This is a genomic window from Arthrobacter sp. 131MFCol6.1 (assembly GCF_000374925.1).
Classification (GTDB): Bacteria; Actinomycetota; Actinomycetes; order Actinomycetales; family Micrococcaceae; genus Arthrobacter.
Map to the genome: position 1 here is coordinate 57,542 of NZ_KB895547.1, position 55,743 is coordinate 113,284.

General features: G+C 67.8%; 54 protein-coding genes and 1 tRNA gene (1 of these 55 running past the window's edge). 24 read left to right on the forward strand and 31 right to left on the reverse strand.

All coding sequences use genetic code 11. The annotated features are described in order from the left end of the window. From C566_RS0113380 to C566_RS0113395, 4 genes are all read right to left on the reverse strand, one after another. Positions 1 to 524: the start of a glycoside hydrolase family 65 protein gene (locus C566_RS0113380; RefSeq protein ID WP_018774856.1), read on the reverse strand. 1,807 nt of this gene lie to the left of the window's left edge; only the first 524 of its 2,331 coding nucleotides appear in the window; the start codon lies at positions 522 to 524; the stop codon falls past the left edge of the window. Between the two features lie 63 nt (positions 525 to 587). Beyond that, on the reverse strand, positions 588 to 1,331 hold the full coding sequence (locus C566_RS0113385) for an HAD family hydrolase (protein WP_018774857.1): 744 nt from the start codon (positions 1,329 to 1,331) through the stop codon (positions 588 to 590). Between the two features lie 119 nt (positions 1,332 to 1,450). Beyond that, complete coding sequence (locus C566_RS0113390; RefSeq protein ID WP_018774858.1) at positions 1,451 to 2,497, reverse strand: LacI family DNA-binding transcriptional regulator; 1,047 nt, start codon at positions 2,495 to 2,497, stop codon at positions 1,451 to 1,453. Positions 2,498 to 2,681: 184 nt separating this feature from the next. After that, positions 2,682 to 3,299 (reverse strand): alpha/beta hydrolase, encoded by a 618-nt coding sequence (locus tag C566_RS0113395; RefSeq protein WP_018774859.1) that lies wholly within the window; start codon positions 3,297 to 3,299, stop codon positions 2,682 to 2,684. Between the two features lie 259 nt (positions 3,300 to 3,558). Between C566_RS0113395 and C566_RS0113400 the strand changes: the two genes are divergently transcribed. From C566_RS0113400 to C566_RS0113425, 6 genes are all read left to right on the forward strand, one after another. Beyond that, complete coding sequence (locus tag C566_RS0113400) at positions 3,559 to 3,822, forward strand: DUF6458 family protein (protein WP_018774860.1); 264 nt, start codon at positions 3,559 to 3,561, stop codon at positions 3,820 to 3,822. 508 nt (positions 3,823 to 4,330) lie between these two features. Then, positions 4,331 to 5,149 carry a DeoR/GlpR family DNA-binding transcription regulator gene (locus tag C566_RS0113405; RefSeq protein WP_018774861.1) on the forward strand — a complete coding sequence of 273 codons (819 nt, stop codon included), beginning with the start codon at positions 4,331 to 4,333 and terminating at the stop codon, positions 5,147 to 5,149. Next, entirely contained in the window at positions 5,146 to 6,132 is a 987-nt protein-coding gene (locus C566_RS0113410; RefSeq protein WP_018774862.1) for a 1-phosphofructokinase family hexose kinase, read from the forward strand. The genes C566_RS0113405 and C566_RS0113410 overlap by 4 nt, the downstream gene beginning before the upstream one ends. 2 nt (positions 6,133 to 6,134) lie before the next feature. Next, positions 6,135 to 8,213, forward strand: a complete 2,079-nt coding sequence (locus tag C566_RS0113415; RefSeq protein ID WP_018774863.1) for a PTS fructose transporter subunit IIABC — start codon at positions 6,135 to 6,137, stop codon at positions 8,211 to 8,213. A gap of 68 nt (positions 8,214 to 8,281) precedes the next feature. Continuing rightward, the gene (locus C566_RS0113420) at positions 8,282 to 8,563 is read left to right on the forward strand and encodes an HPr family phosphocarrier protein (protein ID WP_018774864.1); all 282 of its coding nucleotides are present in this window, start codon (positions 8,282 to 8,284) and stop codon (positions 8,561 to 8,563) included. 323 nt (positions 8,564 to 8,886) lie between these two features. Beyond that, a complete protein-coding gene (locus C566_RS0113425; protein WP_018774865.1) occupies positions 8,887 to 9,174 on the forward strand; it encodes a DUF7218 family protein in 288 nt (95 codons plus the stop codon). 35 nt (positions 9,175 to 9,209) lie between these two features. On the opposite strand, the gene ku is transcribed toward C566_RS0113425, so the two are convergent. After that, positions 9,210 to 10,211 carry a non-homologous end joining protein Ku gene (gene ku / locus C566_RS0113430; protein ID WP_018774866.1) on the reverse strand — a complete coding sequence of 334 codons (1,002 nt, stop codon included), beginning with the start codon at positions 10,209 to 10,211 and terminating at the stop codon, positions 9,210 to 9,212. Between the two features lie 67 nt (positions 10,212 to 10,278). On the opposite strand from ku, the gene C566_RS0113435 reads away from it, so the two are divergent. Further along, positions 10,279 to 12,876, forward strand: coding sequence for an ATP-dependent DNA ligase (locus C566_RS0113435; protein WP_018774867.1), 2,598 nt, complete (start codon positions 10,279 to 10,281; stop codon positions 12,874 to 12,876). Positions 12,877 to 12,901: 25 nt separating this feature from the next. On the opposite strand, the gene C566_RS22415 is transcribed toward C566_RS0113435, so the two are convergent. After that, positions 12,902 to 13,159, reverse strand: coding sequence for a hypothetical protein (locus tag C566_RS22415; protein WP_026539459.1), 258 nt, complete (start codon positions 13,157 to 13,159; stop codon positions 12,902 to 12,904). A 370-nt stretch (positions 13,160 to 13,529) separates the two neighbouring features. Between C566_RS22415 and C566_RS0113445 the strand changes: the two genes are divergently transcribed. Both C566_RS0113445 and C566_RS0113450 read left to right on the forward strand, forming a co-directional pair. After that, positions 13,530 to 15,131, forward strand: coding sequence for an MFS transporter (locus C566_RS0113445; RefSeq protein ID WP_018774869.1), 1,602 nt, complete (start codon positions 13,530 to 13,532; stop codon positions 15,129 to 15,131). A gap of 228 nt (positions 15,132 to 15,359) precedes the next feature. Then, on the forward strand, positions 15,360 to 16,400 hold the full coding sequence (locus tag C566_RS0113450) for an FUSC family protein (RefSeq protein WP_018774870.1): 1,041 nt from the start codon (positions 15,360 to 15,362) through the stop codon (positions 16,398 to 16,400). A gap of 86 nt (positions 16,401 to 16,486) precedes the next feature. On the opposite strand, the gene C566_RS0113455 is transcribed toward C566_RS0113450, so the two are convergent. From C566_RS0113455 to pxpA, 6 genes are all read right to left on the reverse strand, one after another. Continuing rightward, positions 16,487 to 17,818 (reverse strand): purine-cytosine permease family protein, encoded by a 1,332-nt coding sequence (locus C566_RS0113455; RefSeq protein ID WP_018774871.1) that lies wholly within the window; start codon positions 17,816 to 17,818, stop codon positions 16,487 to 16,489. A 95-nt stretch (positions 17,819 to 17,913) separates the two neighbouring features. Beyond that, on the reverse strand, positions 17,914 to 18,873 hold the full coding sequence (locus C566_RS0113460; protein WP_026266678.1) for a biotin-dependent carboxyltransferase family protein: 960 nt from the start codon (positions 18,871 to 18,873) through the stop codon (positions 17,914 to 17,916). After that, positions 18,863 to 19,774: a 5-oxoprolinase subunit B family protein gene (locus C566_RS0113465; RefSeq protein WP_018774873.1), complete on the reverse strand. Its 912-nt coding sequence runs from the start codon at positions 19,772 to 19,774 to the stop codon at positions 18,863 to 18,865. Before C566_RS0113465 ends, C566_RS0113460 begins: the two co-directional genes overlap by 11 nt. Further along, positions 19,771 to 21,126, reverse strand: a complete 1,356-nt coding sequence (locus C566_RS0113470) for an acetyl-CoA carboxylase biotin carboxylase subunit (protein WP_018774874.1) — start codon at positions 21,124 to 21,126, stop codon at positions 19,771 to 19,773. Before C566_RS0113470 ends, C566_RS0113465 begins: the two co-directional genes overlap by 4 nt. After that, positions 21,123 to 21,368 (reverse strand): acetyl-CoA carboxylase, encoded by a 246-nt coding sequence (locus C566_RS0113475; RefSeq protein WP_018774875.1) that lies wholly within the window; start codon positions 21,366 to 21,368, stop codon positions 21,123 to 21,125. The genes C566_RS0113470 and C566_RS0113475 overlap by 4 nt, the downstream gene beginning before the upstream one ends. A 44-nt stretch (positions 21,369 to 21,412) precedes the next feature. Further along, positions 21,413 to 22,168: a 5-oxoprolinase subunit PxpA gene (pxpA, locus tag C566_RS0113480; RefSeq protein ID WP_051082321.1), complete on the reverse strand. Its 756-nt coding sequence runs from the start codon at positions 22,166 to 22,168 to the stop codon at positions 21,413 to 21,415. 120 nt (positions 22,169 to 22,288) lie between these two features. Between pxpA and C566_RS0113485 the strand changes: the two genes are divergently transcribed. Then, on the forward strand, positions 22,289 to 23,779 hold the full coding sequence (locus C566_RS0113485) for a helix-turn-helix domain-containing protein (protein ID WP_026266680.1): 1,491 nt from the start codon (positions 22,289 to 22,291) through the stop codon (positions 23,777 to 23,779). Between the two features lie 87 nt (positions 23,780 to 23,866). Here C566_RS0113485 and C566_RS0113490 read toward each other — a convergent pair whose 3' ends face one another. From C566_RS0113490 to C566_RS0113525, 8 genes are all read right to left on the reverse strand, one after another. Next, positions 23,867 to 24,649: an SDR family NAD(P)-dependent oxidoreductase gene (locus C566_RS0113490; RefSeq protein ID WP_018774877.1), complete on the reverse strand. Its 783-nt coding sequence runs from the start codon at positions 24,647 to 24,649 to the stop codon at positions 23,867 to 23,869. A 25-nt stretch (positions 24,650 to 24,674) separates the two neighbouring features. After that, entirely contained in the window at positions 24,675 to 25,451 is a 777-nt protein-coding gene (locus tag C566_RS21495; RefSeq protein WP_018774878.1) for a hypothetical protein, read from the reverse strand. Positions 25,452 to 25,576: 125 nt separating this feature from the next. Beyond that, a complete protein-coding gene (locus C566_RS0113500) occupies positions 25,577 to 25,921 on the reverse strand; it encodes a GNAT family N-acetyltransferase (RefSeq protein ID WP_018774879.1) in 345 nt (114 codons plus the stop codon). Beyond that, entirely contained in the window at positions 25,918 to 27,258 is a 1,341-nt protein-coding gene (locus tag C566_RS0113505) for an acyltransferase family protein (RefSeq protein WP_018774880.1), read from the reverse strand. Before C566_RS0113505 ends, C566_RS0113500 begins: the two co-directional genes overlap by 4 nt. A 110-nt stretch (positions 27,259 to 27,368) precedes the next feature. Further along, positions 27,369 to 28,253, reverse strand: a complete 885-nt coding sequence (locus C566_RS0113510) for a class II fructose-bisphosphate aldolase (RefSeq protein ID WP_018774881.1) — start codon at positions 28,251 to 28,253, stop codon at positions 27,369 to 27,371. Further along, on the reverse strand, positions 28,253 to 29,719 hold the full coding sequence (locus tag C566_RS0113515) for a GntP family transporter (protein ID WP_018774882.1): 1,467 nt from the start codon (positions 29,717 to 29,719) through the stop codon (positions 28,253 to 28,255). Before C566_RS0113515 ends, C566_RS0113510 begins: the two co-directional genes overlap by 1 nt. A 116-nt stretch (positions 29,720 to 29,835) precedes the next feature. After that, a complete protein-coding gene (locus C566_RS0113520; RefSeq protein ID WP_018774883.1) occupies positions 29,836 to 30,735 on the reverse strand; it encodes an NAD(P)-dependent oxidoreductase in 900 nt (299 codons plus the stop codon). 52 nt (positions 30,736 to 30,787) lie between these two features. Further along, positions 30,788 to 32,275, reverse strand: coding sequence for a four-carbon acid sugar kinase family protein (locus tag C566_RS0113525; RefSeq protein WP_018774884.1), 1,488 nt, complete (start codon positions 32,273 to 32,275; stop codon positions 30,788 to 30,790). Between the two features lie 191 nt (positions 32,276 to 32,466). On the opposite strand from C566_RS0113525, the gene C566_RS0113530 reads away from it, so the two are divergent. Beyond that, positions 32,467 to 33,177, forward strand: a complete 711-nt coding sequence (locus tag C566_RS0113530; RefSeq protein ID WP_026266681.1) for a FadR/GntR family transcriptional regulator — start codon at positions 32,467 to 32,469, stop codon at positions 33,175 to 33,177. 35 nt (positions 33,178 to 33,212) lie between these two features. Here the strand turns inward: C566_RS0113530 and C566_RS0113535 are convergent, their stop codons facing one another. After that, positions 33,213 to 33,470, reverse strand: a complete 258-nt coding sequence (locus tag C566_RS0113535) for a metal-sensitive transcriptional regulator (RefSeq protein ID WP_018774886.1) — start codon at positions 33,468 to 33,470, stop codon at positions 33,213 to 33,215. A 163-nt stretch (positions 33,471 to 33,633) separates the two neighbouring features. Between C566_RS0113535 and C566_RS0113540 the strand changes: the two genes are divergently transcribed. The 5 genes from C566_RS0113540 to C566_RS21500 all read left to right on the forward strand — a co-directional run bounded on the left by C566_RS0113540 (position 33,634) and on the right by C566_RS21500 (position 36,913). Continuing rightward, a complete protein-coding gene (locus tag C566_RS0113540; protein ID WP_018774887.1) occupies positions 33,634 to 34,569 on the forward strand; it encodes an SGNH/GDSL hydrolase family protein in 936 nt (311 codons plus the stop codon). Between the two features lie 52 nt (positions 34,570 to 34,621). After that, on the forward strand, positions 34,622 to 34,831 hold the full coding sequence (locus C566_RS0113545) for a dodecin (protein ID WP_011690139.1): 210 nt from the start codon (positions 34,622 to 34,624) through the stop codon (positions 34,829 to 34,831). Positions 34,832 to 34,927: 96 nt separating this feature from the next. Next, complete coding sequence (locus C566_RS0113550; protein WP_018774888.1) at positions 34,928 to 35,899, forward strand: aldo/keto reductase; 972 nt, start codon at positions 34,928 to 34,930, stop codon at positions 35,897 to 35,899. Positions 35,900 to 36,049: 150 nt separating this feature from the next. Continuing rightward, positions 36,050 to 36,313 carry a GlsB/YeaQ/YmgE family stress response membrane protein gene (locus C566_RS0113555; RefSeq protein ID WP_018774889.1) on the forward strand — a complete coding sequence of 88 codons (264 nt, stop codon included), beginning with the start codon at positions 36,050 to 36,052 and terminating at the stop codon, positions 36,311 to 36,313. A 168-nt stretch (positions 36,314 to 36,481) separates the two neighbouring features. Beyond that, the gene (locus C566_RS21500; protein ID WP_018774890.1) at positions 36,482 to 36,913 is read left to right on the forward strand and encodes a hypothetical protein; all 432 of its coding nucleotides are present in this window, start codon (positions 36,482 to 36,484) and stop codon (positions 36,911 to 36,913) included. A 37-nt stretch (positions 36,914 to 36,950) separates the two neighbouring features. Here the strand turns inward: C566_RS21500 and C566_RS0113565 are convergent, their stop codons facing one another. Next, on the reverse strand, positions 36,951 to 37,781 hold the full coding sequence (locus C566_RS0113565; protein ID WP_018774891.1) for a putative protein N(5)-glutamine methyltransferase: 831 nt from the start codon (positions 37,779 to 37,781) through the stop codon (positions 36,951 to 36,953). Between the two features lie 254 nt (positions 37,782 to 38,035). On the opposite strand from C566_RS0113565, the gene C566_RS0113570 reads away from it, so the two are divergent. After that, on the forward strand, positions 38,036 to 39,136 hold the full coding sequence (locus tag C566_RS0113570; protein ID WP_018774892.1) for a lactonase family protein: 1,101 nt from the start codon (positions 38,036 to 38,038) through the stop codon (positions 39,134 to 39,136). A gap of 66 nt (positions 39,137 to 39,202) precedes the next feature. Here the strand turns inward: C566_RS0113570 and C566_RS0113575 are convergent, their stop codons facing one another. The 3 genes from C566_RS0113575 to C566_RS0113585 form a co-directional block, all read right to left on the reverse strand. Continuing rightward, positions 39,203 to 39,520 (reverse strand): hypothetical protein, encoded by a 318-nt coding sequence (locus tag C566_RS0113575; RefSeq protein WP_155846877.1) that lies wholly within the window; start codon positions 39,518 to 39,520, stop codon positions 39,203 to 39,205. A 64-nt stretch (positions 39,521 to 39,584) separates the two neighbouring features. Then, complete coding sequence (locus C566_RS0113580; protein ID WP_018774894.1) at positions 39,585 to 40,079, reverse strand: MarR family winged helix-turn-helix transcriptional regulator; 495 nt, start codon at positions 40,077 to 40,079, stop codon at positions 39,585 to 39,587. Between the two features lie 202 nt (positions 40,080 to 40,281). Next, positions 40,282 to 40,354, reverse strand: a tRNA-Lys gene (locus C566_RS0113585). Between the two features lie 202 nt (positions 40,355 to 40,556). On the opposite strand from C566_RS0113585, the gene C566_RS0113590 reads away from it, so the two are divergent. The 3 genes from C566_RS0113590 to C566_RS0113600 all read left to right on the forward strand — a co-directional run bounded on the left by C566_RS0113590 (position 40,557) and on the right by C566_RS0113600 (position 43,281). Beyond that, positions 40,557 to 41,210 (forward strand): hypothetical protein, encoded by a 654-nt coding sequence (locus C566_RS0113590; protein WP_018774895.1) that lies wholly within the window; start codon positions 40,557 to 40,559, stop codon positions 41,208 to 41,210. 435 nt (positions 41,211 to 41,645) lie between these two features. After that, positions 41,646 to 42,263, forward strand: coding sequence for a DUF47 domain-containing protein (locus tag C566_RS0113595; protein WP_018774896.1), 618 nt, complete (start codon positions 41,646 to 41,648; stop codon positions 42,261 to 42,263). A gap of 4 nt (positions 42,264 to 42,267) precedes the next feature. Then, complete coding sequence (locus C566_RS0113600) at positions 42,268 to 43,281, forward strand: inorganic phosphate transporter (RefSeq protein WP_018774897.1); 1,014 nt, start codon at positions 42,268 to 42,270, stop codon at positions 43,279 to 43,281. Positions 43,282 to 43,292: 11 nt separating this feature from the next. Here the strand turns inward: C566_RS0113600 and pstB are convergent, their stop codons facing one another. The 4 genes from pstB to pstS form a co-directional block, all read right to left on the reverse strand. After that, a complete protein-coding gene (gene pstB / locus C566_RS0113605; protein ID WP_018774898.1) occupies positions 43,293 to 44,072 on the reverse strand; it encodes a phosphate ABC transporter ATP-binding protein PstB in 780 nt (259 codons plus the stop codon). 45 nt (positions 44,073 to 44,117) lie between these two features. Next, positions 44,118 to 45,227, reverse strand: coding sequence for a phosphate ABC transporter permease PstA (gene pstA, locus C566_RS0113610; protein ID WP_018774899.1), 1,110 nt, complete (start codon positions 45,225 to 45,227; stop codon positions 44,118 to 44,120). Beyond that, on the reverse strand, positions 45,228 to 46,160 hold the full coding sequence (gene pstC, locus C566_RS0113615) for a phosphate ABC transporter permease subunit PstC (protein ID WP_018774900.1): 933 nt from the start codon (positions 46,158 to 46,160) through the stop codon (positions 45,228 to 45,230). It lies immediately after the preceding gene. A 210-nt stretch (positions 46,161 to 46,370) separates the two neighbouring features. Beyond that, entirely contained in the window at positions 46,371 to 47,492 is a 1,122-nt protein-coding gene (pstS, locus tag C566_RS0113620) for a phosphate ABC transporter substrate-binding protein PstS (RefSeq protein WP_018774901.1), read from the reverse strand. A 259-nt stretch (positions 47,493 to 47,751) separates the two neighbouring features. On the opposite strand from pstS, the gene C566_RS0113625 reads away from it, so the two are divergent. From C566_RS0113625 to C566_RS0113640, 4 genes are all read left to right on the forward strand, one after another. Further along, positions 47,752 to 48,879, forward strand: a complete 1,128-nt coding sequence (locus C566_RS0113625; RefSeq protein ID WP_018774902.1) for an FUSC family protein — start codon at positions 47,752 to 47,754, stop codon at positions 48,877 to 48,879. A gap of 67 nt (positions 48,880 to 48,946) precedes the next feature. Continuing rightward, positions 48,947 to 50,320 carry a DNA repair protein RadA gene (radA, locus tag C566_RS0113630; RefSeq protein WP_026266683.1) on the forward strand — a complete coding sequence of 458 codons (1,374 nt, stop codon included), beginning with the start codon at positions 48,947 to 48,949 and terminating at the stop codon, positions 50,318 to 50,320. 158 nt (positions 50,321 to 50,478) lie between these two features. After that, positions 50,479 to 52,635 (forward strand): copper-translocating P-type ATPase, encoded by a 2,157-nt coding sequence (locus tag C566_RS0113635; RefSeq protein WP_018774904.1) that lies wholly within the window; start codon positions 50,479 to 50,481, stop codon positions 52,633 to 52,635. 16 nt (positions 52,636 to 52,651) lie between these two features. After that, a complete protein-coding gene (locus C566_RS0113640) occupies positions 52,652 to 53,287 on the forward strand; it encodes a class I SAM-dependent methyltransferase (RefSeq protein ID WP_018774905.1) in 636 nt (211 codons plus the stop codon). 95 nt (positions 53,288 to 53,382) lie between these two features. Here C566_RS0113640 and C566_RS0113645 read toward each other — a convergent pair whose 3' ends face one another. Beyond that, the gene (locus tag C566_RS0113645; RefSeq protein ID WP_018774906.1) at positions 53,383 to 54,585 is read right to left on the reverse strand and encodes a fatty acid desaturase family protein; all 1,203 of its coding nucleotides are present in this window, start codon (positions 54,583 to 54,585) and stop codon (positions 53,383 to 53,385) included. Positions 54,586 to 54,598: 13 nt separating this feature from the next. Beyond that, positions 54,599 to 55,678: a ferredoxin reductase gene (locus C566_RS0113650; RefSeq protein ID WP_026266685.1), complete on the reverse strand. Its 1,080-nt coding sequence runs from the start codon at positions 55,676 to 55,678 to the stop codon at positions 54,599 to 54,601. Positions 55,679 to 55,743: the final 65 nt, after the last annotated feature.

The following is a 55,743-nucleotide window of genomic DNA, read 5'->3' on the forward strand; positions in this document are numbered from 1 at the left end:
ACCGAGGACGTGACGTCCGCGGAGATATCCCGGTCGGCCGCCACCTCGAGGCTGATGCCCAGCGCGCCGCGGGATGCGTAGCCGACGGCGCGCCGTTCGGTGGTGGTCACGGTCGCACCGGAACGGCACTGCCAGGTGATCCGGCACTCGTAGATACCCGTGGCGAAGTCCACCGAGCGGCGGTAGTCCAGCACAGTGGACTCATCCAGGCTCAGCGGCTCGCCGTCGATGATGACGGTGAAGTTGTTGGCATCCGGGACATAGAGGATCCGCTGGCCGGTGCGGGCGAAGCCGTACGCGTTTTCGGCGTGCTTGATGTCCCACGTCTCGTGGAAGCCGTTGATGAAGCTGCCCGGAAGTTCGGCGTCCGCGGCACCCCAGTGCGCGCCGCGGATGCCCAGGTGCCCGTTGCCGAGGCTGAACAGGGTCTCCAGGGTGCCGGCATTGCCGGGGAGGTGGACGGTCTCGACCAGCTGCCAGGGATCGTTGGGGAACCGGGCGCGGTCCGAGGTGATGAGAGCCATGGTTTAGGGGATTCCTTCGGCGGGAGTGGGCAGTGGGCGGGGCGGTGGGGTGAGCGGGCCGGGCTAGAGCAGTTCGGCGAGGTCGTTGACCACGACCGTGGCGCCGGCGTCGAGCAGGGTCTGCCGGCCGGCGCCGCGGTCGACGCCGATCACCGAGCGGAAGTCTCCCGCGCTGCCGGCCTGGACGCCGGAGACGGCGTCCTCCACCACAACGCACTCCTGGCTCGGCAGGCCCAGAAGCCGCGCGGCGTATTCGTAGGTGGCCGGGCTGGGCTTGCCGGGCAGCCCCTCGGCGACGGCGACGACGCCGTCGACCACCACCGGGAAGTAATCGGACAGGCCGGCGGCCTTCAGCACGGCAGGGGCGTTGCGGGAAGATGATACGACGGCGAGCTTGAGCCCGCGGGCCAGCGCGGCCTCAACCAGCCGGACGGAGCCCTCGTAGGGCTGGACTCCGCCGGCCTCGACGATGTCGTTGAAGACCTTGTTCTTGCGGTTGCCGAGGCCGTGGACGGTGTCATGCGCGGGCTCGTCGTCCGCCGGGCCCTCGGGCAGCACAATCCCGCGGGAGGCCAGGAAGTCCCGGACGCCGTCGAACCGCGGCTTGCCGTCGATGTGGTCGAAGTAGTCGCTCTCACGGTACGGCGCGGCCCCGGGGACCGAGGCCAGGAAGCCGTCGAAGAGCTGCTTCCAGGCGTGCTCGTGCACCACAGCGGTGGGGGTCAGGACGCCGTCGAGGTCAAAAAGGATGGCGGATGCACCGGAGAGCGCACCGGCGAGGCCGGAGGTATCGGGAACTACAGTCATGAGGCGAGGTCCTTTCAGACAACGGGCAGGCAGGACGGTCTGGTCAAAGTGATGGTCTGGGGCAGTCAGCTCAGGGCTGCTCTGCTTGGGGGCCGTTCCGGCGGCGGACACCGTCCGGATCAGCGCCGGCGCGTGCTGGTGCGCTCTACCAATTTGGTGTCCATCAGATGGTTCGACGGCGGACTGGCAGGCGGCGGATTGGGAAGTCCTGAGCGATGAAGTCTGTCAATCAGCAGGTTGGCCGCCAACGCGCCCTGGTCGGCAACTGGCTGGGCAATTGTGGTCAGGCCCAGGAACCAACTCATCTGATGATCGTCTATTCCTATGATGGACACGTTTTCCGGCGCTGACAAACCGAACTCCCGCATTGCCATGAGCGCGCCGAAGGCTGCCTCGTCGCAACCGGCGAAGATCGCGGACGGCATCCTGCGGTTTTCCACGAGCTCCACCATGGCCAGCCGGCCGCCTTCGATGCTGGAGCCGGCGTCGAGCACGAGGTCCGGATCGACGGCGAGGCCGTGGCCGGCCAGGGCCTGCTCGAAGCCCCGCCGCCGCTCGCTGGCGGTCACGAGGGAGGGTTCGCCGGTTTCGCTGCCGGAAAGGATGGCAATGTTCCGGTGGCCCAGGTCCAGCAGGTGGTTCGTGGCGGTGCGGGCGGCTTCGGCGTTGTCGATGCCCACGTTGTCCCACAGCACGCCGTGCATCCCCACGCTGGCCACGGCGAGGCCCGACCCGGCGAGCGCGGCCGTTTCGGCCTCATCCAGGGCGATGTTGAACAGCAGTACCCCATCCACCCGCTGCGCCAGGCCGGCGAGGTCGCCAAAGAGGTTCCGCTTCACGCTGGGCCGGTTCCGGAGGCTGATCAGCACCGTGTCATAGCCGCTGTCGGCGAAGACTTCCTCGGCCGCTTCCACGGCCCGGGCAAAGAACCATGCCGTGGCCGTCGGGGCGATGATGGCCACCGAGCCGGTGTTGCCGCCGGCCAGCCGGGATGCCGCGGAGGAGGCTTTGTAGCCGAGCTGGGCCGCCGCGTCACTGACCCTTGCCTTGGCCTGTGCTGAGATGTTGGGAAGCTGCCGGAGGGCACGGGAGACGGTGCAGATGGAGAGCCCGGAGAGCGCGGCGACGTCCTGGATCCTGACGCGCGGGGAGTTGGCCTGCGGCACGGGCTCAGCCCTTTCTTCCCCCTGAAGTCGTAGGCCCGGTGTTCATGGCCGAGGTCGATTGTAAGCGCTTACATATTTGGCATGCAAGTGGATGATCCGGGGTTTCGGCTGCGGGATTGGCGCGGGTTGGCGCGGGTCCCCGGCGCCGGGTCAGTGCCCGGTCATCACCTCTGTCTACACCCGGTCAGCGCAGGACGTAGTGCCGCAGGAACGCGCTGACGTCCACGAGTTCTGCCTTCGAGATCGTGTGGCCCATGCCCGGATAGGTCCTGGCCGTGAGCTGGGTGTTCCGGTTCAGCCACGCCTCGGTGTGCTCGGTGGCTGCGTCGTTAATGACGACGTCGCCCTTGTCCCGGCCCCAAAAGAACGGCGGCCGGGCAGTGAAGGATTCGCTCATGGCCAGGAGTTCGTTGTCCAGGACAAAGCCCGAGAGCCCCACAGCTGCGCGGAATTGTTCCGGCCGGAGCCGCAGGAGCGTGCTGGCCATGGCCATCCCCTGCGAAAATCCGAACAGGCTGACGCTGCTGTGCCGGGCTTTGACCGTCTCGATCCAGGCGAAGACCGCGTTCGTGGAGGCGATGACGTCGGCAAAGTCATGGGTGAGGAAATAGTCCAGCAGGAACCAGCCGTAGTGGTCTCCAATGTCCTTCGGTCCACGCAGTGCGGCGCAGCTGAACTCGGACGGCAGGGAAGCGAACAGCTTGGACATACGGAATTCGTCCGTACCGTAGCCGTGCAGCATCACCAGCAGCGGGGTGCCGCCGCGTTCATGCTCGGGTTTTGACCAGATCACCGTCTCCATTGGCCCAGCCTATCCAGCACCGCCGCACGCTCGGCCCCGCGCCCGTTGGTGCTGCGCGGTTTCCGCCGCGGAATCGGACCTCCGCACCCCGGATCGGTGGCGCATCCGTCCGAAAAGGGCGCGGCTGGCCGAAACCGGCGCGAAAATTTCCCCGCGGGGCGGAGGGCGCTTCATTGAAACAGCCGTGGCGGGGTTGTAGCGTGACGCTGGACAGCATGCTTACCATCATCGGCCCGTCCCGGGCATCAAGGAGCACGTTATGAGAATCGGTTCCGCAATCTTCCTCATCGCCATCGGCGCCATCCTCGCCTGGGCCGTCGCCCCGGGGCTGATCCCCAACGTAAACCAGGCCATGATCGGCTACATCCTGATGGCGGTCGGCGTGATTGGACTCATCGCTTCACTCGTCCTCGCCGGCCCCGGACGCGGCCGCACGCGCCGGGTCAGCGAAAGCCGCACGGTAGTGGACCCCAACACCGGCGAGACCATCACCCGCAATGAGAGCCGCGACGCAGGCATCTGAGATTTCCCCGCACCCACTGCGCGGCGCGGAACCCAACGACCCGGAAGCCGGGCCGGACCTCAAGGTCGGGCCCGGCTTCCGTCATGTGGCCCACCCGCGCACAACCGTGGCACATGCCCAGCCCGCGGGCCGGCCCATGGACATAACCCCCAAATGCCCACTCCCCGGCCCGACCACTGGACATGCCCCCCGGCGCCCGGCCCGCAACCACCTGAACCGCAGCACATGCCCAGCGCCCGCGGCGGACCATGGACATAACCCCCAAATGCCCACTCCCCGGCCCGACCACTGGACATGCCCCGCGGCGCCGGCCCGACCACTGGACATGTCCCGTGGCAAAGGCACCCTTTCTGCGTTCATGTGGTTTTTCATTGACAAACCAACAAGAACAAAGATAAAGTCAAACAATTCCACTTCATGTGACGGGAGTCACCGAAGCGGCCAGGGCGCATTTCCAGCACTACAGCCAGCAAGAACCAGGACAGACGCAGTACGCAATGGAGGGTAAGTGTTCGCCGAAGAACGCCAGCAGCTGATCGTGGGGCTCATCTACGCCAGCGGCCGGGCCAGCGTCACTGACCTGGCCGAGCGCTTCAGTATCACCACCGAAACCATCCGCCGGGACCTCGCCGCCCTGGAAGCCTCCGGCAGCGTCCGCCGGGTGCACGGCGGCGCGGTCTCTCCGGACCGGTTCAGCACCACGGAAGAAAGCATCCTGGAGCGGACCGTCCAGCGGCAGCCCGAGAAGACCCGGATCGCCGAGGCCGCCCTGGCCCTCATCCCCCAGGGCCTCACCGGCAGCATCCTGATCGACGCCGGCTCCACCACGGAGGCCCTCGCCGAACTCCTGTCGGCCCGGGCCGCGGGAGCTGCCGCGCAGGGCACCGCGCCGGGCCCCGGGTCCGACGCCGAACTCGTCGTCATCACCCACTCCCTGCCCATCGCGTCCAGGCTGTCGGGCGGCCCCGGGATCGCCCTGCACCTGCTCGGCGGCAAGGTCCGCGGCCTGACCCAGGCCGCCGTGGGCCAGTCCACGGTGGAAGCCGCCCGCCGGATCCGCCCGGACATCGCCTTCATCGGTACCAACGGTATCCATGCAGCCTTCGGGCTGAGCACACCCGATCCTGAAGAAGCCGCTGTCAAGGCTGCCTTCGTCCAATCAGCGCGCCGCATTGTGGTGCTGGCTGATTCCTCCAAGCTGGACGCGGAAACGCTGGTCCAGTTCGCCTCGTTGAAAGATCTGGACACCGTGATCACAGACACGCAACCCAGCCGGGAACTCGCCGACGCCCTTGCGGAAGCCGGAGTGGAGGTGGTGGTCGCGTGATTGTCACCCTCACCGCCAACCCCAGCCTGGACCGCACCGTGGCGCTGCCCGGCCCCCTCCTCCGCGGGGAAGTTCAGCGGGCCATTTCCGTCCGCCAGGAATCCGGCGGCAAAGGAGTCAACGTCTCCCGCGCCCTCGTCGCGTCGGGGCTGAAGACAGTCGCCGTTCTCCCCGGCGCCGAGGCCGACCCTGTCCTGACCGGGCTGCGGGAGACCGACGTTCCGTTCGCGGCCCTGCCGATCGGTGAGCCGCTGCGCAGCAACGTGGCCCTCACTGAGCCCGGCGGCGTCACCACCAAGATCAATGAACCCGGACCGGCCCTCAGCGAGGACCAGCAGGAGGCCCTGATCAGCCTCCTGCTGGACCACGCCCGCGGCGCCGCCTGGGTAGTCCTGGCCGGCTCGCTCCCACCCGGGGTCCCGGCCGACTTCTACGCGACCGTCACCCGGCGGCTGCGTTCCCTGTTCGACGGCGAGGCCGCACCACGGGTCGCCGTCGATTCCTCCGGCGAGCCCCTCGCCGCAGCGGTCTCCGGCGATACCTCGGGAAAACCGGACCTCTTGAAACCCAACGCCGAGGAACTGGTGGAACTGGCTGCCGCAGCCGGTTTCGCCACGAACAAGTCCGCCGAGGAGCTCGAAGCGGACCCGGAGGCTGCAGCAGCTGCCGCCTCCGCCGTCGTGCGCTCCGGAGTGGGTGCCGTACTGGCCACCCTCGGCTCCAAGGGTGCCGTTCTAGTGACGGCCGACGGCGCGTGGCTGGCCACGCACCCGCCGGTCACCGCGGTCAGCACTGTCGGCGCCGGCGATTCCTCGCTGGCCGGATACCTGCTCGCATCCAGCCAGGGCGCCGCCCCGGTCGATTGCCTCCGTCAGGCGGTGGCCCATGGTGCCGCCGCCGCTTCCCTGCCTGGCTCCACTGTCCCGGCAGTCAACCAAACCACCCCTGATGCCGTAACCATCACGGCCCTCCGGAAGGATTGACAGTGACACAGCTCATTACCACCGAACTGGTCGAGCTCGACCAGAACCTGGGCAGCTCGCCCGAGGACGTGATCCGGCATCTGGCAGGCAGGGTTGCTGACACCGGACGCGCCACCGAGGCCGAAGGGCTTTTCGCCGACGCCTTCGCCCGCGAATCCAAGACCGCCACGGGCGTCCCGGGCGGCATCGCGATCCCGCACTGCCGCTCGACGGCGGTCACTGAACCCACCCTGGCGATGGCGCGGCTGTCCCAGCCGGTCGACTTCGGCGCCAAGGACGGGCCCGCGGACATCATCTTCTTCATCGCCGCTCCCGAGGGCGCGGACCAGGACCACCTGAAGCTGCTTTCGAAGCTGGCGCGGTCGCTGATCAAGAAGGACTTCACGGCCAGCCTGCGCGCCGCGACCACCGAGGCGGAAATTGTCGACCTCGTCGACGCCGCCCTGGCGGACAAGCCGGCCGCCCACACCGCTGCCGAAGCGACCGGCGCCGCATCCGCGACCGCCGCCTCAACCGTGGCGGCCGCAACCGGTGAAGGTGCCGGCGCAGCGAAGGCCAAGGGGCCCAAGCGCCTCGTCGCCGTGACGGCCTGCCCCACCGGCATCGCCCACACCTATATGGCCGCCGACTCGCTCGTCGCCGCGGCCAAGGAAGTCGGTGTGGACCTGCAGGTGGAAACCCAGGGATCCTCCGGCGCCAAGGCCCTCGACCCCGCCGTGATCGCCGCCGCCGATGCCGTGATCTTCGCCGTGGACGTGGACGTGCGCGGCAAGGAGCGCTTCGCCGGCATGCCGGTGATCAACGCGCCGGTCAAGCGCGGCATCGACGAACCCGACAAGATGGTCGCCGAGGCACTGGCCGCAGCGGATAACCCGCACGCCCACCGCGTGCCCCACTTCGGCGCCGAGGAGCAGGCTGAGATGGCCGCCGAGGAAAAGAGTGAGCACATTGGCACGAAGCTGAAGAAGGCCCTCCTGACCGGTGTCAGCTACATGATCCCGTTCGTGGCCGGCGGCGGCCTGCTGATCGCCCTCGGCTTCCTCTTGGGCGGCTACGACATCACCGCCTTCGCGGACAAGATCCTGGCGCAGAACAGCCTCTTCAACCTGCCCACCGAATACCCGGAACTGGCCTGGGGCCCGCTGGGCGCGTACCTGGGTTCCGTGCTCTTCAAGATCGGCGCCCTGTCCCTGGGCTTCCTCGTGCCTGCACTGGCCGGCTACATTGCCTACGCCATCGCTGACCGGCCCGGCATCGCCCCCGGTTTCGTTGCCGGTGCCACCGCCGTCTTCATGGGCGCCGGGTTCCTCGGCGGCATCGTGGGCGGCCTGATCGCCGGCTACGTGGCCCATTCGATCGGCAAGCTCAAGGTGGCCCGCTGGCTGCGCGGCCTGATGCCGGTGGTCGTCATCCCGCTCGTGGCGTCGCTCGCGGCGTCTGGCCTGTTGTTCGTGTTCCTGGGCGCCTACATCGCCCGGGTCACTGTCGGGCTCAACGACTTCCTGGCCGGCCTCACCGGCGCCAGTGCCGTCGCCCTGGGTATCATCCTGGGCCTGATGATGTGCTTCGACCTCGGCGGTCCGGTCAACAAGGTTGCCTACTCCTTCGCCGTCGCCGGCCTGGGCGCAGCCTCCATCACCAACCAGGCACCGTGGCAGATCATGGCGGCCGTCATGGCTGCCGGCATGGTCCCGCCGCTGGCCATGGCACTGGCCGCGACCGTGCTGAACAAGAGGCTCTTCAGCCTGGCGGAGCAGGAAAACGGCAAGGCCGCCTGGCTGCTGGGAGCCTCCTTCATCACCGAAGGCGCCATCCCCTTCGCGGCCGCGGACCCGTTCCGCGTCATCCCCGCCAGCATGCTCGGCGGCGCCGTAACCGGAGCCATCTCAATGGCGGCGGGCGTGGGGTCGAAGGCCCCGCATGGCGGAATCTTCGTCTTCTTCGCGATCGATTCGTTCCTGTGGTTCTGCATCGCCATTGCGGTCGGTACCGTCGTAGGTGCCTTCGCCGTGATCGCGCTCAAGCGCTGGGCAGTCAAGAAGCCGGTTGATACGGTGGAAACTGTTCCCGTAGCCGCCTGAACCAGGACACTTTTTCCAAGCAGATTCTCACAGCTGACAAACACCCAAGCTGACTTCAAGGAGCAGAAATGACCGAACGTAACGCCACCATTGCCAGCCGCGTCGGGCTGCACGCCCGTCCGGCCGCCATCTTCGCCGAGGCTGCAGGCGAGTTCGACAACCTCGAGATCACGATTGCCCGGTTGGGCGAGCCCGAGGACGAGGCAATGGACGCCGCCAGCATCCTGTCGCTGATGAGCCTTGGCGCATCGCACGGCGAAGTTGTGGTGTTGCGTGCCGAAGGTGAAGGCGCCGACGCCGCACTCGACCGCCTGGTGCAGATCCTTGAGACGGATCACGACGCCGAATAGCCTCACCTTCCGGCCCCGCGCCGGAACACCGGCAGCTTCAGTTGGCCCGGCCGCCCCCGATGAGGGGCCGGCCGGGCCTTCGCGTTTCCTGCCGCCACGTTCAATGGCAACGCGGGGTCACTTACGGCCCATTCCGTTGGGGAACTTGGGCGCTAAGTGACCCCGCGTTGCTCTGGCGGCGGACCGTCAGTGACCGCTTTTGTCAGTGAACTTAGCAAATGCTTGTCACGGCCCGGCGGCGCGGCTAGTTTGGAATCCCCGGCGGCACCGACCGCGGGCCGCCGCCCAAGTGGTTCCCGGCCGAAGGAGATGATCGCGCAGCCATGCCAACGAAGAAGGGCGAGCCCCAAGGCTCGGAGAGCCCCAGCATCAAGGACCCCGAGCTCTATGAGAAGCTGCTCGAGGACGGCGCCTCCAAGCAAAAAGCCGCCAGGATCTCCAACGCCGCCGCCAAGCGGGGCCGTTCCTCAGTCGGCCGCAAGGGCGGCAAGGCCGGGGACTACGAGGACTGGACCGTGCCGCAGCTGAAGGCACGCGCCAAGGAGATCGGCCTCACGGGATATTCGGCCAAGAAGAAGAGCGAGCTCATCTCCGCCCTGCGGAACTCCTGATTAGCGTGCACGACGGCACCGGCAGGCACCCGGGTTCAGGCACCCTTTCGGGCCGTCTTCGCGGCGGTCGCTTTGGGAGCCGCTTCAGTCTTGGCCGCCGCCGCAGTCTTGGCGGAAGCAGTCCGGGTGGACGCCGCCTTGGTGGCTGTGGATTTAGTGCCAGTGGACTTGGATGCCGACGCCCTGGCGGCAGCCTTCGGGGCGGCCTTGGCAGCAGAACCGGATGGCCCGGCAGGGGTTTCCGCCGGCCCTCCGCCGCGCTTTTTCTCGATGCTGCGCTTGAGGGCTTCCATCAGGTCGATAACTTCGCCCTCGCCGGCCTCGGCAGGGGCACCGAAGGTCTCCTCCGTGTCCAGCGATTCCCCTTTGTCCAGCTTCGCCTCAATCAGCTGGCGCAACTGCTCCTGGTACTCGTCCGTGAACTGGTCCGGCTCAAAGTCGGAGGCCATCGAGTCAACCAGGGCGGCGGACATCTCGCGTTCCTGCGCCGAGATCCGGACGGAGGTCTCGAGTGCCGGGAAGCTGGCCGCGCGGACCTCATCGGCCCACAGCAGCGACTGCAGCACCAGGACCTCGTCGCGAATCCTCAGCGCGCCAAGCCGCGTCTTGTCCCGGAGCGCGAACTGCACAATTGCCACCCGGTCCGTGTCCTCCAGGGCGCGCCGCAGCAGCACATAGGCCTTGGGCGACTTGGAGTCGGGTTCAAGGTAGTAGCTCTTTTCAAACATCATGGGATCGAGCTGGTCGACCGGAACGAACTGGACCACTTCGATTTCGTGGCTGTTTTCCGCCGGGATGGACTTGAGCTCGTCGCGGGTCAGGACCACCGTGCGGCCATCGTCCTCGTAGGCCTTGTCGATGTCCTCGTAGTCGATGATCTTGCTGCAGACCTCGCAACGGCGCTGGTAGCGGATCCGACCGCCGTCGGCGTTGTGGACCTGGTGCAGGCTGATGTCGTGGTCCTCGGTGGCGCTGTAGACCTTGACCGGCACGTTGACCAGCCCGAACGCTATTGCGCCTTTCCAGATGGCTCTCATGGATCAAGTGAACCTCACAGTTGCGCGGAGGTGAAGGGTTTTGCCCAACGGTAAGGAACGCGTCCGGGTGGACGGACGCGAACTGGTGCTCACCAACCTGGAAAAAATCATGTACCCGGAGACGGGCACCACCAAGGCCGACGTCCTGGCCTACTACGCCGCCGTCGCGCCCGTGCTGATCCCCGCCGCCCGCAACCGGCCGGCCACCCGGAAGCGCTGGGTCCACGGCGTCGGGACCGCCGACGCCCCGGGAGAGATGTTCTTCCAGAAGAACCTGGACCATTCAACACCCGGCTGGGTGCCCCGCGCCTCCATCACGCACAAGGACCGGACCATCCAATATCCCTTGATCAATGATCCCGCCACCCTCACCTGGCTGGCCCAGATCGCAGCCCTGGAGATCCACGTGCCGCAGTGGCGGGTTGACTCCCACGGCAATGCGTCGCCGCCCGACCGGCTGGTGCTGGACCTGGACCCGGGCGAGGGCGCGGGACTGGCGGAGTGCGTGGAGGTGGCCCGGCTGGCCCGCACCATCCTGCAGGACGTCGGCCTGGATCCCGTGCCGGTGACGAGCGGCAGCAAGGGCATCCACCTCTACGCGGCCCTGGACGGGTCGCAGAGTTCGGACCAGATTTCCGACTTCGCCCGCGAACTGGCCCGCTCGCTCGAAGCCGACCACCCGGATCTGGCCGTCAGCGACATGAAAAAGGCCCTGCGCACCGGCAAGGTGCTGGTGGACTGGAGCCAGAACAACGCCGCCAAGACCACGATCGTGCCGTACTCGCTGCGCGGCCGGCTCCGGCCGACAGTGGCCGCGCCGCGCACGTGGCGGGAACTCAACTCCCCCTCGCTGCACCAGCTGGACTACCAGGAGGTGATGAAGCGCGTCGCGGCCGGCAAGGATCCGTTCGCCCCGGTTTCCGGCGGCCGGCATGGCGCCGGCACCCCGGCGCCGCACTCACCGCACGCGCCGGACCACCGGGCGGACCATCCGGCTGACCATACGCTCGGGGGAAGGGCTGAAATCTCTCCCGAGCAGGCCGGCGACGGCGGCGACACCGACCCGCGGCTGGAAAAGTACCGCACCAAACGGGACAGGGCGGGCACTCCCGAGCCCTTCACCGCGGACCGGCACCAGGCCGGGGACAAGGGCGGGACACGCCGGGAGAAGTTCGTCATCCAGGAACACCACGCCAGCCGGCTGCACTACGACTTCCGGCTGGAACGCGACGGCGTGCTGGTGTCCTGGGCACTGCCCAAGGGCGTCCCGACCAGCAAAACCAAGAACCACCTCGCGGTCCAGACCGAGGACCACCCGATGGACTACGCCGACTTCGAAGGTGCGATTCCCAAGGGCCAATACGGCGCCGGGACCGTCAGCATCTGGGACCACGGACACTACGAATGCGAGAAATGGATCGCGGGGAAGGAGGTCATCGCCACCCTGACCGGCGCGGAGGGCGGGGGCCTCGGCGGACCGCGCAGGTTCGCCCTGATCCACACCGGCCAGGCCGATGACCAGTGGCTGATCCACCTGATGGACCCGGCCGGCCCGCACGACCGCCCCGGCCCGCGGCGCCCAGCCCGCACAGAGGACGACACCGCGGACGAGGCAGCGGACGACGCCGATAAGGACGGGGACGGCGGCCGCCGCGAGGACGGAGCGGAAACCGGCACCGGCGCCGAATGTGCCCCCGACGCCTCCGGATTCAGCCCGATGCTGGCCACGTCGGGGACCCTGGCGGACCTTCCGGACCTGGACTGGCAGATCGAGCTCAAGTGGGACGGAGTGCGGGCACTGGTCATCGGTGACGCCACGAAGATCCGGCTCATCAGCCGCAACGGCATCGACATGTCGGTGAGCTACCCCGAGCTCACGGACCGGTCCCGCTGGCCGGAACAGGGCTTCGTCGCCGACGGCGAGATCATCGCCGTCGGGCGCACCGGCCGGCCCGACTTCGGGCTGCTGCAGGGCCGCATGAAACTGAGCAAGGCCGCCGACGTCGCCCGGGCGCAGGAATCCATGCCCGTGCGGCTGATGCTGTTCGATCTGCTGTTCGACGCCGGCCAGGACCTGCGGCGCCAGCCGCTGAGTGAGCGCCGCCGCCGGCTGGAGCAGTTCTTCCGCCCTTCCGCCGCCCCGGTGGAGCTCTCCGGCGTGATCGACGGCGACGTCGCGCACATCCTGGAAAGCGCCGCCGAGCTCGGGCTCGAGGGGGTCATGGCCAAGCGCACGGACGGGCGCTATGTCGGCCAGCGCAGCCGGTCCTGGCTCAAGCTCAAGGTTGAACGGACCCAGGAAGTGGTGGTGGGCGGCTGGCGGCCCGGCAAGGGCGGCCGCCGGGAATCCGTGGGTTCGCTGCTGCTGGGGATTCCGGACGGCTCGAAGCTACGCTACGTGGGCCGGGTGGGCAGCGGCTTCAGCACCCGTGAACTCAAGGAACTCCGGCAGCAACTCGACGCCCTGCCACGGAAGACCTCCCCGTTCCGGGAGGTGCCGGACGCTGACGCCGCAGACGCCAACTGGGTGAGCGCAAAACTGGTCGGCGAGGTCACCTTCGGGGAATGGACCGGCAGCGGGAAGCTCCGGCACCCGGTGTGGCGCGGCTGGCGCCTGGATAAGGCGCCAGCCGACGTCGTGGCCGACCCTGCCGCCGGCCCCTAGTCATGTGGGGCCGGCCGCGATGGGGCTAGTCGTGGTGGGGCAGCTGCGGACGGCTCTGCCGGTGCATGGCTCCGGCGGCCACTTGCTGGCCTTGCCGCCCGCGGGCGCTGTCGCGGTCCTTGGGGTGCCGCTGCTTGCCGCTGCCGTCCGGCCATTGTTGTCCCTGGCCAGGCCCGGGGGGAGCGGGATGCAGGGTCTCGGGTCCGGGGGCTTCAGCCATGGACTGCGCCAGATGGCTCGCGACCTCGGGCTCGATTTCTTCTCCGAACTGATGATCCGCCATTGATCTTCCTTTCCGCTGTAATTAACCGCTGTGAAATGAAGTGTCCATCAATCGTAGGACTGCCCCGATGAGATGTCTGTAGCGCCCGCCGTCGGACTTTCCGCCGGCCCGAATCCGACCGAAAACCCCCGCATCTGAGGGCTGGCGCGGAAAATTTTGGCCGCGGCGCCGCAGCGATGGCCGGTTCCCAGTAACCGCGCGGCGAAAGCGGGCAAAAGAAATTGGTGAATTGCCCCCAATTAGCACCCGAAATGGGCGATCATACGGCACGCAACTCGGAAACTCCAGAGAATTCCCGTAAAATTGAAAGCCTGCCCAGAGCGGGGCAGCTACAAGTCGCAAGCAAATGATCTCCCTAGGAGCTTCCCAAATGCCCACAGACCGAAGCACGACCGACTCTTCAGCAGGCGTCATCGACGCCAGCAGAACCAACCAAGGCGCACCCAAGGGTGTGAAGAAACCGAAGCTACGTCGCCGTCGACTCCGCGAGTCCGACGTCAACGTTGTCGACCAGCCGATGCTCAAGAAGGCACTCGGCGGCACCATCGTGGGTAACACCATGGAGTGGTACGACGTCGGCGTGTTCGGCTACCTGATCACCACCATGGGACCGGTCTTCCTGCCGGAAGCGGACAAGTCCGTCCAGACCCTGTTCCTGCTGGGAACCTTCGCCGCCACCTTCATTGCCCGCCCCCTCGGCGGAGTCGTGTTCGGCTGGCTGGGCGACAAGATCGGCCGCCAGAAGGTCCTCGCCGCGACCCTGATGATCATGGCCGCCAGCACCTTCGCCGTCGGGCTCCTGCCCGGCTACGCACAGATCGGCATCTGGGCTGCGGTCCTGCTGGTCCTGTTCAAAGTTATCCAGGGCTTCTCTACCGGCGGTGAATACGCCGGCGCCACGACCTTTGTGAGCGAGTACGCCCCGGACAAGCGCCGCGGATTCTTCGCCAGCTTCCTGGACATGGGCAGCTACCTCGGTTTCGCCCTTGGCGCGGCCCTCGTTTCGGTGCTGCAGCTGACCCTCGGCCAGGACACCATGGAGCAGTGGGGCTGGCGCATCCCGTTCCTCATTGCCGGCCCGCTCGGCCTGATCGCCGTGTACTTCCGGAGCAAGATCGAGGAATCCCCCCAGTTCCAGGCAACCCTGGATGCCCAGGAGAACCTCGCCAAGGACGCAACCGCCGCGGACACCGCAGCCTCCAAGGGCCCGGTGGGCATCGTGAAGGCGTACTGGCGCTCCCTCATCGTGGCGATGATCCTGGTCGCGGCAGCAAACACCGCCGGCTACGCACTGACCTCCTACATGCCGACGTACCTGACGGAGTCCAAGGGCTACGACGAACTGCACGGCACGCTGCTGACCATCCCCGTGCTGGTCATCATGAGCCTCTGCATCCCGCTGACCGGCAAGCTTTCTGACCGGATCGGCCGCCGCCCGGTGCTGTGGATCGGCGCCATCAGCACCGTCGTCCTCGCCACCCCCGCCTTCCTGTTGATCGGCATCGGTGAAATCTGGTCCACGCTGGCCGGCCTTTCCCTGATTGCCTTCCCGGTGACGTTCTACGTGGCCAACCTGGCCTCGGCCCTGCCGGCCCAGTTCCCGACGGCCAGCCGCTACGGCGCCATGGGCATCGCGTACAACTTCTCGGTGGCCATCTTCGGCGGCACCACGCCGTTCATCGTTGCCGCCCTGATCAGCGCAACCGGCAACGACATGATGCCGGCCTACTACCTGATGGCCACCTCGGCGATCGGCGCAGTAGCGATCTACTTCCTGAAGGAATCCGCCCAGATGCCGCTGCCCGGCTCCATGCCGAGCGTGGACACCCAGGCCGAGGCCCGCGAGCTGGTCGCGACGCAGGACGAGAATCCGCTGATCGACCTCGAGCACATGGACATGCCCATGGTCGCACCGGCCGTCGATTCCACCGCAGGGCGCGGGGAAGCCGAGAAAGTCCCGGCCAACGCCTAAGCCTGCTGGTCCGCCCGGACCGGCAGCAGTAGCCCAGGCTACGTAGCTGACTGCCCCGCCCTTTGAGGCCTGTTCCGGATGCTTACCCGTTGGGGGACGCATCCGGGCAGGCCTTAGGCGTGTCCGAACCACTATCAGCTCCCGGGCGACCGGGAAAGCCCGCCCCCCTTGGCACCCCGCGAAAGTTAGGGAACCGGAGAAACCCGGGAAACCGGAGAGGCAGTTGAGATGTCCCTGTTGCACCACATCCGCTCGCTGCACAGCCTGGCCCCGGCCAACAAGGACCACGTGTCGGCTTGGCGGGTGGCGATCAGCGTGGCCGTTCCGTCCCTCGCGCTCCTGGCGGCCGGCCGCCCCGAGCTGGCCGGCTACGCAGTTTTCGGCGCGCTGACCGGCATGTACGGCCGCACCGAGCCTCACCAGCTCCGGCTCCGCCATCAAAGCCAGGCTGCTGTCCTCCTGGTTGCCGGCGTAGGAGTCGGCGTCTTCCTCTCTGTCCACCACATTCATTCGTGGGCCCTGGTGATCATTGAGGCCGCGTTTGCCGGCGTGGGCTCGCTGTTCACGGACAGGACGGCCCTGAAACCCGCCGGTCCCTTCTTCGGGATCCTGGCCCTGGGCGCGTGCGCCTCCGTTCCCGCCGCCGACCCTTGGCAGACGGGCATTCTCATCGCCGCGGGATCGGCCGGGTTCTCCATCATGGTCGGCTTTGGCGGCTGGTTTGTCGGCCGCGCCTGGCACCGCGGGCGGCGGCGGGACGTCACGGTGTTGCGCGGGGCAGGCCGCCGGGCGGCGTGGCTGCATGCCGCCCGCTACGTCACCGCCGTCGGCGGCGCCGGGACCCTGGGGGTCCTCAGTGGCAGCGGCCACCCGCACTGGGCCATGGCCGCGGCGGCGGTACCGCTTGCCGGGGCGGACCTGCCCAGCAGCGTGTACCGCGGCGTCCACCGGATCGTCGGGACACTGGCCGGACTCGTGGTGGTCGCGGCGGTCCTGTTCCCGTGGCCGGGGTCACCGCTGCTGGCCTTCCCCGGTCAGGAGGCCGCCGTCCTGGTCTGCCTGGTGATTGTCTTGCAGTTCAGCACCGAGCTGTTCATGACCCGGCACTACGGCCTCGCCATGGTCTCCTTCACCCCGGTGATCCTGCTGGTCGGACAGCTTGCCGCGCCGGCCGATCCCGGCGTGCTGGTGACCGAACGGGCCGTCGAGACACTGGTGGGCGCCGCCGTCGGGATCGCCGTCGTCGTGTTGATCCGCCGACGGCGGTAACGGTCCCGCCGCCGTCGCTGCACGTCATGCGGCCGCCCGCCTCTGCCGCGGGAGAAGAGGCGGGCAGCCGCCCTGGCGCGATCGGGCTACTGCGGCTCGGCCGCCAGCAGCTCGGCATGTTCCTCGGGCGAGAGGTCCCTGTGTCCGTCCATGACCGGGGGCGGGGAGAGCTTGTAGGCGGCATAGTACAAGCCGGCGGCGAGCGCCATGGTGATCATCGGAGTGAGCTGCGAGACCACGGGCAGCGCCGTCTGCTCGGTCAAAATGATGCCTGTGGCGGAGGCAACCACCCACGCGATGGCTCCGGCGGTGACCGGCTTCAGCCGGCCCGGCCGGACTTCCGGGAAGTACCGCTCCTCTTTCCAGTTCACGGCGATGTACGTCAGCGCGATCGCCACCCAGGCCGTGACGAAGACGCCCTGCCAGGCGAGCGCCTTCAGCAGGTAGCTCAACACGTCCGTGAGCATCAGCAGGAACGCCAGCACTCCGGAGACAATCACCCAGACATACCGTGGCAGGTTGAGGCCGAACACCCGGTGGGCGAAGGCCGAGAGGTTCGTCGACGCGAGGAAGTAGTTGGCCGTATTGATGCGGGTCTGCGAGATGAAAATGACCAGCAGCCCCCAAACACCCAGCGAAGAAATGAAGGCCGTGACCACGCCCGTCTCGGACGCCTCGAGGCCCCACGCACTCATGATGTAGATGCCGACCAGGCCGTTCAGCCCGAACGTGAAGGCATAGAACACCCAGCCGAACGTGACGCTGCCGAGGAATTTGCGGTCCTGGCGTTTGCCCATCCGGGCATAGTCGAAGGTGTACATCATCATGATGTAGACGCCCATGTAGATCAGGTAGGACGTCAGCCAGCCCGGCAGTGCGGAGCTTGCCGCGGCCTCGCCGATCCAATTGGTGGGCACGCCCTGAATCAGGGTCGCGGCGATGACCACTGCGACGAGCCCTGCGAAGTAGAACGGGAGCAGGAACCCATTGAGCCGGTCCAGCCAGTGCTGGACACCGCCGACTGCCAAGGGGACGGCGTAGACCACTACCGCGGCGTACCAGAGCACGAGTTCGCCGCCGAAATATTCGTGGAAGGCGACGGCGATGATGGAACCCTCAAAGACGGCGTAGTAGATGGCCGTGGCCGCAAAGATCAGTGACGCGAGCGCCGATCCCAGCAGTCCGAACAGGGTCCGGGAGAAGACACTCACCGTCAGGCCGGTGCGGGCCGCGTAGCGCGAGAGCACCAGGTTGATGATCCCGTACGTGGCGATTGTGAGGACCATGCCGATGATGGTGTTGGGCACCCCGACGGCCCCGGCCGAGGCCACTGCCACGTAAATCCAGAACATAGCCGAGAACAGGGCCCACCAGGCCATGGTCAGCGACCATTTGCCGACCCGCTGGTCGGCGGGCATTACTAAATTTGAGTACGACAAAGCGACACCTCTGGTGTTGTAGTGATGCAATTGTGCAGCCTGGGGCGGGCGCCACGGGGCTGTGGGGGCGTTGGTTATCCCCAGATGGAACGGCGGAGGGCCTTCCCTTCCGAACGGGCAGCGACGGCTTCCTCCATGCTCACCGCGACGAAACGCGTCTTGGTCCCCGGTGCGCTGCGGGCAAGTGAGTCCATATCCGCGCTGATGACGGTTGCGACCATGGCGTAGCCTCCCCCGGACACGGCGTCGCGGTGCAGGACGATCGGTTCTTTGCCGCCGGGGATCTGGATGGAACCCACCGCATATCCGGCGTCGACGATGTTGGAGGGATCGGAACCGGCACCGAAGGGCTGCTCCCGCTCCTTCCATTCGACCTCCGGCCCGCTGTAGCGCAGGCCCGTCCTGTCGGCCACCGGAGTGAGCGTCCAGGTCGACTCCAGAAGGGTCGCCAGTCCGGCCGCAGTCAGCCGGTGGTCGTAGAGGCCCAGAAGGACCCGGATCTCCGTTTCGGCCGGGAATGCCGGCCGCAGCTCCGGGGCGATCGCGCCCAGGACCTCCCCGGATGCCGTGTCGCCCACAGGGACCTGGTCCCCGGCGGCGAGCTTGCGGCCCTGATAGCCGCCCAGGGCACCAAGGGCGTACGTGGAACGGCTCCCGAGCACCAGCGGCACGTCAATGCCGCCCCGGACTGCCACGTAGTACCGGGTGCCGCCCTGGAGGAATCCGAACGAGACCTCGTCCCCGGCGGCCAGTTCAATGGCCTCCCATTGCGGGGCGGTGGCTCCGTTGACTTTCACTTCCACCGGAGCACCACCCACGGCGATCACTGCGGGCGCGGAGGTGCGGAATTTCGGGCCCAGATAGGTGCATTCGAGCACCGCTTCCTCGGCGGTGTTGCCCACCAGGGCGTTGACGATCTCCGCGGAGAGCTGGTCCATGGAGCCGCCTTGTGGGATTCCCACGTTGTAGTGGCCGAATCTTCCCCGGTCCTGGACCGTCGTTGAGAGGCCTGGTTCCAAGATCTCAAGAGTCATTGAGGTTCTCCAATAGCTTGGTGTTGTAGCTCTCGGGGTCGCCGAGGGCCTCGGCCAGATCGAAGGTGACCGGCACCTGCTTGTAGACGAAGGTTCCCGCGTCCACCTGTTCCTTGATGCTCTTGTATTCGACCTCATCGACGGGGCGGAACTTGACGATGTCGCCGGGTTTGAAGAAGACCATGAAGTCCTTGAAATCGGCCAGGGACTGCGCCGGGTCGAAGATCGGAGCCGCCGCGATCCCGAACATCTGGTAGCCGCCGGCCCCGCGGACGGAATAGATGCAGGCGAAGCAGCCGCCGTGACCGACGGTGAGCGGAGGCGTATCCGTGCGCGGGCTCAGGTATTTCGGCACCTCCAGCTGTTGCTCGCGCGGCACCATCTGGAACATGAACGGCAGCCCGGCCACAAACCCGACCATGGAGACCAGCCAAGGACTGCTGTGGTGGCGCCTGATGAACTCGTCGGCACCGGAGAGATCGTTGACCTCGGCCGCAAAGTCCAGGTCGGTCCCCTCCGGCCGCTGGTGACCGCTGCGGAACCGGGCACCGGTTTCCCGCGTGTAGGGATCGTCGTACCAGACCGGAATCTCGATCAGCCGGGTGTTCAGCACCGGGTGGGAGGCGTTGTCCACTTCGACTTCGATCTCCCGCATGGCGGATTCGAGGTCCGCCGCGCCCAGCAGGTCAGGATCGAAGCGGACCAGCAGGGACGCGTTGGCGGGGCAGATTTCGGTCACGCCGGCCAGCGCCCGGCCACCGAGCCGGGTGGCCATCGAGTTGGATTTGAAGTTCGCGGCGAGGCTCATGGCCTCGGAGATTTCCACGAACAGGAACTCGTCGCCGCCCCAGGTGTAGCGTGCCGTGCCTTTGAGCGAGTCGGCGCTCAGGGTGTCGCTCATGACAGCCCACCCAGGATCTCCGGGGTCGTCTCGATGAACTTGGTGTGGTGCTCCACCGACTTCAGTTCCGGCCGGTGCAGCACGGCGCTCAGCAGCGGGATGGTGGTCGACACGCCCTCGATCGTGATCTCGTCCAGGGCCCGGATGGACCGCCCGATGGCCTCGTCCCGGGTTTCGTCCCAGACGATGATCTTCGCCAGGAGCGAGTCGTAGAACGGCATCACCGTGGATCCGGCAACGAACCCGGAGTCAATGCGGACACCGGGACCGCCCGGCCAGTCGAGGCGTTCCAGCAGCCCGGGGCTGGGCATGAATCCCTTGGCCGGGTCTTCGGCGTTGAGCCGGAACTCGAAGGCATGGCCGCGGAAGACGACGTCTTCCTGGCGCATCCGAAGCGGTTCGCCGGCGGCGATGAGCAGTTGTTCCCGGACCAGGTCAAGGCCCGTGACCATCTCCGTGACGGGGTGCTCCACCTGGAGCCGGGTGTTCATCTCGATGAAGGAGACTTCGTGGTTGACCGCGTCATAGAGGAATTCGACGGTGCCGAGTCCCTTGTAGTGGCACTGCCTGGCAAGCTCCACCGAGGAATCCAGCATGTGCTTGCGGACGGCGTCCGGCAGGTCAGGGGCGGGAGCCTCCTCCAGGATTTTCTGCTGCCGCCGCTGCATGGAGCAGTCCCGGTCACCGAGGTGGACGACGTTGGTGCCGTCCCCGAGGACCTGGACCTCAACGTGCCGGGCGCGTTCCACAAACTTCTCCAGGTAGACGGCGGCACTGCCAAACGCGGCGGCAGCTTCGGCCTGCGCCACGTCGACGGTCGAGGCCAGGTCTTCCGCGCGGGTCACGAGCCGGATTCCGCGCCCGCCGCCGCCTGCGGCCGCCTTGACCACCAGGGGGTAGCCGATCTCGGCCGCGATCTCCAGCAACGCGTCGCCGGTGGGGGCCTCCCCGTGGGTCCCGCGGAGGGTGGGAACGCCAGCGGCCTCAGCCGCCTGCCGTGCCCGCGCCTTGTCCCCCATCAGCTCGATGGCTTCCGGAGACGGGCCCACCCAAATGAGCCCGGCTTCCATGACGGCCCGGGCGAACACCGCATTCTCGGACAGGAAGCCGTAGCCGGGGTGCACCGCGTCGCAGCCGAAGTCGATTGCCGCTTTCAGGACGGCGCCGTGGTTCAGGTAACTTTGGCTGGCGGGGGCGGGACCAATGACCGCGTATTCATCCGCAAGGCGGGCAGCCAGCCCGTCGACATCGGGTTCGCTCGCCACCACCACCGTGCGAATCCCCAGTTCACGTGCTGTGCGGATAATCCGTACTGCGATCTCGCCCCTGTTGGCTATGAGCAGTTTCTTCATGGTTTTTCCTCTATCACTGCAATCACGTCACCCGGATTGACCGTGCCTGAATCCGACACCTCGAACTTGACCAGGTTCCCGGCCACTTCTGTTTTGACTTCGCTGAACTGCTTCATGATTTCGACGACGCCGATCGTCTGGCCCGCCTCGACGTCGTCGCCTTCCTGCACGTAGGGATCCTTGTCCGGGCCGGGCTTGCGGTAGAACACTCCGGGAAGCGGCGAGGTGACTTGGTGTGACATGGTGTGCCTTTCAGTTTGCGGTGGGGTGGGCGGTGCGTGACAGGTCATGGCTGCCGTTCGCCGAGGGCCGCCCGCACGGCTTGCGCCACGGCCGGCGAGTTGGGGGCATCAGAGTGGACGCAGATGCTGGTGAAGTCGATGCCCACGGTCGAGCCGTCGGAGGTCTCCACGAGACCGTCGTCCAGGACCCGGCGCACGCGTTCGGCGGCCTTGGCGGGGTCCGTGGCCTCGGGCCGGCGCTGGATAATCAGCTGGCCTGCGGGGTTGTAGTTCAGGTCCACGTAAAGTTCGCCGACGAACGGCACCCCCATCTCCGCGCAGACGCTTTCGTGCGCGGTGCCGGCAAGCCCGAAGATGGGGACACCGTACAGTGCGGCGACTTTCGCGGCGGACCGCATCAGTTCCGGATCACGCGAGAGCATCCCGTACAGGGAGCCGTGGGGTTTGATGTGGTTGAGTTCCACTCCGGCCTTCTTGAGGAAGCCCACCAGTGCACCCGTCTGGTACAGGATGAGGGACTCGACCTCGGCCGGAGTCAGTTTCATTTCGCGGCGCCCGAAGCCGGTCAGATCGGGCAGGCCCGGGTGCGCACCGATCCGGACGCCGTGTGCCTTGGCGGCGGCTACGGTTTCCTCCATGGTGTCCGGATCGCCGGCGTGGAAACCGCAGGCCACGTTGGCCACGTCAATGATTTCCATGAGCGCCCGGTCATTGCCGAAGCTGTGCAGCCCGAAGGCCTCGCCCAGGTCCGAATTTATCTCGATGCCAGCTGTGACGCTGCCCACATTAACATTGTTCATGCGTTCAACAGTAGGGACTGCCCCATCCCTTACATAGTGGGCAAATGTCCACTAACTTGGAGAGCAAGTGTGCACGATGCACACCGAATTCGGACGGCGGCGGCGCACCGGGAGGGCACGATGAGAGTCTCGGACCTCCTGGCGGAGGATTCACTCCAGCTCCGGCTGCACACGCCTTCCACGGCCAAGAGCCTGGCGACGTCCATCAGCTACAGCGCACCGGCGGAGTTCCTGGACCCCACCCCCTTCCTGGGTGCCAACTGCCTGCTGATCACCCACGGGATCGGATTCAACTTCTTTGACCAGCGGACGTGGGACGCCTATGTCGAACGGCTGGCCGGCGTCCCCGTCTGCGCCATCGCATTCGTTACGGGAGTAGCCCACCGGCTGATTCCAAAGCCGTTGGTGGAGGCGGCCAAGGCCCACCAGATTCCCCTGTTGGAGGTTCCCAGCGTCGTCCCGGCCCTCCAGCTGCAGCGCTTCGTCACGAGCGTCCTGGAAGCCGAGCGGTTTGCCCTGACCCGGCAGTCATGGGAGCTGGCCGACAGGTGCGCCAAGGCGGCGCGATCCGGCGGGTCGCTCAGGGCCGTGCTGGCGCAGGTGGGCGCGGCGGCGGACGGACAATGCGCCGTCTTTGACACCACCGGCGCCTTGGTCAGCTGCTGGCCGGCCGGTTCACGCTGGACGGCCGAAGACCTCCGGCAGGATGGACGCGGGGCCCCGGGGTCCAGCTTCGCGCTCCCCACCGGCGGCACGGATCATTTTCAGCTGGTGGTCCGGGGCGGGACCACCGGGGAACCGCTCGCAACCCTGATCGGGCCGGCGTCCTCCATTCTTGCGATGCAGCTAAACAGTGCGTTCAAGGCCGGCGCCCCGCACCAGGGGAAGCTGGAGCGCCTCATGCTCCAGCTGGAGGACTGGCAGGGGGTGGCCCTGAAAGAGCTGACACGGACCTTCCGCGCCACGGGGCTGGACGCGCACGCCCCCACATTCCTGCTGGCGGCCGAGCCGGACAGGACCCAGCTGCCGAACGCATGGCGGATCCGGCTGGCCGTACAGGATCACCTGAACAATGCCCATGTCTTCACGTATCGCGGCTCGATCTACGCCCTCGCCCAGGCCAGGACGGACACCGCGGCGGACTGGCAAGTGATTCCGGACCGGCTGCTGGCCTCGCTCCGGCAGATCGTTCCCGGGCTCCCCCTCGTCATCAAGGGGCCGCTGCGCAGCGTCGATGAGCTGAGGCTTGGCCTCGCCCATGCCCAGCGGCTGGTCCGGCAGGTCAGCGAGCCCACCATCGCGGCCCCGATGAGCATCGAGTCCCTGGTGGTGGCCACGGCCGGCAGCGGCGCCCACGCCGCTGCGGAGAATCTGCTCGCGCCGCTCCTGGAGTACGACCGCGCCAACAACGGCCGGCTGTTGCCCACGCTCAGGGCCTACCTCGACCACGACGCCCAGCCATCGAGGGTCTGCCAGGCGCTGTATATCCACCGGAATACCCTCAGCAAGCGGCTGGCCCTGATGTCGCGGCTGCTGAACGTCCGCCTGGACACCCTGGAGGGGCTCACGACCTGCATGCTGGCGGTCCGCATCACCGATGCTGCGCCCTGATCACCGCCTACACCGAGGTGCCGGCCCCGCCGTGCCGGCAAGGTCCGTACCGGACCTGTCCGCCCAGTCCAGGCCGCGGCCCGGCGGCTACTTGGCGCGCCGCGCCGGCCCGGCGACGAGCTTTGACGGCAGCACCCGCGCAACCGAGGTCAGGACTTTGTAGCGCTTGCTGGGGATCGAGACGGCCTTGCCCTTGGCGTTGTCCGCCAGTCCCTCGCTGACCACCTGCCGGGCCTCGAGCCACATCCAGCGCGGCGTCGCCGTCTTGTCCATCCCCATCCGGTCGTGGAACTCGGTGTGGGTGAAGCCGGGGCACACGGCGGTGACCTTCACCCCGCGCGCGGCGTAGGCCATGTTGGCCGAGCGCGAGAAACTCAGCAGCCAGGCCTTCGCCGCGGAGTACGTGCCGCGGGGCAGGAAGGCCGCCACGCTGGCGACGTTGATGATCCTGCCGGACTGCCGCCCGAGCATGCCCTGCAGGGCGGCATGGCTGAGCTCCATGGCGGTTTCGACATGGAGCTTCAGGTGTTTCTTTTCCTCGGCAATGTCGTTGTCCTCGAAGGGCCGCAGCAGGCCGATTCCCGCGTTGTTGACCAGGATCTCCACCGGCCGGGCCGGGTCGCTGAGGCGCGCGACGACGGCCGCAATCCCGGCGTCGTCGGTCAGGTCCGCGGCGATTGTCTCCGCCGCGGTCCCGTAGCTGTTCTCCAGCTCCGCCGCCGTGGCCGCGAGGCGGCCGGCGTCGCGGGCCACGAGCACCACACGGTGGCCCTGTTCGGCAAGCTGGCGGGCGAACTCGGCGCCAAGGCCTGCCGTCGCGCCCGTGACCAGGGCGGTGCTGCCGGGTGTAGAGGCTGTTTGAGGGTTCATAGCGTCAGCCTAGTCTCGTCCCGGCTCAGGCCAGGGCCGTGTCCTGCGCCAGTTCGTCCCCTGCGGGGTCGTCGCCGTCGAGCAGGTGGCGGTTCTGAAGCTCTTCAGCCGCAAGCTCGTACCAGGTGTGCGCCCCGAAAGACGGGGTGCTGGTGTCGAGGTGGCGGTAGAGAGCGTCGGCGAGCTGGCACAGCGCGGTGTCGGACAGTGCCCGGACCGTGGCCACAGGATCCAGCGTTCCCTCGAAATACTCCGAAAGCGCCAGCCCATTGATGGAGCCAAGGTCGTCGGCGCCTCCGGTTTCCGCGACCAGCGGGCTGTTGGCCTCCGCCAGCCCGGAGCCGGGTCCGGAGTCGGGCCCGGAGCCGGGCCCGACGTCGAGCAGTCCGGCAGCTTCGCTGTATTCGTTCCCGGCGACGGCGACGGGAGCCGGGCGGTAGCCGGTGTCGAGTCCGGCGAGGACTTCGGCGTCGGCACCGACGTGCACGAGGCAGATTGGCAGCACGGCCGGCTCGTCCAGGGCGAAACGGAGCGGCCCTGCCTCTGCGGAGTCCGCGGGGTCGGCAGAGGGCAGGTGTCCGGCATCCGCGATCCGCCGGAGCTCCAGCAGCACTTCCGGGTCCAGGTGGGAGGCGCCATGGAGGTCGATGACCACGACGGCGCCCGGTTCGAGGCGGCAGGCGCGGCGCACGATATGCAGGAGGGCTGCTGAATCAGACTGGGTAACGCAACCGGTAATTTCGAGGGTGACCTGTGCGGGATCGACGTCCACCCGGACAAGCACACGCAGTTTATGGTTCATGGGGGTACTCCAAAGTGACCTGTCCAAGAGCCAACTGCATAACTCTGGTCAAACTTTACGAGGTTGTTCTCCAGCTCACAAGCGGGCAGGCCGCCGGCGCCGTTCCGGCTTCCCGGGCCAGGCGCTCAGGCTCCCTCGGGGACCCGTTCCGGCCAGTCCACATACTGGTGGTACGACTCATGTTTGCGCAGGTAGCGGTACATGAACGGGCAATTCGGGATGATCCGTTTGCCGGATGCAACCACGTCATCGAGGGCGAAGTGCGCCAGCACTTTGGCGAGCCCTTGGCCCTGGAACTGCTCTGCTGTATCCGTGTGGATAAAGTCGATATGCCCCGGTCTGTCGATGAAGCGCACCTGGACGGCAAGCTTGCCGCCGACACGGAGTTCGTAACGGTGCAGCTCGTCGTTCCGGGTGGTGGAGACGTCCGGGGCGAAGGTATCTTCCGTGGTTGCCGAGTTCTCCGTCATGGTTCGACATTGGCACTTAATGGCGGGCGTGGCAATGGCGGTTCCGATCCGCCCTGCCCGTCAGGCGGCGTTGTGAGCCGAACCGGAATCCGGCCCAGGAGCACGACGGCGAGCGCGAAGCAGGCGGCGCCCCCGCCGAGGAGCCCGGGCGTGAGCCCGGTGAGCGCAGCGTTGACTGCCGGGACAAAAACGGCGACGGCGGCGAGCAGCACGGCGGCCGCCGGCCTGCTCGGCGACGGTCCGGACGCCGTCGGACGCTCCTCCAACCTGCCAAACAATGCCACCACCGGCAGCAGCAGCGCGATGACTCCCGTCAGCACCAGGGGCCGCCCCCACCACCAGGCCGCGCTCCCTCCGGCCGGCTGGGGGAAATCCGTCAGCAGCAGCACCCCGGACATTGCCGCCAGCAGCGGCAGATGCCACAAATAGACAGTCATGGACCGCCGGCCGGCCACGCCCATCATCCGGCGCACCCCGGCCATGGACGCGATCCGGGACAGCCCCGGCCGGAAGAGCTGGAGGGCGGCGGCCTGCGAGATGCCCAGGAGCAGCAGCGTCACATTGGGCGGATTGAGGTTCACCAGCATGTTCCCGGAATACAGCCCCAGCAAGACCAGCAACCCCAGCAGCATGTTGCTGGCCACCATGATGCCGAAGTGCGCCGGCCGGCCCGGCAGCAGCCGCGGGCCATCTGCCACGATGAATCCGAGCTGCTGCACGGCGCACCACAGGAACACCATGTTCAGGTATGCCAGCAGCGGCAGCACTCCCCGCAGGCAGTCGACTGTCACCACCAGGGCGGTGAGACCGGCGAGGGTCAGCCACGGCGCGCGGGCGTGGAGGGCCGCCAGCCAGGGAAGGTTGAGTTGCGCGGCGAGGTAGGCGGCCAGGAACCACAGCGGCATGCCGGCTCCGCTGGTGAGCAGCTCGATGACCTGGGGGTCAACCCCTGCGAGGCGGGCCGCCGACAGGCCAAGGAACATGACCGCCAGCAGGACGGCGGCCGGACGGATCAGGCGCAGCAGCCGGCCCTGCATGAAATCGAAGGCCGTGCCGCCCCTGGCGCGGAGCCGGCGCCAGGACTGCAGCCCGGTGATGCCGCCGGCCACAAAGAACAGCGGCATGATCTGGAAGACCCACACCACAGGTTCAAACCAGTGCTGATCGCCCAGGGTGTTTTCGGAGGTCACGGTGCCGTCCGGGTGCAGCACGGGACTCACCATCATGGTGTGGGCCACCACCACCAACGCCAGGCAAAAGAACCGGACAAGATCGATCACCGGGTCGCGGTCCGGCATCGGCGCCGGGCCGCCGGCTGGCCGCTGCTGCGCAAGCATGGCACCCCTCGGGAAGGCAGGCTGTGTTGCCATCATTGTCGGCGAGGGGCGCCATGCGTGCCAGAGCAGTTTGGCCCGGATGCGCGCCGGTCGCGGGCCAGTTCAGGGCGTCAGCGCGAGAGTGTGGCCAGGGCGGTGGCCGCGAAGGTCCTGGCCGAGACATTCCACAGGCCCAGCAGTGCCTGGAGGTTCTCGCCGTCGGCCCGGTGCGCTGTGGTCTGTTCCTCAAGGACCGCCAGGACGCCGGTGCGCAGCTCGGTGTTGAAGTTGACCTTGCCCACGTTCATCGCCGCGGCCTTGACCAGTTCCTCGGCCGGAATGCCGGAGGCGCCGTGCAGGACCAGCGGGATCCGGGTCCGCACGGCGATGTCCTGCAGCACATCCCAGCGCAGCCGGGGCTCGCCTTTGTACTTGCCATGGACATTGCCCACGGCCACGGCGAGCAGCTGCGCCCCGGTGCGGGCCACGAAGTCCTCCACCTGGGCGGAGTCGGTGAGCCCGGCGGGGGCGTCCGCCACTGTGCTGCCTGCGCTGTCCGCGGCGGCGGTCCCGAAGGCCCGGTCCTCGTCGCCGGCGAGTCCGCCGAGTTCTGCTTCAATGACGACGTCGGCCCGGCCCTGCGCCGCCAAGGCGGCCCGGAGGTTCCGGACCAGGGCGATGTTGTCCTCGTACGGCAGCGAGGACCCGTCGACCAGCACCGAGTCGGCCCCGGCGCTGACGGCGTCGGCGATCACCTGCGGGTCGGTGGCATGATCCAGCTGCACCGCAATCGGCACGGAGGCTGCGTCGGCGAGTCCGCGCAGGGCGGCGATCAGCCGCAGCCCGTTGGGCGTTGCCGCGGTCTTCGGCGCGACCAGCAGGATGGCGCCACGGCCGGATTCCTCGGCCGCCCCCACCACGGCGAGCGCGGTGGTGAAGTCGTAGCAGGTGAACGCCGGAACGGCAGAGCCTTGCTGCAGGGCGCCGGCCACCAGGGTGTCGAGTTGGGTACGCATCAGGCGCTCAGTCCTCCCACCAGCATCCAGGCGACGAATGTCAGGGCGAAGCCTGCCAGTCCCAGCACGGTGGTGAGCACGGTCCAGGTCCTGAGGCCGTCGGCGACGGTCAGCCCGTAGTACCGCACAACCACCCAGAAACCGGCGTCGGTCACGTGCGAGAGGCCGAGGGCGCCGAAGCCGATGGCGATCACGATCACGGCGGTCTGCGCCGGCGTGTAGCCGCCGCCGGCCACGGCGGAGGAGAGCAGGCCGGCCGTGGTGACGATCGCGACCGTGGCCGAGCCCTGGGCTGCGCGGAGCGCGAGGGAGATGATGAAGCCAAGCAGCAGCAGCGGAACGCCGAGCGTGTCGAGGGATTCGGAGAGCGCCTTGCCGATTCCGCTCACCTGCAGGACGCTGCCGAACACGCCGCCTGCCGCGACGACCAGGAGGATGGAGGCGATCGGCGGCAGGGCGCCTTCGAAGATTTCGCCGGTTTCCACGAGCGACCACCGGCGGCGGACGGCGAGCAGGTAGAAGGACAGGGCGACGGCAACCAGAAGGGCGAAGACGGGGTTGCCGACGAACGCCGCGACGCCGTACCAGAAGTCGTTCTTGTCGATCACGAGGGTGCCGACGGTGCCGAGGAGGATCAGCGCGATCGGGGTGGCGATGAGGAAGATGATCAGTCCCGGACGGGGCGGGGCCAGGGCTTTGCTGCCCGGGCCCTCGTGACCAACACGGACCACGGTTGCCGAGCCGAACTCGTCCACCTGGGTTTTGACGGCTGGCAGCAGCTCGTAGGTCTTGCGGTTCATGATGGATGCGACCCAGTAGGACAGGAAGCCCAGGGGCACGCAGATCGTCAGCGAGATCAGGGCGATCAGTCCGATGTCGGCGCCGAGCACGCCGGCACCGGCGACAATCCCCGGGTGCGGGGGCACGGCCACGTGGATGGCCAGCATGATGCCGGCCATGGGCAGGCCGAACTTCACCGGGTGGACGTTGGCGATTTTGGCGAAGGCGTAGACGACCGGCACCAGGACGATGATGCCGACCTCGAAGAACACCGGAATCGCGACCAGGAAGCCGACTGCGGTGAGGGCCACGGCCACCCGCCGGGCGCCGAGCTTGGCTGTGAAGTGGTCGGCGAGGGACTGGACGCCGCCGGAGACCTCGATCATCCGCCCCAGGATCGCGCCGAGCGCAATCAGGAGGGCGACCTTGCCCATGGTGCCTCCCACCCCGGCGGCCACCACGGTGAAGACGTCCTTGAGCGGGATCTGCGCGGCCACGGCCACCAGGATGCTCACGGTCAGCAGGGCCACGAAGGCCTGGATCTTGAAGCGGATGATCATCACCAGCAGCAGGGCGACACCGGCGGCCGCGATTGTCAGCAGCAGCGGAGTTCCCAGCTCCACGGCCGGCTTGATGACGGGCGCGTCTGCGGCGCGCACCATCAGGGAATTGAGCAGGGGGGTCATGAAGAGGTGTCTCCTTTGACAATGTCGCCCAACGAGTCAGTCGTTGGGGAACAGTGGCGGGTGGGACCCGGCGACGGCGGAGGGGGGACCGCCGTCGTCGGGCGCGGAAAGTCTGGTTAGGCGGTGCGCCTGGTGGGCGCGACGACCTTGATGACGGCGGAGTCGTCGGCGGCGGCGAGGCCCTGGGCCTGGCCGAGGAGGTAGAGCTGCTCGGCGGCGGCGGCCACCGGGGCGGCGAGGCCTGCTGCGCGCGTGGCCTTGCCGACGATCCCCATGTCCTTGACGAAGATGTCCAGCCGGCTGAGGACTTCGGCGCCGTTCTCGGTGTAGGCCTCCAGGATGCGCGGGCCGCGGTTGGAGAGCATGAAGGAGCCCGCCGCGCCGGCTTCGAGGGCGGCGAGGGTCTTGGCCTGGTCCAGGCCCAGGGCGTCGGCCAGGGCCATTGCCTCGGCGGCGGCTGCGATGTGGATGCCGCAGAGCAACTGGTTGACGGTCTTGAGGGCCTGGCCGTCGCCGGGCTTGTCGCCGACCACGGTCAGGGTGGAGGCCAGCAGCTCAAGGGCCGGGCGGGCCTTTTCCTGGGCCTCGGGCGATGCGCCCACCACGATCAGCAGGTCGCCTTCGCCGGCACGCTTGGGGCCGCCGGACAGCGGGGCGTCAACCAGTTCGACGCCGTATTCGGCCAGGCGGTCGACGGCGGCCGGGATGGCCTCGGTGCCCACGGTGCTGCCCAGGATCACGACGGCGCCCGGCTTGAGCACGGAGGCCACGCCGTTTTCGCCGAACAGGACATCGCCCAGCTGTTCACCGTTGCGCACTGCCAGCAGCAGCGCGTCGGCGCCTTCCGAGGCTTCCCGTGCGGAGGCGAACGTGCGGATGCCGGCCTCTTCGGCCAGCTTCAGGCGCGGCTCGGCGATGTCGAAGCCGTGGACGGTGAGCTCGCTGGCCAGGCGCGTGGCCATGGGCAGGCCCATGGCGCCAAGGCCCAGGACGGTGATGGTGTAGTTGCTGGTCATGGTGTTCTCCATCGAATGACGTGTTGTGGCGTGCGGTGTTGATCGTGCGGGGTCAGAAGGTGTTGCTGAGCTTTCGCGTGACATCGGCGAGGGACTGGTCGTCGCCCACGTTGCCGGCGAAGACGATATACGGGATGCCCTTGGCCGGACCGTCCACCGGTTCCCACAGGCTGACGATGCCCGGCAGCATGGGCCCGCGGACGATCGCGTGCCGGATTTCCAGTCCGTGTGCGGCCACGTCCGAGGACGTGATGCCGCCCTTGGCGATCACGAAGCGGGGCGGGAAGGTCTTCAGCGTGCGGTTGACCACGGCGACGACGGCGGCCGAGACGGCGCGGGCGATCCGCAGGCTTTCGGCGGCGTCGGTGGTCTTGATCAGGAGCCGGCTCGTGTGCACGATCACGTCGCCGCCGCGGAGGGCAGCGACCACCGTGTCAACGGTTTCGTCCAGGTACTCCCCCGCGTTGTCACCGAGGAGCTTTTCGACGTCGATCTCCACGATCCGGGCCGCACTGTGCTGCTCGGTGAGGGCGTTGAGCTGGCGGGTGGTGACACCGACATGCGAGCCGACCACAATCAGGCCGCCGGCTTCCGAGGGGGTGTTGCCCGCATAGGCTTCCTCGCCGCTGAGTTCGGTGCGGATTTCCTGGCCGATCCGTGCCCGGACAAACGGCGGGCCCACGCGGTAGAGCAGCTTCTTGCCGCGGCTTTCCGCTTCTTCCAGGCCCAGGGCCAGGGCCCGCAGATCGTTTTCGGTAACGATGTCCGCCACGATCGGAGTCGAATCCGTGGCGGCGTCGATGGCATCGGCAATGGCCTTGGCAGAGATCTTCGGATCGGCGGAGGCCCGGATGATGTCCAGATCCAGCACGATCACCGAGTCCGCGGGGAACCGGCCGTTCGACTTCTCCTCGACGTACTTGGCCATCTCCGAGTTGGTGAACCCGAAGCTGGCGTCCCGGGCGAATTCGGTCTCGGCCACGGGAGTGAGCTGCCCGGCGTCCTCGCCTGTGCCGCGGGTGAAGTGCACGCCGCCGACCGTCACGCGGCCGGCGTCGGGGAACGCGGGAACGATCACGACGCCGTCCGTCTTCTCACCGTTGACGGCGGTGACGGTGGCGGCGATGACGTCCGGTTCGAGCGGGTAGTGGCCGCGGAGGGTGGAATCACTCCGGCTGACAAAGCTGAGCCGCAGCGCGGGTTCAGCGGATGCGGCGGCCGCGAGGGCGTTGCGGACGATCTCCTCGTTGCGGGCAGCCGCCTCGGCAGGGTCAAGGCTGCGGGTGTTGGTCAGCACGTAGACCGCGCGCTGGCGCTGGCCGTCGACTTCGTACGCGAACGCCCAGGCAAAGTCCGCCACTTCCCAGCGGGTGAGGACCGGCAGATTCGCCACGGACTGGGTGCCGGTGGGGTCGTCGTCGAGTACGACCAAAACTCGGGGGGATGCCTCGGAGGAGGCGGCCACGCTGTCTGCCACCAGCCGGGCGGGGATCGGTACTTCCGCGGGGAAAGCGGCCAGCACGTCTGCTTCGAGGGGCACTATGCACTCCATTGTGTGTGGATCTATCAGTGGAAAAACTGCGGTTCTCCGCGAGCCGCAGTATGGACAAAATGTAAGATGTCAGACATCTTGCATATGAATGTTAGTGTGGCATATGGCACAACGACGCGCAAGTAGACTTGGCCATCAGGGAGCACGCCATCAGGCAACAAGTCGCTGGACGGGGAGAATTGGCTAGGAAATCGCTGGTCGGCGTTGTGGCCGACGAACTGCTGGACCGGATTATTGCCGGCGAGTTTCCGCCCGGCGCGAGCGTCCCCGGCGAACTGGAGCTCAGCTCCCGGCACGAAGTCAGCCGCATGACCGTGCGCGAGGCCATGAAAACCCTTGAAGCCCAGCGGATTCTCAGCGTGGAACGCGGCCGGGGCACATTCGTGAACCCGGTGAACCGCTGGGGCTCCCTGGACGCCGTACTGCGGGCCGCCTCGGAGGGCACAAACGACGCCTCGGCCGCCATCCAGCTCATTGAGCTCCGGCGGATGCTGGAGACGGGCGCCTGCGAACTGGCTGCCGGGCGGATGTCGGATTCGGACATCCAGGCCCTCCGCGCGCACGTTGACCGGATGCGGCTGGCCCACGAGAGGAATGATCTCGCGGCATTCGTGGAGGAGGACCTCGCCTTCCACGACCTGATCCTGCAGGCCTCGGAAAACGTCTTCGTCGCCGTGCTGTTCGAACCGCTGCACCGCGTGCTGGAAAAGCGGCGGACGGAAACTTCCAAGGTGCCGGAGATCCAGGAGCACGCCATCGGGCACCACCAGAACATCGCGGACGCCCTGGCCTCCCGCGACCCGCACCGCGCCCGCGACGCCATGGACGCCCACATGCAGCAGACGCTCGACGATCTGAAGACCTTCGTGCTGGCCGGTGGCCCCGCCTGACGCGGGCCTGCGCCAGGCGAGCGAGAGGTCCAGTGTCAGGCGAGCGAGAGGAAGAGTTTCTCGAGTTCGGCCCGGTCCAGGCTGGGGTCTTCCTGCTGCATGCACTGCTGCAGGCCCGTGGCAATGATGGAGAATCCCGCCTTGTCCAGGGCGCTCGACACGGCCGCCAGCTGGGTCACGACGCTCTTGCAGTCACGGCCCTCCTCGATCATCCTCGTGACTGCCGCGAGCTGCCCCTGGGCACGGCGAAGCCGGTTGATGACGGGCTTCATGTCGGTGGGATCGAGTTCCATGGGTTCCTCCGGTTCGATGCGTCAGGCTCCACATTATACCCCCACGAGTATTTTGCCTCCCGGGTGGCGGACTGCCTCGCGCGGCCGCCGACGCCCCCCACGCCGCCTCGCTAGGGGCATAAGTACCTAGCGAGGCATGGAATATCGGCGTAATGCTGGTGATGTGAACGCCGCCAGGTTCCTCGAGCCGGACGCCGGCCATACCGGCGTCAACATCCCCGCCGCGGGGCCGTGGCATTCAGGGGATCAGAGCTCCGCACGCGGGCATTCCAGTGCCCCGCGTTCACGGCCCTGGAGCCGGTATGTCGCCTTGGGCGACTCGTTCACGGCAGGCGTCGGCGATCCGGAACCGCTGAGCCCCGGGGGCATGCGGGGGTGGGCGGACCGCATTGCCGAGGAACTCGGCGAGGGCCGCCGCGAATTCGGATACGCAAACCTTGCCATCAGCGGCCTGGTGCTGCGCGAAATCCTCGACCAGCAACTCGAACCTGCCCTGAACCTGAAGCCCGACCTCGTCTCCCTCTCCGCTGGCGGGAACGATCTCGTGTTCCACCGCGGCGATCCGGACCGGATGGCCGCGGCCCTGGACGACGCCGTGGCGGCGCTCTCGGGCACCGGGGCCACGGTGGTCCTGTTCACCGGCCCGGACTGGGGCGAGACCGCCGTGTTCGGACACATCCGGGGGAAGGTCGCGGTATTCAACGAGAACATCCGGGTCATCGCCGCCAGGCACGATGTCGTCATCGCTGATTTGTGGGCCCTGCGGCAACTGAGCGATCCGCGGATGTGGGATCCGGACCGCCTGCACTTCTCGCCGCTCGGACACCACACCATTGCGGCCATGGTCCTGGACACGCTCAGCGTGCCACACCGCCTGCACCCCCTGGAGCCCAAGCCGATGCCGCCGGGCAACTGGCGGGAGACCCGGGCCGGTGACCTGGCCTGGATGGCGCACTACATGCTGCCCTGGATGGTGAGCCGGATCAGGCCGCGCGCAGACGCCCCGCCCCGGCAGGCCAAACGCCCACTGCCGGGACCGCCTCCCGGGGTTCCGGACTCCGGGCACAAACCCCTAGTCCGGCCGGGTTCGGTCGGCTAGTCTGCAGGAACGGCCCACAGCCGGGCATCGATGGCGATCACGAGGAGCGAAGTTGTCTAATCACACTTACAGCATTTCTGAAATTGTCGGAACCTCGAACGAGGGCGTCGATGCGGCCGTCCGGAACGGCATCGCCGAGGCCGCCAAGACCCTCCGAAACCTTGACTGGTTTGAAGTCAAGGAGATCCGCGGCCACCTTGAAAACGGGCAGGTCGCCGACTGGCAGGTCACCATCAAGCTGGGGTTCCGCCTGGAGCGTTGACGCCAGACTCCGGAACGGGACGGCACGCACCGCCCCGCTCCGGAGAAACCCGCAACCCGTCAGGGCAGAGGAGGCCAGGGCGGAGAGGAAAACTTCATGCGCTATACGCATCTGGGCCGCTCCGGCCTGACAGTCTCGCGACTTTGCCTGGGCACCATGAACTTTGGCCCGCAGACCGAGGAGACGCAGGCCTTCGCCATCCTGGACACCGCGCAGGCCGCCGGCATCAACTTCGTCGACACGGCCAATGTGTATGGCGGGTCGAGCCACCGCGGCTGGACGGAGGAGATACTCGGCCGCTGGTTCGCCCAAGGCGGCGAGCGCCGCGAGCGCACGGTGCTTGCCACCAAGCTGTTCGGCACCATGACGGACAGGCCGAACGAGTCCAAGCTCTCGGCACTGCACATCCGCCGGGCGCTCGATGCCAGCCTGAAACGGCTGCAGACGGACTACATCGATCTGTACCAGTTCCATCACGTGGACCGGAACACGCCCTGGGATGAGATCTGGCAGGCCATCGAGGTCGCCGTCAAGCAAGGGAAGATCCTGTACTCCGGCAGCAGCAACTTCGCCGGGTGGCACATCGCCCGGGCGCAGGAAACCGCCGGCCGCCGCAACTACAACGGGCTGGTCAGCGAACAGTCGATTTACAACCTGCTGACCCGGGACGTGGAGCTGGAAGTCATCCCTGCCGCACAGCAGTATGGCCTGGGGATCCTGCCGTGGTCGCCGTTGCACGGCGGCCTGCTCGGCGGAGTGCTGAAGAAGGAGGGCGACGGCGTCCGCCGCATCGCGGGCCGGGCCCTCGATGCGCTCAAGTCGCACCAGAAACAGATCCGGCGATACGAGGACTTCTGCGCCGAACTGGGCCAGGAACCCGCGGACGTGGCACTCGCGTGGCTGCTCCACCAGCCGGCAGTCACCGCTCCGATCATCGGCCCGCGCACCCTTGAGCAGCTCGAAGCCTCCGTCAGGGCGCACAAATTGAAGCTCGACGCCGACGCGCTAAGGCGCCTGGACGAGATTTTCCCGGGCCACAGAACGGCACCGGAAGACTACGCGTGGTAGGGCGCGGGGGGCGGTTTTGGCACCCCGCCGGACACACCCGCAGGGAGCCGGGTGGCTCTTTGATACTAAGCATGATTAGTATTAGGGCAGAAGGATGTAGCGCACCCGGCGATCCGGGTGCCTCCTCTATGAAAGAAGAAGGAACGAAAAATGGGTTTTCTCGCATTTCTGATTCTGGGCCTCATCGCCGGAGCCATCGCTAAGGCCATCCTCCCGGGACGTCAGGGCGGTGGCATCATCATCACTCTGATCCTGGGCGTCGTCGGCGCCCTGCTCGGCGGCTTCATTGGCAGCGCACTCTTCGGCGTGGGCATCAACGAGTTCTTCTCGCTGTCGACCTGGCTGCTGGCCATCGGCGGTGCGATCATCGTCCTGCTCGTTTACGGCATGATCAGCAAGCGCTCAGCCCGCTAACACGGAGACTGACCGGAAACCGGCCCTGGGTTATTCCCGGGGCCGGTTTTTTGCAATATTTTGACAGCAGGGTGGCCTGCGGGCCGCAAGAGCCGGCCCGCCACGCACTGTCCAGGAACTGTTCAGCAACATCTACTTTCCACCTACGTCAGGGAGCAGGAGCACAGCATGAAGGGCAAATTTCTTTTCGCCACCGGACTGGCCGCAGGATACGTCCTCGGATCGCGGTCAGGCCGCGCAGCCTATGACAAGCTCAAGGCCAGGTCGGCAGAGCTCTGGCAAAGCAAGCCGGTCCAGGACAAGGTGGCCGTAGCCGCCGAGACGCTCAAGGAAAAGGCCCCCGAGGTTTCCGGGCAGCTCGGTGAAGCCGCCCGGCGCGCAGGAACGGTCATCAGCTCGGCCGTCCACCGCGACGCCGGCAAGGAGAGCACCTCCGCGGCCACGCAGGGAACAACCGCGCCGGGTACGTCCGTGCCTGTGGCCCCCGACGTGCGTTCCGATCCGGCGCTCAGCGATCAGGACGGCCAGGACTGGTCGGACGAGGGTGGCGCCACCCCGTCGGGCCCCGCCACCAGTGCGGACCCGGACAAACTGCCCTAGGAGTTTGTTGAGGGGCCGCCGTAGCCGCCTCTGCCAGCTACCGCCCGGCGGAGGGCGGCAGCGCGCCGGCCACCACAGTGGCCCCCAGCTCCTCCGAGCGCAGCACCCGGGCCGCCAGTCCGTGCCTGCGAAGGATTCCGGCCGTCTGCGCGGCCTGCCGGCGGCTGGTCTCTATCAGCACGTGGCCGCCGGGCGCGAGCCACTGCCGCGCGCCGGCGGCGACCCGCCGCTGCACCTGAAGCCCGTCGGCGCCGCCGTCGAGGCAGGCCCGCGGCTCGTGGACGCGCGCCTCCTGTGGCATGGTTTCGATGTCTGCCGAGGGAACGTAGGGGGCGTTGACCGCCAGCAACCGGACGCGGCCCCGGAGGCCCGCCGGGAGCGGAGCATAGAGGTCGCCTTCGTGGACCTCCCCGCCCAGGGGCAAGACGTTCGTGCGCGCACAGGCCACGGCCGCGGGGTCGATATCGGCGCAGTGGAGCTCGGCGGGGCCGGCGAGGGCGGCAAGCGCCGCACCGACAGCGCCGGATCCGCAGCAGAGATCGACAACGACCGGCGCCGGCCCGGCGCTCAGCGCCAGGCGGCTTGCGTCCAGCAGCGCAGCCGCCTGCCGGACGAGGAACTCCGTCCGCCGACGGGGCACGAAGACTCCGGTGTCGACCGCGATGCGGAGTCCGCAGAATTCCGCCCAACCGAGAATGTGTTCAAGGGGAAGGCCGGCAACCCTCCGCCCGGCCATCCGTTCCAGCGCCTCCGGCGTCGGGGCCGCGTCGATCAGCAGGCGGGCCTCGTCTTCGGCAAACACGCAGCCGGCTGCCCGGAGCCTGGCGGTGAGTCTCTCGTGCGGGGAAACATGGCGGATTACTGGCATGGGAGCGCCTTTCGGTCGGGTGTCAGACGCCCTCACCGTGAACTGGCCGCAGCCGGCAGCGCTGGGCGGGCATCCTTTCTGGACTTGCGTGAACGGGACCCACCTCCTTTTGCTGCAGTTGCTCGATTTGCCCATGCTACCGAAGCCGCCCGCGGCCAGCTGTGATTGGCCTGCGGTTTGCGGCGGCGAATTGTGGCGCCCATTTCCGGGCCTGCTTGGGATGCCGTGGCAGCGCCGACTGGCAGGATGTCAACATGGACTCCATCCCTGCACACGATCTCATCTGGACCGGCTCCTACACGGCAGATTCCGGCGGCCGCGGTACGGGGATCGGCGCGGTTGCCGCGGCGGCCGACGGCACACTGCGGTGGCTGGGTGTTGCGGCGGCAGCCGACTCGCCGTCCTTCCTGGCGGTCCACCCCTCACTCCCTGTGGTCTATGCCGTGGCCGAGCTGGCCAGGACCGTCCGGGCCTACCGCCGGGCCGGCGCCTTTGGCCTGGAACCCGCGGGCCCGGCGTGGCCGGCCGGTGACGCGGCCTGCCATGTCGCCGTCGAGCCTTCCGGCCGCTTCCTCGTGGTCTGCTGCTGGGGCGACGGCCAGGTGCTGTTCTACGGGCTCGACGCCGACGGCGGCATCGTGGGCCGGACGGCCGGCGTCGAATCGCGCGACCCGCACGGCGAGGCTCCCGACGGCGGACCTTCCCAAAGGGAAATGCGGCCCAGCCGCGCCCATGCGGCGCTCATGCTGGCCGACGGCAGGGTGATGACCACCGACCTCGGCCACGACCTGCTGCGGATCTGGAATGTCCGCTCGGGGCCGGGACTGGCTTTGGGGCCGGTCCTGGACCATGAGGTGGCCCTGCCGCAGGGCAGCGGCCCCCGGCACCTGGTCCAGCACCCGGGAGGCCACGTCTTTGTGGTGACCGAGTATTCAATCGAGGTGGCTGTGGCCGGGTTGTCTCCGGCCTCCGGGGACTTCCGGCTCGGCTTCGTCGGGCCTGCCACCGCCGGCGGGGCGCAGCCGGAAGATTCGGCGGCCGAGATCGCGTTGGCGCCCGACGGCAGGCACGCCTATGTGGGCGTCCGCGGTTCGAACCGGGTCTGCGTGCTGGAGGTGGAGGCCGGGGGCGCGGCGCTGCGTCCGGTGGCCGATATCCCCAGCGGCGGCAACTGGCCCCGCCACCACCTCGTCCGCGATGGCCTGCTGCACGTCGCCCACGAACGCTCCGGCGACGTCGTGACGTTTCGCCTGGACGCGGCATCAGGGTTGCCGGGTATCGCCGCGGACCGGCTGCAGGTGGACTCCCCCACCGCGCTGGTGCCGGCGTGGGCCCGGCCTACGGCCGGGGAGTGAGGAGCCGGCGCCCGGCCGGCGCGGTTCGGCGGTGAAGAGCAGGCGGTGAGAAAGCAGGCGGCTGGGTCAGCAGGCCGCGGCAAGCCCCGCAGCACCGTGATCGATACCTTGTTCGACAAAATCGAGCTGGAGCACGCCCTCCAGGTCGAACCCGCCGTCGAACTGGCCCCCCTCCCCCAGCTGGAACCCGCCGTCGAGCTGGAAACCGCAGGGGCAGCGCCACAGGGCCGGGAGATCGAGGGACGGGTCCGCGGGCCCGAAGGAGTACGAGGGCATCGCGCCCGGCTCCGGCGAAGTCCACTGCATGGGTGCGCCGCAGTGCAGCGGGGCGTTGGGCGGGAGAACTGTCGCAGGATCCCCGGTCAGGGTTGCTGATTCAGCCACGGCGCCTACTCTCGTTGAGATCGAAAAACCAAGTAGTAAGCATACATATAACTAGTTAAACGAGCTAGTTGTGCCGCTCGGTGCCGATGGCCGCGCTCATCCGGCGCAGGAAAGTGATGACCACGCGGGCGTCCTCGGCGCTCATGGACTCGGCCACCTCCATCATCCGCCGGTGCATGTGTCCAAGCGTGGTGCGGACTTCGGAGTCCGTCGCCACCGTCGGCACGATCACAAGTGAGCGCCGGTCGGTCGGGTGCGGCTCACGCCGGACGTGTCCGCTGGCCACCAGCCGGTCGATCAGCGACGTCGTGGAAGCGGTCGTGATGCCCAAGACACGGCTGAGGTCCTTCGGGCCAACCCGCTCGCCTGTCGCGCTGGCCCGCAGCAGGTACCGCAAAGCCAGCAGGTCCGTCTCACCCATCCCCATCGAATCGCGGGTGGACCGCCTGGTTGCGACCTCCGAGATCCGATAGTCGCGGAGGGCCTGCAGGATCGCCGCAGGAGGATCCAGGCTGTCATCGGGGCCATACCAGTATCCGGAGGCGCCGTGGGAGTCCATTCGCCAAGCCTAGCTGAACTGGTAACTAGCCAGCCGTACAATCCAGGCGGCCGCAGTTACAGCGCCCCGCAGCACAGGGGCCCCGGACCGAGGGGAAAGGACCGGAGGGAAAAGACCGGACGGATAGGCCCCGGGCAGGCACAAAAAACCCCGGCTTCCTGTTGCCAGGAAACCGGGGTTTTTCCACTCTTCGCTAAAAGAGTGGGCCCTGTGGGGATCGAACCCACGACCCACGGATTAAAAGTCCGATGCTCTACCAACTGAGCTAAAGGCCCCAGCCGATGGCCCCGAACCAGCGGATAAAATCCGCTGTTGCGGCGCGTTTCGGCCCAGTCCATTTCTGGACGTTAACACTGTACCCCAGACCTGGGCCGGGTTTTTTCACGTTGCCCGCAGCGGCGGCGTTGGTCTCCGGGTCTCCGGCAGCTGCGCGCACCGATCCTCGATTCCCTTGCGGCACTGGAGTAGCGTGGGGGCATGAGCGAGCAAGCAGGATCAAGCGCCCCCGGCCCGCGGCACCACAAGCCGAAACCCTTCGCACCGATCGACTTTGAGCCCTTCGCCGGAGGGGCCGATCCTGCCCGCGTCTCGGAGGCGGCCCATCTGGCCGCGCAGGCACTCGTGCGCCGCGGCCGGGACAGCGACGACCCTAAAGTCACCAAACGGCTCGTCAAACTCGCCGATGAGCAGGGCCTGGAAGCGATCGCCGAAATGTGGGCCGAAAGCCCCGCCCGCTCCCTCCCCGGCGCACTGTGGCGCCTGTACGCCCTGCGGGCCGCCACCATCCAGGATCCCGAGCGGATCTCCGTCTACTTCAAGGCGGGCAAGGACACGGCCCAGGTATCGCATGTGGTGGCCGGCGCCGCCGAACCGCCCGGCGCCGATGAGATGAAATCCATGGCCGACGCCATCCTCTCCGGGGCGTTCGACGGCGAATTCGACGTCGCACTGGAACGCTCCGCAGCGTTCTGCCGCGTGGTGGCCCTGGGCCAGGCGACACTTGCGGACAACGCCGAGCACAGCAACGAGAACCACGCCAGCAAACTCACCCGTAACTCGCATCTGCTGGTCAAGACGGCCGAGGACCTCGAACACGCCGCCAATGCGTGGCGGCTGGGCGAACTGGACTAAAGAGCCAGCCGGCCCGGGGCGGCAGGCGCCCGGATGCCGGGCAGCAGGCACGACGTGGGCTGGCTGTCAATGTTGACTTGCATGAACCTACGTAGAAAACTGAAAGCGGTGCCGAACCGCGAAACCCCCGGGCTTCAACATTTAGCCGCCTAGAGCGGCCTACCGCCGAGAGGCGTATCCGGTTCGGCACCATTTTCATGCCCTCGTTGCCCGGTGTTCGCCTGCCTCGCTCCCGTTTCTTCCTGTTTTCCGCCTGTTTTCTTCCTGTTTCCGCCTGTTTTTCGCCTGTTTTTCGCCTGCACCGTCACATGCCGCGTCGGGCCGGTCCGGACCCGCAGCGGACGGTAAAGTAATGCGTATGCACCGGTCTCCGTCAAGTCACACGGCTGGCCGACTCCACCCGCGAACCTCCTCCCGGAAGACCGGTGACACCACGTGAAGCTGCGCCTGTTCCCCCAGGAGTCCGCCGGACTGAACCTGCTCTCCCAAATGGCGCACCAGATCGTGCTGGGGACCGGAACCCTCTCGGAGATCCTCGGCGCCCCGGCCAGTGAGCATGCCCGGCTGGTGGAGGACATGCACAACCACGAGGCAAAATCGGCGGAGCTGCACTTTGCCCTCCTGACCCACATGCGCACCAGCTTCGTAAACCCGCTGCCGCGCGAGGACATGTACACGCTGTCCCGGTTCCTCAACGAGGCCATGGAGAAGCTCGATGCCGCCGCCGAGCTCGTTTCCCTCTACAAGCTCGAACGGCTGCCCAGACGCGCCGCGGACCAGCTGGAAATCATCAGCCGCCAGGCCGAACTCACGGTCGATGCGATGCGGCGGCTGAACAACCTGGACGATCTTGAGGACTACTGGATCGAGATCCTGCGCCTGGCCAAGCGTGCCGAGCGCACCCACCGGGTCTGGGTCGCGGACATGCTCCACGAGATGAAGGCGATGCAGTACGCGCGCAACCGCGACGTCGCGAACCAGCTTGTGGAAGTCACGAAGGACATGCGCCGGATCGCCACCCAGGTGGGCAGCATCATCGTCAAGGAATCCTGACGTGATGCTCTTCTTCCTTGCCCTGGTGCTGCTCTGCGCCGGGGCCTTCGCCTTCCTCAACGGTTTCAGGGACGCGTCTTCGTCGGTGGCGCTGGCCGTGCGGACGCGGTCGCTGACGCCAACGGTGGCGGTGCTGCTGGCGAGCCTGTTCAACTTCATCGGGGCCGCGCTCAGCGCCGCCCTGGCCCTGGCCGTCACCCAGGTGTGGCTGACGCTGCCGCCGGGCACGAACGGCCTGACGATTCTGCTGGCCGCGCTGCTGAGTGCCATCCTCTGGGGCCTCTACATGTGGTGGCGCGGCATCCCGGCGTCCTCCACCCATGCCCTGGTCGGCGGGCTCGCCGGGGCGGGGGTCGCGAGCGTCGCCGTCGGCGGGAACCCCGTCACCGGCGTGGACGCCTCGCTCCTGTCCCAGGTGGTGCTCCCGCTGCTGATCTCACCGGTGATCGCCTATGCAGGGTCGTTCCTGCTGGTCTGGCCTGCGGGCTGGGCCGCCCGCTACACGCCGCCCAACGTCGTCAACACCCGCTCCCGGCGGGCTCAGGCGGTCGCCGCCGGCGCCGTCGCTTTTGGGCACGGGCTGCAGGACGGCCAGCGCATCAGCGCGGTGGTGATCCTGGCGCTGCTGGCGGCCGGGCTCTCCGACGGCGGTTCAGTGCCGGTGTGGGTGGCCCTGCTGACGGCCATCTTGTTGGCGGCGGGCACCCTGGCGGGCGGGTGGCGGATTTCCTACACCATCGGCTACCGGCTGACCCGGATCGACCCCCTGCGCGGATCCGTCGCGCAGATGTACAGCGCGGTGATGCTGCTGGTGGGCGCGATCGGGCTGCACTGGCCTGTCTCCACCACCAATACGGTGACGGCGGCAACCTTGGGCGCCGGCGCCAACCAGTGTTTCCCGGGCACCAACCGCCGGCTGGTGATCCGCATCCTGGGGTTCTGGGTACTGACCCCGATTGCCACCGCCGCCGCCGCGTTCATCCTGCAGTTGGCGCTCTCGACGCTGGCCGGCCTGTAAGGCGCTGCAGGTTATCCGAAGCGGCCGGAGACGTAGTCCTCGGTGGCCTTCTCGGTCGGGTTGCTGAAGATCGTGGGGGTGTCGCCGAACTCGATCAGCTTGCCCGGCTTGCCGGTACCGGCAATGTTGAAGAAGGCCGTCTTGTCCGACACGCGGGCCGCCTGCTGCATGTTGTGCGTCACGATCACCACCGTGTACTGGTCCTTGAGCTCGTTGATGAGGTCCTCAATGGCCAGCGTCGAGATCGGGTCCAGGGCGGAGCAGGGCTCGTCCATGAGGATCACCTGGGGTTCAACGGCAATCGCGCGCGCAATGCACAGGCGCTGCTGCTGGCCGCCGGACAGCCCGGAGCCGGGCTTGGCCAGACGGTCCTTGACCTCGTTCCACAGGTTGGCCCCCTGCAGGGACCGTTCCACCAGGACATCGGCCTCGCCCTTGGAGATCTTCGTGTTGTTCAGCTTCACGCCGGCCAGCACGTTGTCCCGGATGGACATAGTGGGGAACGGGTTCGGGCGCTGGAACACCATGCCGATCTGGGACCGGACCGTGACCGGGTCGACGCCCGGGCCGTAGAGGTTGTCCCCGTCCAGCAGCACTTCGCCTTCAACCCTCGCACCGGGAATGACCTCGTGCATACGGTTCAGGGTGCGCAGGAAGGTGGACTTGCCGCAGCCTGAGGGGCCGATGAAGGCCGTGACGGACTTGGCGTCGATGTTGATGTTAACGCCTTCGACGGCCAGAAATTTGCTGTAGTAGACGTTCAGGTCCTTGACGTCGATGCGCTTAGACATGGTGTTCCTTCACTTGCTGGAGGTAGGGGCGGCGGGCGCTGTGGCCTAGCGGCCTGTCTTGGGGGCGAAGATGCGGGCAATCAGGCGGGCGCCGAGGTTGAGCAGCATCACCAGGATGATGAGCACCAGGGCCGCGCCCCAGGCCCGCTCGGAGGACGGATCCGGGTTCGACGGCGAGGTGGGGTTCAGGATCTGGGTGTAGATGAATGTCGGCAGCGAGGCCATCCAGCCGCTGAACACGTTGGCGTTGATGGTGGTCGCGAATCCGGCGGTGACCAGAATCGGCGCGGTTTCGCCGATCACGCGGGCGATCGCCAGGGTGATGCCGGACGCGATGCCGGAGATCGCCGTCGGGAGGACCACCTTGAGGATGGTCCGCCACTTGCGGACGCCGAGGGCGTAGGCGGCCTCGCGGAGTTCGTTTGGCACGATCTTGAGCATTTCCTCGCTGGAGCGGACCACCACCGGGATCATCAGCACCGACAGCGCAACGGCGGCCACGGCGCCTGTCTTGGTGCCCGGGCCGACCACCGCGAAGAACGCGGCGGCGGCGAACAGGCCGGCGACAATCGAGGGAATGCCGGTCATGACGTCCACGAAGAAGGTGATCGCCCGGGCCAGGGCGCGGTCCTCGCCGTATTCCACGAGGTAAATCGCGGTCAGCAGGCCCACGGGGACCGAGATGAGGGTGGCGAGCACCGTGATGAGCAAGGTGCCCATGAGCGCGTGGTAGATGCCGCCCAGCAGGGGGGCGCCTTCCTCGACCGTCTTGTTGTCGAAGGCGCCGGTGACCCCGTTCATGGACGTGGTGAGGAAACCGGGATCCAGGAGCCCGGGGAGCCCATTGACCAGCACGGTCCAGATCACCGAGAACAGGGGCACCAGGGCAATCAGGAAGGCCCCCACCACCAGGCAGGTGGCCAGCTTGTCCTTGGCCTTGCGGACGCCTTCCACAACCAGGCTCCAGCCCACCAGGCCGGCGGTGAAGAGGATGGCGGAGACGATTCCCCAGCCGAAGGCATTGAAGCCGATCAGCGCGAGGATCGCCGCGCCAAGGATCAAGGCAACGGCCAGGACAATGTACGGCGCGGCCTTGGGCAGTTGGCCCTTGGTCAGCGCCGAGCGCTTGCGTACCGGAGTCAGGGTGGCGGTCATTTAGTTGGCTCCCGAGAATTCTTTGTGCCGGGTGATGATTCCCCGGGCAATCATGTTCACGCCGAGGGTAATGACGAACAGCACCAGGCCCGCGGCGATCAGCGTGTTGACCTTGAGCCCGCTGGCCTCGGGGAAGTTCAGGGCGATTTCGGCGGCGATGGTCTGGTTGCCGGTCTGGATCAGGCTGGCGGTCAGGGCCCCGGACGACAGCACCAGCGCGACGGCCATGGTCTCGCCGAGGGCCCGGCCCAGTCCCAGCATCACGGCGCTGATGATTCCGGGCCGGCCGAACGGCAGCACGGTCATCCGGATCATCTCCCAGCGGGTGGCCCCGAGCGCCAGCGCGGCCTCTTCGTGCAGCTTGGGGGTCTGCAGGAAGATTTCGCGGGTCAGGGAGGTGATGATCGGCAGGACCATGACAGCAAGCACGATTCCGGCCGTCAGGATGGTCTTGCCGGTGGCGGAGGCGGGACCTTGGAAGATCGGCAGCCAGCCCATATTCCCGGCCAGCCAGTTGTACGACGGCGAGATTTCCTTGGCCAGGAACGCAACGCCCCAGGCGCCGTAGACAACGGACGGGATGGCTGCGAGGAGGTCAATCACGTAGCCCAGGCCGGAGGCGAGTTTGCGCGGCGCGAAGTGCGAAATGAACAGCGCGACGCCGATCGCGATCGGCGTCGCGATCACGAGCGCGATCACCGAAGCGATGAGGGTGCCGATGACAAGCGGCCAGATGTAGGTGAAGAATCCTTCGCCGCCCTGGATCTTGTCCCCCGGAGCCACAAGGGCCGGCAGCGCCTGGATCACCAGAAACAGTGCCACGCCGAAGAGCACGACGAGGATCAAACACCCTGCTGCCAAGGTGGCTGCGGAAAAGACTTTGTCACCGGATTGGCCTGCGCCCCGGGACTTGGTCAGGGAGGTGGTGGTCACTTCACGGTCCTTCGGTTTGGATGGGATCCGGGCGGCGGCTGCGGAGGCCTCCGCGGCCGGTGCCCGGCAAATCTTGATCTATGGAACAAACGCGTCAGTTCCCTGCTCCATGGCGGCCGCCGGTGACGGCCGCCATGATGCAGGGAACCTCGATCAGGCTCGTGTTTCCACTATGCCTTTTTCCACTTTGCCTCGCGGCGCAGCGTATCCCTAGGCCTTGGCCTTGACGGAGTCGACGGCAGCCATTGCCTTGTCCTGGAGGGTCTTGGACAGCGGCGCCGACTTGGCGGCGTCGGCGGCGGCCTGCTGGCCCGCGTCGGAGGCGGCGTACTTGACGAAGGCCTTGACCAGGTCAGCAGTGGCCTGCGTGTCGTAGGTGGTGCAGACGATGTGGTAGGACACCAGGACGATCGGGTAGGCGCCCGCGGCCGTGGTGGTGCGGTCCAGCTTGATGGCGAGGTCGTTGGCGTTGCGGCCCTCGACCGGCTTGCCCTGGTCGACTGCCTTGGAAGCTGCCTCGGCGGAGATCTTCGTGAAGGAGTCGCCGACCTTGATCTGCGCGGTGCCGAGCTTGCCGCTGACAGCGGAGTCGTCAGCGTAGGTCACGGCGCCGGGGGTGTCCGTGACAGTCTTGACGACGCCGGAGGTGCCCTTGGCGTTCTCGCCCTTCAGGCTCGCGGGCCAGACGCCGGCTGCCTTGTCGGTCCAAACCTCGGGGGCGACGGCGGACAGGTAGTCGGTGAAGTTGGTGGTGGTGCCGGAGTCGTCAGAGCGGTTCACCGGGGTGACCTTGAGATCCGGAAGCTGGACGCCCGGGTTCATGGCCGCGATGGCGGGGTCGTTCCAGTTGGCAACCTCGCCGCGGAAGATCTTCGCAACGGTGGGGGCGTCGAGCTTCAGGTCGGTGATGCCAGGGACGTTGAAGGCCACGGCGATCGGGGAAATGTAGACCGGGATGTCAATGGCTCCGTCGGGACCACACTTTTCCTTGGAGCTGGCGAGCTCTTCATCCTTGAGGTAGGCATCGGAGCCGGCGAACTGGGCCGAGCCATCGAGGATCGCCTTGCGACCGGCGCCGGAACCGTCCGGGGAGTACTGCACAGTGGCGCCCTGGTTCGCGGTGGCGAAGTTGGTCTTCCAGACGTCCATGGCTGCGCCCTGGGCGGAAGAACCGATGCCGGTCAGGGTGCCGGTGACCGCGGGGCCAGAGGCAGACGGCGCAGCAGTCTGGGCCGTGTTGGTTGCGTTGTCCGAACCGCAGGCGGTCAGCGCAAGTGCGCCAACGGCGATTACAGCGATAGCCGCGTTGCGGCCGAAGCGGAGAGCCTTCACTGAGTTGTACCCCTTCCAGGGCTGGGAGTGCCGGGCCCGGAGAAGGCCCGCAGGGATGCGTACGGTTTGTACCTCTACCGACCGTAGGTGGCCCAGATGAAGAGAATTGCGGACCAAAGTGAACGGCCGGTAAACGACGCGGGACTATTGGCTTACATATGCCGGGTAGCCATTGTGTTCTGTGCGTCACAGTCGTATCGGCCGCACAGTGCCCGCGGCCCGTGACGGCCGCCCCGGGGCAGCAAATACACTGGAGGGCATGGCCTCCGCGACTGGACTCTCCGCAAGCGCACGATTCCTGCGCGGCCGGGTCCGCACCGGCTTTGTCCGGAGCCGGAACTCCCTGGTCCCGGCCATCCAGATGACCGCCTGCGCCGTCGGCGCCTACGCGTTCGCCGAATACGTCCTGGGCCATTCCGCGCCGCTGTTTGCCGCCACGTCAGCCCTGATTGCGCTCGGGTTTTCCCGCGACCCCCGGCTGCGCCGCGTCATCGAGGTGGGCATGGGCTGCACGATCGGGATCGTGGTCGGGGACCTGCTGCTGCACTGGCTGGGCTCCGGAATCTGGCAGGCCGCCGTCGTGCTCCTTTTCTCCATCCTGCTGGCCAGGTTCCTGGACAGCGGGACGATCTTCACCACCCAGCTGGGCCTGCAGTCGGTGCTCGTGGTGCTCCTGCCCGCGCCGATCGGGGGCCCGTTCACCCGCAGCATCGACGCCGTGGTGGGCGGGGCGTTCGCGCTCCTGGTGACCATCCTCGTCCCCAAGGATCCCCGGCGTGAACCCCGCAGTGACGTCAAGAAGCTCCTGCACGAGCTCGCCGAGGTGCTGCGGGAATGCGCGTCGGCGCTGAGCTACAGTGACTCCACCCAGGCCTGGCATGCCCTCATCCGGGGCCGGAACTGCCAGCCGCTCATCGACGCCATGCGCCAGTCGCTGCGCGCCTCCGGCGAGGTGGCGACCCTGGCCCCCGCCTACCGGCGGCACCGGGACGAACTGGACCAGATGGAGCAGTCGCTGGACTACATCGACCTCGCGCTGCGCAACAGCCGGGTCTTTGCGCGCCGCCTGACCAGCGCCATCAACCATGCGGCGCTCTCGGACGAGGCCACCCAGAACATCGCCGAGGTCCTGCAGGAGACGGCCGCCGCCGTCGACGAACTCTCGCTCGGCCTGGCGGAAGTGCACGACGGCGCCCGCCGCGCCCACCTGCGCACGGCCCGGTCCGAGCTGCGGGAGATCGCCGTCCGCCTGCATCCGCGGATGCTGGATGTCCAGCTGCTCGAGGGCGAAACGGTGGTCATGCTGTTCCGCCCGCTCATGGTGGACCTGCTCGAGGCCGCCGGGCTGGATTCCAAGGAAGCCCGGGACATCCTTCCCCCGCTGTAGCCGCTGTAGCTGGGGCACTGGCCCGCCGACGCGGTCCATTGTCGCTGGCCCCCGATAGTGTGGACCAATGGCTACGAAGACTTCCCGGGGGCCGAAGGCGCCCGGCTATAAATGCGCCGAATGCGGCTGGACGACGGCCAAGTGGGTGGGCCGCTGCGGCGAGTGCCAGGCGTGGGGCAGCGTGGAGGAGACCGGCACCGCCGTCGCCCGGACGACGGCGGCCGCCACGGTCCTGGAACCGGCCCGCCGGATCGCCGACGTCGACGCCACTACCGCCGCTTTCCTGCCCACCGGCGTGGATGAACTCGACCGCGTGCTCGGCGGCGGGCTGGTGCCCGGCGCCGTGATCCTGCTGGCGGGCGAGCCCGGGGTGGGCAAGTCCACGCTGCTGCTGGACGTTGCGGCCAAGTTCGCCCGGACGGCCCAGGACGTCCTCTACATCACCGGCGAGGAATCCGCGGCCCAGGTCAAACTCCGCGCAGACCGGATCGACGCCGTGGCCGAATCCCTGTACCTGTCCGCCGAAACGGACCTGGGGCAGGCCCTGGGGCAGGTGGAGAAGCTGGAGCCGCGGCTGCTGGTGGTGGACTCCGTGCAGACCCTCAGCAGCGCCGACGTCGAGGGCAGCGCCGGCGGGGTGTCCCAGGTGCGCGAGGTGGCGGCGTCCCTGATCGCGGCGGCCAAGCGCCGGAACATGACCACACTGCTGGTCGGGCACGTGACCAAGGACGGCTCCATCGCCGGGCCCCGGCTGCTGGAACACCTCGTGGACGTCGTCTGCCAGTTCGAAGGCGAACGGCACTCGCGGCTGCGGCTGCTGCGCGCGGTCAAAAACCGCTACGGGCCCACCGACGACGTCGGCTGCTTCGATCTGAACGAAGACGGAATCGAGGGCCTCGCCGATCCCAGCGGACTGTTCGTCTCCCGGACCAAGGAGCCCGTCTCGGGAACCTGCATCACGGTCACGCTGGAGGGCCGCCGGCCGCTGCTGGCCGAGGTCCAGGCGCTGCTCGCCGAGAGCGCCAGCTCCCAGCCCCGCCGCGCCACCAGCGGACTGGACAGCTCGCGCGTGGCGATGCTCCTGGCCGTCCTGCAGCAGCGCGCCGGCTGCCTGCTGAACAAGGACGACTCCTACGTGGCAACGGTCGGCGGGGTCAAGCTCAGCGAACCCGCCACGGACCTCGCCGTGGCCCTGGCGGTGGCGTCGGCCAAGGCCAGGAAGCCGCTCCCCCAGCGCCTCATCGCCTTCGGCGAGGTGGGCCTGGCGGGCGAAGTCCGCCCGGTGCCCGGCATCAACCAGCGGATCCAGGAGGCGCACCGGCTCGGCTTCACCCATGCCGTGGTGCCGGCCAGCCCCAACGGGCACGGACCGGTTCCGGCGGGCTTCTCCGTCCGCGAGGTTGGCCACCTGGCCGAGGCCCTGGGACTGCTGATCAGCTGACGCCGCGGAGGCCACAGAGGCCTGGGGGCTGGGGCCTCGGGATGACGCGAGTTATCGAGGTCCGCCGAATCCTGAAAATGCCCCCTTGCCAAGGATACCCCCCGGGGGTATGTTGAGCGTAGCCGCAGATGACTGAGCATCCGTCAGGAGCACGCACCATGGAACACCGGCACAGCAGCCCCGGCGTGGACCGGGGAATCGAGAACCACAGTCCGGGCGGGACGCCGCACGGCAGTCATGCCGTGGGCCCCTCCGCGGACGAGCACACGGTGCACAGCCACGGCCAGCATGCCGGGCACAGCGTCGCAATGTTCAGGAACAGGTTCTGGCTGACACTGGCCCTGGCCGTGCCGGTGGTCTTCTTCAGCCCCATGTTCGCGGAGCTCCTGGGCTACGAGCCTCCCGCCTTTCCCGGCTCAGCGTGGATCCCGCCGGTGTTCGGCACGGCGATCTACCTTTACGGCGGCCGCCCGTTCCTCAAGGGCGGGCTCAATGAGCTGAAAACGCGTACGCCGGGGATGATGCTGCTGATCGCCATGGCTATCAGCGTCGCCTTCATCGCCTCCTGGGCGACCAGCCTCGGCATCGGCGGTGTCGATCTCGACTTCTGGTGGGAGCTGGCGCTGCTGGTCCCCATCATGCTGCTGGGCCACTGGATCGAGATGCGCGCCCTCGGCTCGGCCCAGGGGGCCCTGGATGCCCTGGCGGCGCTGCTGCCCGACGAAGCGGAACGCGTCACGGCCGCCGGCACGGAGACTGTCAGCCTCTCCGAGCTCCGCACCGGGGACACCATCCTGGTCCGTCCCGGCGGCCGGATGCCGGCCGACGGCACCGTCAGCGGCGGCCAGGCCGAATTCGACGAATCCATGATCACGGGCGAATCAAAAACCGTCCTGCGGGCCCCGGGCGATCCCGTGGTGGCCGGCACCATCGCCACGGACAACTCCGTGCGGGTCCGGGTGTCAGCCATCGGCGAGGACACGGCCCTCGCCGGGATCCGGCGCCTCGTGGCCGAGGCGCAGGCGTCCTCCTCCCGGGCCCAGGCCCTGGCCGACCGGGCCGCGGCGTTCCTCTTCTACTTCGCGGCCGGCACCGGCGTCCTGACGTTCATCTTCTGGACCCTGATGGGCAGCGTAAGCGACGCGGTCACGCGCACCGTGACGGTCCTGGTGATCGCCTGCCCCCATGCCCTCGGCCTTGCCATCCCGCTCGTCATCGCCATCTCCACCGAGCGGGCCGCCCGGGCGGGCGTCCTGATCAAGAACCGGATGGCGCTGGAACGCATGCGGACAGTCGACGTCGTGCTGTTCGACAAGACCGGAACCCTGACCAGGGGCGAGCCGGAGCTCAAGGAGGTCGCCGCCGCCGCGGCCGCCGGCGCGGCCGCCGGCACAAACTCTGCCACACCAACCGGCCAAGACTCTGCGCAGAATACGGTGCTGGCACTCGCGGCCGCTGTGGAGGCTGACAGCGAGCATCCCCTGGCCCGCTCAATCGTCGCCGCAGCCCGGGAACGGGGACTGGAGCTTCCGACGGCGGACGGGTTCACGTCCCTGACCGGCCGCGGAGTCCGGGCCACGGTCGATGGCCGCACGGTCCAGGTGGGCGGCCCGGCCCTGCTCCGGGAGCTAGGTTTGCAGGAGCCGCGGGATTTGGCCGCCACCACCGGCGCCTGGCTGGAGCGCGGCGCGGCGGTGCTCCACGTTGTGGACGGCGGCACGGTCCTGGGTGCCGTCAGCCTCGAGGACGCTGTGCGGCCCGAGTCCCGCCAGGCCGTCCGGGCCCTGCAGGCACGCGGCATCAAGGTGGCCATGGTCACCGGGGACGCCCGTCAGGTGGCGCACGCCGTCGCCGCCGAACTCGGCATCGACGAAGTGTTCGCCGAGGTCCTCCCCGCCGACAAGGACAAGAAGGTGGCGGAGCTCCAAGGCCGTGGGCTGAAGGTGGCCATGGTTGGCGACGGCGTCAACGACTCCCCCGCGCTGGCACGGGCAGAGGTGGGGATCGCGATTGGCGGCGGCACGGATGTGGCCGTGGAATCCGCCGGAGTGGTCCTGGCCGGCAACGATCCGCGGGCCGTGCTGTCAATGCTCGATCTGTCCAGGGCGAGCTACCGGAAGATGTGGCAAAACCTCGTGTGGGCCACCGGCTACAACATCATCTCCGTGCCGCTGGCGGCCGGTGTCCTCGCCTTCGCGGGGATCGTCCTCTCCCCCGCCGCGGGCGCCGTGATGATGTCGGCGTCGACCATTGTGGTTGCCCTGAACGCCCAGCTGCTGCGCAGGCTCAAGCTCAACCCGGCCGCGGTCAGCTGACCTGGTGGAGGCCCCCATGCCGGAAACCACCCGCCGCGAGTCATCCTTCGGGAGATCGTACGCCCGGGTAGGTCCGCGGATGGACGCCCGCGGCGCAGCCGAGCACCGCCGCCGGCTCGTGGCGCCGGCGCACGGCTTCGTCATCGAAATCGGGGCGGGCTACGGGGCCACCTTCCCCTTCTACCCTTCCACGGTGTCCAGCGTGCTGGCCCTCGAACCGGACCCCACGCTCCGTGCGCTGGCCCTCGCCGCCGCCGGCAAGGCGCCGGTGCCCGTCACGGTGAGGGAAGGCGTGGCGGAAGCGCTGCCGGCGGCGGATGCCTCGGCCGACGTCGTCGTTTCCAGTTTGGTGCTGTGCAACGTGGCGGACCCGTCCGTGGCCCTGGCGGAGGTGGTCCGGGTCCTGCGCCCCGGCGGCCTGCTGCTGTTCTACGAGCACGTCCGCTCCGCGCACCGCCTGCTCGGGGCAGCCGAAGACCTGCTCACACCGCTGTGGGCCCGGCTGGCAGGCGGATGCCACCCGAACCGTGACACCGCCGCCATGATCGCCGGGGCCGGCCTGAGCGTGCAGGGCATCGAACGCTTCGGTTTTTCGGTCCTTCCCGGCAACCCGCGGCTGGCCCACGTCCTCGGGGTGGCGGGCAAATCCTGACCCGGCCCCGGCCCCGGCACGACGAAGAGGGACGCCTGCCGCGATGGCAGACGCCCCTCTCATGATTCCGCTCCGGCTGAGCCGGCCTGGGTTTGCTAGGCCTTCTTGGGAGGCAGGGCCAGCTTGAAGATCTTGGCCCACGTGGAGCCGACCTGCTTCAGCAGCGGACCCGTGGTGTACGGCAGTCCGTAGCGCTTGCAGATCTCCTGCACCTTCGGCTGGACCTCCGCGTAGCGGTTTGAGGGCAGGTCCGGGAACAGGTGGTGCTCAATCTGGTGCGAAAGGTTGCCGGTCATGAGGTGCATGAACTTGGAGCCGGAGATGTTGGCCGAGCCAATCATCTGCCGCACGTACCAGTCGCCGCGGGTCTCGCCCTCCACCATTTCCTCGGTGAAGGTGTCTGTGCCTTCGGGGAAGTGGCCGCAGAAGATCACTGCGTGTGCCCACACGTTGCGGACGGCGTTGGCGGTCAGCGTGCCGTAGAGGGCCTGCTTGCCGGAACCGGTCAGCATTGCGACGGCGGGGGTGGCGGCGTAGTCCTTGGTGAACTGCTTCAGGGCCTTGCGGCCGAGGGCTTTCAGGTCCTTGGTCAGGGCTTCCTTGGACTTCCGGCCCTCCTTGTAGTCCACCAGTTCGAGGTCGTAGATCGCGATGCCCCACTCGAAGACGGGTGCCAGCAGCGCGTTGTACAGCGGATTGCCCAGGTTGAACGGCTTCCATTCCTGGTCCGGATCCATCCGCAGCAGGTTGTATCCGATGTCGTTGTCCTTGCCGACCACATTTGTCCAGCGGTGGTGGAGGTCGTTGTGGGTGTGCTGCCAGGAGCGCGCGGGGGTGACGAAGTCCCATTCCCACGTGGTGGAGTGGATGTCCGGGTCCCGCATCCAGTCCCACTGCCCGTGCAGGATGTTGTGCCCGAGTTCCATGTTTTCCAGGATCTTGGCGAAGCTCAGCAGCGCGGTGCCGGCGATCCAGGCCGGTTTCTTCTTGCTGACCAGGAGCAGGGCACGGCCGGAGAGCTCCAGGCCGCGCTGGATCTTGATCATGCGGCGGATGTAGGCGGCGTCGGCGGATCCGCGCTTGGCGAGGATGTCATCCTTGATGGCGTCGAGTTCGCGACCCAGCTCCGCCACTTGCTCGTCGGAGAGGTGGGCGGCCGCGGGCGGACGCAGCAACGGGCTGCCGGTCTCGGCGAGGGCGCCGGGCCGCGTCTTCGCGACCGTGACGACCTTTGCTGTGTCGGCTGAACCGCTGGTGTCGGCGTCGGAAAGGTCCGGTTTGTTGGAAACAATCGTCATGCGGTGATACTCCTCAGAGGTCGAGGTTAACGGGGCCGGCGGCTGCCGACACGCACGTCTGGATTAGTTGGCCGGGCTCGCCGTGCACTTCGTTGGTGCGAAGGTCACGGACATGACCGGCCCGCAGCGGGATGAGGCAGCTGTGGCAGATGCCCATGCGGCAGCCGCTGGGCATCAGGACGCCGGCGTCCTCGCCGACATCGAGCAGCGGGGTGTCGCCGTCGGCCTCGACTTCACGGTCGGAGGCCTCGAACGTGACCAGTCCGCCGTCGTGCCCGGCGCCGCCGGCGAGGCTGGCGCTGAAGCGTTCGATGGTCAGGGTGCCAGAGCTGGCCGCGGCCTGCTGTGCGTCCTCCGCTTCGGCCTCCCACAGTGCCTCGGCGTCGTTGAGGAAGCCTTCCGGGCCGCACGCGTAGGCGGCGCGCTGGCGCCAGTCCGGGCAGAGCCGGTCCAGGTCGGCGGCCGAGGTGAAGTCCAGCCGTCCGCTCTCCGCGGTGAACCAGTGCGTGACGCGCAGGTTGGGGAACTGGTCGGCGAGCTCGGCGAGTTCTTCACGGAAGATGGTGTCCGCGGCGGTGCGGGCGGTGTGGATCAGGACGACGTCGGAATCCGGGCGGTGCGGAACGAGCGTGCGGATCATCGACATCACCGGGGTGATCCCGCTGCCGGCCGTGAGCATGAGCAGCGGACGCGGATGCTCGGGAAGGACAAAGTCGCCCTGCGGGGGCGCCAGGAACAGGACGTCGCCGGGCTTGGTGCCGCGTACTAGGGCCCCGGAGACGGCGCCCATGTCGGTCACGGTGATTGCCGGGTCCTGTCCGGCGGGGGCGCTGAGCGAGTAGGACCGCCAGTGGCGGACACCGTCGAGCTCGACGCCAATACGGGCCCACTGGCCGGCAAGGTGTGCTTGCCAGCCGCGGCCGGGACGGAAGAAAATGGTGGCGGAATCGGCCGTTTCTGGAACCACCCTGGTGACCACGCCGCGCAATTGGCGGGCGGAAAACACAGGATTGAAAAGCGACAGAATGTCTTCTGGAGCTAATGGGGTGGTCAGTAGAGATGCGGCGCGCGCCAGCTTACGGAGCCGGATCATTCATCAAGCTTATGTCAGATTGCGCCATACTTCTTCACTCAAGGCATACGATCGACTCGAGAAAA

Excerpts from the sequence above, each read along its gene's own strand:
- C566_RS0113550 (WP_018774888.1), top strand. The coding sequence starts at position 34,928 with ATGCGCTATACGCATCTGGGCCGCTCCGGCCTGACAGTCTCGCGACTT.
- ku (WP_018774866.1), bottom strand. The coding sequence starts at position 10,211 with ATGAGAGCCATCTGGAAAGGCGCAATAGCGTTCGGGCTGGTCAACGTG.
- C566_RS0113465 (WP_018774873.1), bottom strand. The coding sequence starts at position 19,774 with ATGAGCGACACCCTGAGCGCCGACTCGCTCAAAGGCACGGCACGCTAC.
- C566_RS0113385 (WP_018774857.1), bottom strand. The coding sequence starts at position 1,331 with ATGACTGTAGTTCCCGATACCTCCGGCCTCGCCGGTGCGCTCTCCGGT.
- C566_RS22415 (WP_026539459.1), bottom strand. The coding sequence starts at position 13,159 with ATGGCGGATCATCAGTTCGGAGAAGAAATCGAGCCCGAGGTCGCGAGC.
- C566_RS0113640 (WP_018774905.1), top strand. The coding sequence starts at position 52,652 with ATGCCGGAAACCACCCGCCGCGAGTCATCCTTCGGGAGATCGTACGCC.
- pstA (WP_018774899.1), bottom strand. The coding sequence starts at position 45,227 with ATGACCGCCACCCTGACTCCGGTACGCAAGCGCTCGGCGCTGACCAAG.
- C566_RS0113455 (WP_018774871.1), bottom strand. The coding sequence starts at position 17,818 with ATGCCCGCCGACCAGCGGGTCGGCAAATGGTCGCTGACCATGGCCTGG.
- C566_RS0113580 (WP_018774894.1), bottom strand. The coding sequence starts at position 40,079 with ATGGACTCCCACGGCGCCTCCGGATACTGGTATGGCCCCGATGACAGC.
- C566_RS0113635 (WP_018774904.1), top strand. The coding sequence starts at position 50,479 with ATGGAACACCGGCACAGCAGCCCCGGCGTGGACCGGGGAATCGAGAAC.
- C566_RS0113395 (WP_018774859.1), bottom strand. The coding sequence starts at position 3,299 with ATGGAGACGGTGATCTGGTCAAAACCCGAGCATGAACGCGGCGGCACC.
- C566_RS0113645 (WP_018774906.1), bottom strand. The coding sequence starts at position 54,585 with ATGACGATTGTTTCCAACAAACCGGACCTTTCCGACGCCGACACCAGC.
- C566_RS0113450 (WP_018774870.1), top strand. The coding sequence starts at position 15,360 with ATGTCCCTGTTGCACCACATCCGCTCGCTGCACAGCCTGGCCCCGGCC.
- C566_RS0113505 (WP_018774880.1), bottom strand. The coding sequence starts at position 27,258 with ATGCTTGCGCAGCAGCGGCCAGCCGGCGGCCCGGCGCCGATGCCGGAC.
- C566_RS0113500 (WP_018774879.1), bottom strand. The coding sequence starts at position 25,921 with ATGACGGAGAACTCGGCAACCACGGAAGATACCTTCGCCCCGGACGTC.
- C566_RS0113600 (WP_018774897.1), top strand. The coding sequence starts at position 42,268 with ATGCTCTTCTTCCTTGCCCTGGTGCTGCTCTGCGCCGGGGCCTTCGCC.
- C566_RS0113420 (WP_018774864.1), top strand. The coding sequence starts at position 8,282 with ATGACCGAACGTAACGCCACCATTGCCAGCCGCGTCGGGCTGCACGCC.
- C566_RS21495 (WP_018774878.1), bottom strand. The coding sequence starts at position 25,451 with ATGAACCATAAACTGCGTGTGCTTGTCCGGGTGGACGTCGATCCCGCA.
- C566_RS21500 (WP_018774890.1), top strand. The coding sequence starts at position 36,482 with ATGAAGGGCAAATTTCTTTTCGCCACCGGACTGGCCGCAGGATACGTC.
- C566_RS0113425 (WP_018774865.1), top strand. The coding sequence starts at position 8,887 with ATGCCAACGAAGAAGGGCGAGCCCCAAGGCTCGGAGAGCCCCAGCATC.
- C566_RS0113470 (WP_018774874.1), bottom strand. The coding sequence starts at position 21,126 with ATGAAGAAACTGCTCATAGCCAACAGGGGCGAGATCGCAGTACGGATT.
- C566_RS0113555 (WP_018774889.1), top strand. The coding sequence starts at position 36,050 with ATGGGTTTTCTCGCATTTCTGATTCTGGGCCTCATCGCCGGAGCCATC.
- C566_RS0113570 (WP_018774892.1), top strand. The coding sequence starts at position 38,036 with ATGGACTCCATCCCTGCACACGATCTCATCTGGACCGGCTCCTACACG.
- C566_RS0113590 (WP_018774895.1), top strand. The coding sequence starts at position 40,557 with ATGAGCGAGCAAGCAGGATCAAGCGCCCCCGGCCCGCGGCACCACAAG.
- C566_RS0113400 (WP_018774860.1), top strand. The coding sequence starts at position 3,559 with ATGAGAATCGGTTCCGCAATCTTCCTCATCGCCATCGGCGCCATCCTC.
- C566_RS0113520 (WP_018774883.1), bottom strand. The coding sequence starts at position 30,735 with ATGACCAGCAACTACACCATCACCGTCCTGGGCCTTGGCGCCATGGGC.
- C566_RS0113515 (WP_018774882.1), bottom strand. The coding sequence starts at position 29,719 with ATGACCCCCCTGCTCAATTCCCTGATGGTGCGCGCCGCAGACGCGCCC.
- C566_RS0113535 (WP_018774886.1), bottom strand. The coding sequence starts at position 33,470 with ATGGAACTCGATCCCACCGACATGAAGCCCGTCATCAACCGGCTTCGC.
- pxpA (WP_051082321.1), bottom strand. The coding sequence starts at position 22,168 with ATGAACAATGTTAATGTGGGCAGCGTCACAGCTGGCATCGAGATAAAT.
- pstB (WP_018774898.1), bottom strand. The coding sequence starts at position 44,072 with ATGTCTAAGCGCATCGACGTCAAGGACCTGAACGTCTACTACAGCAAA.
- C566_RS0113490 (WP_018774877.1), bottom strand. The coding sequence starts at position 24,649 with ATGAACCCTCAAACAGCCTCTACACCCGGCAGCACCGCCCTGGTCACG.
- C566_RS0113445 (WP_018774869.1), top strand. The coding sequence starts at position 13,530 with ATGCCCACAGACCGAAGCACGACCGACTCTTCAGCAGGCGTCATCGAC.
- C566_RS0113460 (WP_026266678.1), bottom strand. The coding sequence starts at position 18,873 with ATGACTCTTGAGATCTTGGAACCAGGCCTCTCAACGACGGTCCAGGAC.
- C566_RS0113510 (WP_018774881.1), bottom strand. The coding sequence starts at position 28,253 with ATGCGTACCCAACTCGACACCCTGGTGGCCGGCGCCCTGCAGCAAGGC.
- radA (WP_026266683.1), top strand. The coding sequence starts at position 48,947 with ATGGCTACGAAGACTTCCCGGGGGCCGAAGGCGCCCGGCTATAAATGC.
- C566_RS0113475 (WP_018774875.1), bottom strand. The coding sequence starts at position 21,368 with ATGTCACACCAAGTCACCTCGCCGCTTCCCGGAGTGTTCTACCGCAAG.
- C566_RS0113625 (WP_018774902.1), top strand. The coding sequence starts at position 47,752 with ATGGCCTCCGCGACTGGACTCTCCGCAAGCGCACGATTCCTGCGCGGC.
- C566_RS0113565 (WP_018774891.1), bottom strand. The coding sequence starts at position 37,781 with ATGCCAGTAATCCGCCATGTTTCCCCGCACGAGAGACTCACCGCCAGG.
- C566_RS0113485 (WP_026266680.1), top strand. The coding sequence starts at position 22,289 with ATGAGAGTCTCGGACCTCCTGGCGGAGGATTCACTCCAGCTCCGGCTG.
- C566_RS0113650 (WP_026266685.1), bottom strand. The coding sequence starts at position 55,678 with ATGATCCGGCTCCGTAAGCTGGCGCGCGCCGCATCTCTACTGACCACC.